This is a genomic window from Nocardioides sp. (genome assembly GCF_036274455.1).
Taxonomy (GTDB): domain Bacteria; phylum Actinomycetota; class Actinomycetes; order Propionibacteriales; family Nocardioidaceae; genus Nocardioides.
Genome location: NZ_DASUFR010000185.1, coordinates 1 through 51,821, shown reverse-complemented (window position 1 = coordinate 51,821; position 51,821 = coordinate 1). Strand labels below are relative to the sequence as shown.

Annotated in this window: 48 protein-coding genes; 26 read left to right on the top strand and 22 right to left on the bottom strand. The window is 71.3% G+C overall.

The window, feature by feature from the left end; genetic code table 11:
* On the bottom strand, window positions 1-719 hold a 719-nt coding region (locus tag VFV89_RS18710), incomplete at its 3' end, for a sensor histidine kinase (RefSeq protein ID WP_329707479.1).
* A 130-nt stretch (window positions 720-849) separates the two neighbouring features.
* Between VFV89_RS18710 and VFV89_RS18705 the strand changes: the two genes are divergently transcribed.
* Complete coding sequence (locus VFV89_RS18705) at window positions 850-1,533, top strand: hypothetical protein (RefSeq protein WP_329707478.1); 684 nt, start codon at window positions 850-852, stop codon at window positions 1,531-1,533.
* 411 nt (window positions 1,534-1,944) lie between these two features.
* Complete coding sequence (locus tag VFV89_RS18700) at window positions 1,945-2,097, top strand: hypothetical protein (protein ID WP_329707477.1); 153 nt, start codon at window positions 1,945-1,947, stop codon at window positions 2,095-2,097.
* Window positions 2,098-2,324: 227 nt separating this feature from the next.
* On the opposite strand, the gene ychF is transcribed toward VFV89_RS18700, so the two are convergent.
* Window positions 2,325-3,401 carry a redox-regulated ATPase YchF gene (gene ychF / locus VFV89_RS18695; protein WP_329707476.1) on the bottom strand — a complete coding sequence of 359 codons (1,077 nt, stop codon included), beginning with the start codon at window positions 3,399-3,401 and terminating at the stop codon, window positions 2,325-2,327.
* A 20-nt stretch (window positions 3,402-3,421) separates the two neighbouring features.
* Here ychF and VFV89_RS18690 point away from each other — a divergent pair, with 20 nt between their 5' ends.
* Complete coding sequence (locus tag VFV89_RS18690) at window positions 3,422-3,877, top strand: hypothetical protein (protein ID WP_329707475.1); 456 nt, start codon at window positions 3,422-3,424, stop codon at window positions 3,875-3,877.
* Window positions 3,878-3,906: 29 nt separating this feature from the next.
* On the opposite strand, the gene VFV89_RS18685 is transcribed toward VFV89_RS18690, so the two are convergent.
* Window positions 3,907-4,632, bottom strand: a complete 726-nt coding sequence (locus VFV89_RS18685) for a CDP-alcohol phosphatidyltransferase family protein (RefSeq protein ID WP_329707474.1) — start codon at window positions 4,630-4,632, stop codon at window positions 3,907-3,909.
* 34 nt (window positions 4,633-4,666) lie between these two features.
* Here VFV89_RS18685 and VFV89_RS18680 point away from each other — a divergent pair, with 34 nt between their 5' ends.
* Both VFV89_RS18680 and VFV89_RS18675 read left to right on the top strand, forming a co-directional pair.
* The gene (locus VFV89_RS18680; RefSeq protein ID WP_329707473.1) at window positions 4,667-5,443 is read left to right on the top strand and encodes an exodeoxyribonuclease III; all 777 of its coding nucleotides are present in this window, start codon (window positions 4,667-4,669) and stop codon (window positions 5,441-5,443) included.
* A 54-nt stretch (window positions 5,444-5,497) separates the two neighbouring features.
* A complete protein-coding gene (locus VFV89_RS18675; protein ID WP_329707472.1) occupies window positions 5,498-5,908 on the top strand; it encodes a DUF6542 domain-containing protein in 411 nt (136 codons plus the stop codon).
* On the opposite strand, the gene VFV89_RS18670 is transcribed toward VFV89_RS18675, so the two are convergent.
* Window positions 5,905-6,528 (bottom strand): L-threonylcarbamoyladenylate synthase, encoded by a 624-nt coding sequence (locus tag VFV89_RS18670; protein ID WP_329707471.1) that lies wholly within the window; start codon window positions 6,526-6,528, stop codon window positions 5,905-5,907. The genes VFV89_RS18675 and VFV89_RS18670 overlap by 4 nt on opposite strands.
* Window positions 6,529-6,619: 91 nt before the next feature.
* Here VFV89_RS18670 and VFV89_RS18665 point away from each other — a divergent pair, with 91 nt between their 5' ends.
* Window positions 6,620-9,091 (top strand): cellulose biosynthesis cyclic di-GMP-binding regulatory protein BcsB, encoded by a 2,472-nt coding sequence (locus tag VFV89_RS18665; protein ID WP_329707470.1) that lies wholly within the window; start codon window positions 6,620-6,622, stop codon window positions 9,089-9,091.
* Window positions 9,092-9,097: 6 nt separating this feature from the next.
* Here VFV89_RS18665 and VFV89_RS18660 read toward each other — a convergent pair whose 3' ends face one another.
* A complete protein-coding gene (locus VFV89_RS18660; RefSeq protein WP_329707469.1) occupies window positions 9,098-10,099 on the bottom strand; it encodes a 4-hydroxy-3-methylbut-2-enyl diphosphate reductase in 1,002 nt (333 codons plus the stop codon).
* A gap of 45 nt (window positions 10,100-10,144) precedes the next feature.
* On the opposite strand from VFV89_RS18660, the gene xseA reads away from it, so the two are divergent.
* Complete coding sequence (gene xseA, locus VFV89_RS18655; RefSeq protein ID WP_329707468.1) at window positions 10,145-11,389, top strand: exodeoxyribonuclease VII large subunit; 1,245 nt, start codon at window positions 10,145-10,147, stop codon at window positions 11,387-11,389.
* The gene (locus tag VFV89_RS18650) at window positions 11,382-11,615 is read left to right on the top strand and encodes an exodeoxyribonuclease VII small subunit (protein WP_329707467.1); all 234 of its coding nucleotides are present in this window, start codon (window positions 11,382-11,384) and stop codon (window positions 11,613-11,615) included. The genes xseA and VFV89_RS18650 overlap by 8 nt, the downstream gene beginning before the upstream one ends.
* Here VFV89_RS18650 and VFV89_RS18645 read toward each other — a convergent pair.
* Entirely contained in the window at window positions 11,612-12,220 is a 609-nt protein-coding gene (locus tag VFV89_RS18645; protein ID WP_329707466.1) for a DUF4245 family protein, read from the bottom strand. The two genes, VFV89_RS18650 and VFV89_RS18645, sit on opposite strands and share 4 nt — an antisense overlap.
* Before the next feature lie 71 nt (window positions 12,221-12,291).
* Here VFV89_RS18645 and VFV89_RS18640 point away from each other — a divergent pair, with 71 nt between their 5' ends.
* The 3 genes from VFV89_RS18640 to glpX are packed head-to-tail and all read left to right on the top strand — an operon-like array spanning window position 12,292 to window position 18,201.
* A complete protein-coding gene (locus VFV89_RS18640; RefSeq protein WP_329707465.1) occupies window positions 12,292-15,909 on the top strand; it encodes a TIR domain-containing protein in 3,618 nt (1,205 codons plus the stop codon).
* Entirely contained in the window at window positions 15,906-17,171 is a 1,266-nt protein-coding gene (locus tag VFV89_RS18635) for an SLC13 family permease (protein WP_329707464.1), read from the top strand. The genes VFV89_RS18640 and VFV89_RS18635 overlap by 4 nt, the downstream gene beginning before the upstream one ends.
* A gap of 10 nt (window positions 17,172-17,181) precedes the next feature.
* A complete protein-coding gene (gene glpX, locus VFV89_RS18630) occupies window positions 17,182-18,201 on the top strand; it encodes a class II fructose-bisphosphatase (protein ID WP_329707463.1) in 1,020 nt (339 codons plus the stop codon).
* Here the strand turns inward: glpX and VFV89_RS18625 are convergent.
* On the bottom strand, window positions 18,166-19,077 hold the full coding sequence (locus VFV89_RS18625; protein WP_329707462.1) for an esterase/lipase family protein: 912 nt from the start codon (window positions 19,075-19,077) through the stop codon (window positions 18,166-18,168). The genes glpX and VFV89_RS18625 overlap by 36 nt on opposite strands.
* 66 nt (window positions 19,078-19,143) lie before the next feature.
* Here VFV89_RS18625 and VFV89_RS18620 point away from each other — a divergent pair, with 66 nt between their 5' ends.
* A complete protein-coding gene (locus VFV89_RS18620; RefSeq protein WP_329707461.1) occupies window positions 19,144-20,040 on the top strand; it encodes an alpha/beta hydrolase in 897 nt (298 codons plus the stop codon).
* A 236-nt stretch (window positions 20,041-20,276) separates the two neighbouring features.
* On the opposite strand, the gene VFV89_RS18615 is transcribed toward VFV89_RS18620, so the two are convergent.
* Window positions 20,277-21,368, bottom strand: coding sequence for a sn-glycerol-3-phosphate ABC transporter ATP-binding protein UgpC (locus VFV89_RS18615; protein ID WP_329707460.1), 1,092 nt, complete (start codon window positions 21,366-21,368; stop codon window positions 20,277-20,279).
* Between the two features lie 302 nt (window positions 21,369-21,670).
* On the opposite strand from VFV89_RS18615, the gene VFV89_RS18610 reads away from it, so the two are divergent.
* The 3 genes from VFV89_RS18610 to VFV89_RS18600 all read left to right on the top strand — a co-directional run bounded on the left by VFV89_RS18610 (window position 21,671) and on the right by VFV89_RS18600 (window position 25,046).
* Window positions 21,671-23,053 (top strand): ABC transporter substrate-binding protein, encoded by a 1,383-nt coding sequence (locus VFV89_RS18610; protein WP_329707459.1) that lies wholly within the window; start codon window positions 21,671-21,673, stop codon window positions 23,051-23,053.
* Between the two features lie 83 nt (window positions 23,054-23,136).
* Entirely contained in the window at window positions 23,137-24,099 is a 963-nt protein-coding gene (locus VFV89_RS18605; protein WP_329707458.1) for a sugar ABC transporter permease, read from the top strand.
* On the top strand, window positions 24,096-25,046 hold the full coding sequence (locus VFV89_RS18600; RefSeq protein WP_329707457.1) for a carbohydrate ABC transporter permease: 951 nt from the start codon (window positions 24,096-24,098) through the stop codon (window positions 25,044-25,046). The genes VFV89_RS18605 and VFV89_RS18600 overlap by 4 nt, the downstream gene beginning before the upstream one ends.
* Here VFV89_RS18600 and VFV89_RS18595 read toward each other — a convergent pair.
* Entirely contained in the window at window positions 25,036-26,424 is a 1,389-nt protein-coding gene (locus VFV89_RS18595; protein ID WP_329707456.1) for a GH1 family beta-glucosidase, read from the bottom strand. The two genes, VFV89_RS18600 and VFV89_RS18595, sit on opposite strands and share 11 nt — an antisense overlap.
* Window positions 26,425-26,462: 38 nt before the next feature.
* Between VFV89_RS18595 and VFV89_RS18590 the strand changes: the two genes are divergently transcribed.
* On the top strand, window positions 26,463-27,476 hold the full coding sequence (locus VFV89_RS18590; protein ID WP_329707455.1) for a LacI family DNA-binding transcriptional regulator: 1,014 nt from the start codon (window positions 26,463-26,465) through the stop codon (window positions 27,474-27,476).
* Window positions 27,477-27,518: 42 nt separating this feature from the next.
* Window positions 27,519-28,547: a LacI family DNA-binding transcriptional regulator gene (locus VFV89_RS18585; protein ID WP_329707454.1), complete on the top strand. Its 1,029-nt coding sequence runs from the start codon at window positions 27,519-27,521 to the stop codon at window positions 28,545-28,547.
* 23 nt (window positions 28,548-28,570) lie between these two features.
* On the opposite strand, the gene VFV89_RS18580 is transcribed toward VFV89_RS18585, so the two are convergent.
* Genes VFV89_RS18580 through VFV89_RS18560 form a run of 5 tightly spaced genes read right to left on the bottom strand, consistent with a single transcriptional unit; the run spans window position 28,571 to window position 33,106 of the window.
* On the bottom strand, window positions 28,571-29,191 hold the full coding sequence (locus VFV89_RS18580; protein ID WP_329707453.1) for a DUF1707 SHOCT-like domain-containing protein: 621 nt from the start codon (window positions 29,189-29,191) through the stop codon (window positions 28,571-28,573).
* 22 nt (window positions 29,192-29,213) lie between these two features.
* A complete protein-coding gene (locus tag VFV89_RS18575; protein WP_329707452.1) occupies window positions 29,214-30,269 on the bottom strand; it encodes an ABC transporter ATP-binding protein in 1,056 nt (351 codons plus the stop codon).
* Window positions 30,266-31,051 (bottom strand): ABC transporter permease, encoded by a 786-nt coding sequence (locus VFV89_RS18570; RefSeq protein WP_329707451.1) that lies wholly within the window; start codon window positions 31,049-31,051, stop codon window positions 30,266-30,268. Before VFV89_RS18570 ends, VFV89_RS18575 begins: the two co-directional genes overlap by 4 nt.
* Before the next feature lie 16 nt (window positions 31,052-31,067).
* A complete protein-coding gene (locus VFV89_RS18565) occupies window positions 31,068-31,949 on the bottom strand; it encodes an ABC transporter permease (protein WP_329707450.1) in 882 nt (293 codons plus the stop codon).
* A gap of 29 nt (window positions 31,950-31,978) precedes the next feature.
* The gene (locus VFV89_RS18560) at window positions 31,979-33,106 is read right to left on the bottom strand and encodes an ABC transporter substrate-binding protein (protein WP_329707449.1); all 1,128 of its coding nucleotides are present in this window, start codon (window positions 33,104-33,106) and stop codon (window positions 31,979-31,981) included.
* 214 nt (window positions 33,107-33,320) lie between these two features.
* Between VFV89_RS18560 and VFV89_RS18555 the strand changes: the two genes are divergently transcribed.
* The 6 genes from VFV89_RS18555 to VFV89_RS18530 all read left to right on the top strand — a co-directional run bounded on the left by VFV89_RS18555 (window position 33,321) and on the right by VFV89_RS18530 (window position 38,065).
* A complete protein-coding gene (locus VFV89_RS18555) occupies window positions 33,321-35,024 on the top strand; it encodes a fumarate hydratase (protein ID WP_329707448.1) in 1,704 nt (567 codons plus the stop codon).
* Between the two features lie 92 nt (window positions 35,025-35,116).
* Window positions 35,117-35,437 carry a WXG100 family type VII secretion target gene (locus tag VFV89_RS18550; protein ID WP_329707480.1) on the top strand — a complete coding sequence of 107 codons (321 nt, stop codon included), beginning with the start codon at window positions 35,117-35,119 and terminating at the stop codon, window positions 35,435-35,437.
* On the top strand, window positions 35,437-35,736 hold the full coding sequence (locus VFV89_RS18545; protein WP_329707447.1) for a WXG100 family type VII secretion target: 300 nt from the start codon (window positions 35,437-35,439) through the stop codon (window positions 35,734-35,736). The genes VFV89_RS18550 and VFV89_RS18545 overlap by 1 nt, the downstream gene beginning before the upstream one ends.
* A gap of 1 nt (window position 35,737) precedes the next feature.
* Window positions 35,738-37,027 (top strand): hypothetical protein, encoded by a 1,290-nt coding sequence (locus tag VFV89_RS18540; RefSeq protein ID WP_329707446.1) that lies wholly within the window; start codon window positions 35,738-35,740, stop codon window positions 37,025-37,027.
* Entirely contained in the window at window positions 37,024-37,371 is a 348-nt protein-coding gene (locus VFV89_RS18535) for a hypothetical protein (protein ID WP_329707445.1), read from the top strand. The genes VFV89_RS18540 and VFV89_RS18535 overlap by 4 nt, the downstream gene beginning before the upstream one ends.
* 4 nt (window positions 37,372-37,375) lie before the next feature.
* The gene (locus VFV89_RS18530) at window positions 37,376-38,065 is read left to right on the top strand and encodes a hypothetical protein (RefSeq protein WP_329707444.1); all 690 of its coding nucleotides are present in this window, start codon (window positions 37,376-37,378) and stop codon (window positions 38,063-38,065) included.
* Here the strand turns inward: VFV89_RS18530 and VFV89_RS18525 are convergent.
* Entirely contained in the window at window positions 38,047-38,700 is a 654-nt protein-coding gene (locus tag VFV89_RS18525; protein ID WP_329707443.1) for a GNAT family N-acetyltransferase, read from the bottom strand. The two genes, VFV89_RS18530 and VFV89_RS18525, sit on opposite strands and share 19 nt — an antisense overlap.
* Before the next feature lie 62 nt (window positions 38,701-38,762).
* Here VFV89_RS18525 and VFV89_RS18520 point away from each other — a divergent pair, with 62 nt between their 5' ends.
* The gene (locus tag VFV89_RS18520; RefSeq protein WP_329707442.1) at window positions 38,763-40,151 is read left to right on the top strand and encodes a class II fumarate hydratase; all 1,389 of its coding nucleotides are present in this window, start codon (window positions 38,763-38,765) and stop codon (window positions 40,149-40,151) included.
* A gap of 168 nt (window positions 40,152-40,319) precedes the next feature.
* On the opposite strand, the gene VFV89_RS18515 is transcribed toward VFV89_RS18520, so the two are convergent.
* The 3 genes from VFV89_RS18515 to VFV89_RS18505 all read right to left on the bottom strand — a co-directional run bounded on the left by VFV89_RS18515 (window position 40,320) and on the right by VFV89_RS18505 (window position 43,704).
* On the bottom strand, window positions 40,320-41,018 hold the full coding sequence (locus VFV89_RS18515; protein ID WP_329707441.1) for a lytic transglycosylase domain-containing protein: 699 nt from the start codon (window positions 41,016-41,018) through the stop codon (window positions 40,320-40,322).
* Between the two features lie 163 nt (window positions 41,019-41,181).
* Window positions 41,182-42,510: a PhoH family protein gene (locus tag VFV89_RS18510; protein WP_329707440.1), complete on the bottom strand. Its 1,329-nt coding sequence runs from the start codon at window positions 42,508-42,510 to the stop codon at window positions 41,182-41,184.
* Window positions 42,511-42,930: 420 nt separating this feature from the next.
* Complete coding sequence (locus VFV89_RS18505) at window positions 42,931-43,704, bottom strand: isoprenyl transferase (RefSeq protein ID WP_329707439.1); 774 nt, start codon at window positions 43,702-43,704, stop codon at window positions 42,931-42,933.
* Between the two features lie 81 nt (window positions 43,705-43,785).
* On the opposite strand from VFV89_RS18505, the gene trhA reads away from it, so the two are divergent.
* The gene (trhA, locus tag VFV89_RS18500; protein WP_329707438.1) at window positions 43,786-44,526 is read left to right on the top strand and encodes a PAQR family membrane homeostasis protein TrhA; all 741 of its coding nucleotides are present in this window, start codon (window positions 43,786-43,788) and stop codon (window positions 44,524-44,526) included.
* 85 nt (window positions 44,527-44,611) lie between these two features.
* Here the strand turns inward: trhA and VFV89_RS18495 are convergent, their stop codons facing one another.
* Genes VFV89_RS18495 through VFV89_RS18485 form a run of 3 tightly spaced genes read right to left on the bottom strand, consistent with a single transcriptional unit; the run spans window position 44,612 to window position 48,989 of the window.
* Window positions 44,612-46,126 carry an aldehyde dehydrogenase family protein gene (locus tag VFV89_RS18495; RefSeq protein WP_329707437.1) on the bottom strand — a complete coding sequence of 505 codons (1,515 nt, stop codon included), beginning with the start codon at window positions 46,124-46,126 and terminating at the stop codon, window positions 44,612-44,614.
* Complete coding sequence (locus VFV89_RS18490) at window positions 46,123-47,703, bottom strand: GMC family oxidoreductase (protein WP_329707436.1); 1,581 nt, start codon at window positions 47,701-47,703, stop codon at window positions 46,123-46,125. The genes VFV89_RS18495 and VFV89_RS18490 overlap by 4 nt, the downstream gene beginning before the upstream one ends.
* 29 nt (window positions 47,704-47,732) lie before the next feature.
* The gene (locus VFV89_RS18485) at window positions 47,733-48,989 is read right to left on the bottom strand and encodes an MFS transporter (RefSeq protein ID WP_329707435.1); all 1,257 of its coding nucleotides are present in this window, start codon (window positions 48,987-48,989) and stop codon (window positions 47,733-47,735) included.
* 56 nt (window positions 48,990-49,045) lie between these two features.
* On the opposite strand from VFV89_RS18485, the gene VFV89_RS18480 reads away from it, so the two are divergent.
* A complete protein-coding gene (locus VFV89_RS18480; protein ID WP_329707434.1) occupies window positions 49,046-50,029 on the top strand; it encodes an ArsR/SmtB family transcription factor in 984 nt (327 codons plus the stop codon).
* Here VFV89_RS18480 and VFV89_RS18475 read toward each other — a convergent pair.
* On the bottom strand, window positions 50,010-51,821 hold a 1,812-nt coding region (locus VFV89_RS18475; protein WP_329707433.1), incomplete at its 5' end, for a thioredoxin domain-containing protein. The genes VFV89_RS18480 and VFV89_RS18475 overlap by 20 nt on opposite strands.

Sequence of the window (51,821 nt, the reverse complement as noted above, 5' to 3'; positions counted from 1 at the left end):
TCGCTCCGCAGCACGTGCAGCAGTTGACGCATGTCAACAAGGGCCTCACGGGCGCTCCCGCGAATCGCGCGGAGCGGCTCGCCGGCCCGCGAGGGGTCCCGCGCCAGAGCCGCCTCGGCCGCGTCGGCCTGGACCGCGATCACGCTCAGGCTGTGCGCGACGACGTCGTGCAGCTCGCGGGCGATTCGGGCGCGCTCGTCCGCCACGGCGAGGCGGGCGAGGTCGCGCTGGTGCTGCTCGGCGTACGTCGCCCGCGACCGCCAGGATCTGGACGCCCGACCCAGCAGCCAGGCGCCGCCGAGCTCGATCGCGATGAACGGATAGTCCGAGCCACCGTCGAGCCATTCGGTGAGGAACATCCCGGCGAGCATGAATGCGAGACCGAGCGAGGCGACGCCTTCGTCGTGCCCGGCACCGAGCGAGTACGCCAGTAGGAGCACGACCACCAGCGCCATCAGCGTCCCCGGAGACTGGTTGCCCCAGATCCCCTGGATGACGTTGGCCGCGGTGGCCACCATCGCAGCCACCAAGGGTGCGCGCATGCGTCCGAGGAGGCTCAGGCCGATCACGACGGCCACTGGCAATGTCAGAGCCACCGGCGTCTCGTCAACGGCTCCACTGATCAGTCCGCCGATCGAGAGAACCACCACGAGCCCTGCCAGCACGACGTCGAGGAGGGGGACCCCGAGGACGGCTCGGGGGCGCGCGGTGGACGACACCCCGTCGAGGGTAGATCGTCTCGACGTCCCCGGGATCCGCACGGAGGAGGAGAGGGGTCCACCGCGCGGTTGAGTCGATTCGCGACGCAGCGGGAGGCGACGAGGGGTTCCGTCGCGCGAGCGTGACGTCATGACCAATTCCACTCTTCTTCGATTCTCAGCGGTCGGCCTGCTGATCGGGGCGCTGCTGCTCTCGCTGGGCGACCTCCTGCGTCGTGCCGTCGACTCCTCGAGCGGCTCCTCGCCGACGATGATCGCCGCGTCGGTCCACGACCACGCGAGCGTCTGGCTTGCTGCCGGCATCGTGAGTGCGCTGGCGCCGGCGTTCTTCATCCCGGGCGTCTGTGCCCTGGTGGCGACCACCCGCGGACGGGGGTCACGCGTGGTCGCCGTCGGCGGATCCCTAGCGGTGCTGGGCCTGGTGGCCTCAGCGGGGCACGCGGTGGCGTACTACGCCCCGTTCGCCCTGTACAGCCGGGCCAGTACCGACGCCGCGACGATCAAGGCGTTGGACGATGCCTCGGAGGCCTACCCGATGCTCGTCGCACTGATCATCGCGTTCATCGTCGGCGTCACGATCGGCATGATCACGCTCCTCATCGGCCTGCGTCGAGCCCGCAGGGTGCCCGTGTGGGCGCCGATCGCCGCGGTGGTGTTCGCGGTTGCCGGCAGCTCCGGCGGTGTCGCGATGGGGATACTCGGCATCGCGGCGGCGCTGGCGGCGTTCCTACCTGCGGCGCGGGCATTGGTGGTCCCGACGACCGACGGAGCATCGGCGCCAGGTGTTCGCGACATGGATCCGACCTCAGTCTGACCGGAGGTGGCCGTCGGGCCGGGTGAGGCATCGCCGCTACGGCCCGACGGTCCACCGCGTCTATGACTTGATCGGTTCGCTGCGTCTCCGCGCCAGGGTACAGCGCTCCGTAGGATGCGAAGAGCGCCGCAGTCCGCGCCGGAACCAGCAATCGTCAACGCGTACTGGCGACGACGCTAGATGTTGACGCGGAACGATCACGCACATACCGGCGCGACGCAACAACGGGTGGCCAAGTGCCCAGGCGCGCATTGAGCTGCTCGGCCAACCGCGTACGCCGCCTATCGAACGGGGTCCGGAGCGGTACACGGAGGTTTCGCCGACATCTACAAGAACCATCTCTCGGAGGCTCCAGAGGGCTTCGAGATCGAACTGCGACCCCAGCCTTCTCGACCGCAGCCACTTCTCACCATGGCGATGCTGTCGCTATTGACCGTAAGTGACTACAGCATCACGTTCCTGGGGCACCCGTTGCCGGCGACGCTTGAGGAGCGTGATCGCGCGCTCATGGAGATGCTCCGGCGGGTGGATCAACTCCACGAAAGCGACCTGAACGACCGTTGAGCAATCCCGCCCCAAAAGGGCGACTGGCGACCTCCAGCACGTCATCGTGCGCCTCACGAAGTTTGCGACGCCAAAGGGTCACGTCATAGACGTGCCAGTTGTTGGCGCCGCCGCCGGAGATTGGGCATCTGAAACAGGAAGATCAGGCCCATGCTGCTGGAATTCTTGCGGACTCTGTGCGGACTGGGAGGGGTCACACCCCCTCTGAGCTGCGCAAACGCATCGATTCACACGTTGAAGCGGAACTCCACCACGTCGCCGTCCTGCATGACGTAGTCCTTGCCCTCCATGCGCACCTTTCCGAGCTCGCGCGCCTTGAGCATCGAGCCGGCGGCGATCAGGTCGTCGTAGGAGACGATCTCGGCCTTGATGAAGCCGCGCTGGAAGTCGGTGTGGATGACGCCGGCGGCCTCGGGGGCGGTGGCTCCCTTGCGGACCGTCCAGGCGCGGGCCTCCTTGGGACCCGCCGTGAGGTAGGTCTGTAGGCCCAGGGTGTCGAAGCCGACGCGGGCGAGGACGTCGAGGCCGGGCTCGTCCACGCCCATCTCGGCGAGCATCTCGCGGGCCTCCTCGTCGTTGTCGAGCTCGACCAGCTCGGCCTCGAACTTGGCGTCGAGGAAGATCGCCTCGGCCGGCGCGACGAGCTCCCGCATCCTCGCCTTCAGCGCCTCGTCCTGGAGCTCGTCGGCGTCGCAGTTGAAGACGTAGATGTACGGCTTGGCGGTGAGCAGCGACAGATCGCGGAGCAGGTCGCGGTCGATCATGGTGGCGATGATCGGCGTGCCGGCCTCGAGCGCCTCCTTGGCCTCCCGGACGGCGGCGGCCTTCGGCTGGCTGTCCTTCTTGATCCTCGCCTCCTTCTCCAGCCGCGGGAGCGCGTTGTCGACGGTCTGGAGGTCGGCCAGGATCAGCTCGGTCTGGATTGTGGAGATGTCGTTGGCGGGGTTGACCTCGCCGTCGACGTGGGTGACGTCGGCGTCCCGGAACACGCGCGTCACCTGGCAGATCGCCGCCGACTCACGGATGTGGGAGAGGAACTTGTTGCCCAGCCCCTCCCCCTCCGAGGCGCCACGCACGATGCCGGCGATGTCGACGAACTCCACGGTGGCCGGGACGATGCGCTCGGAGCCGAACAGCTCGGCGAGCCGGGGCAGCCGCTCGTCCGGCACGCCGACCACGCCGATGTTGGGCTCGATCGTGGCGAACGGGTAGTTGGCGGCCAGCACGTCGTTCTTGGTCAGGGCGTTGAACAGGGTCGACTTCCCGGCGTTGGGGAGTCCGACGATGCCGATGGTGAGCGCCACGAAATGTCACTCTAGGTGGCATGCGCAGCCGCGCCCGCATCGTCGTCCCCGTCCTCGCCCTGGCCCTCTCGCCGGCGCTCGCAGGGTGCCGGTCCGGCGGTGACGGCGCCCGGGTGGACACCGGCGCACTGACCCGGCAGCAGTACGACGCCGCGGTCAACACCGCCCGCCACGAGATCGAGAACCAGGACGCGAAGGTCACCAGCGCCACCGCGGTCCTCAAGCACCACACGGGGAAGAACGCCCCCACCAACACCGGTCACCGGTGCACCGGCGCCCAGGTGCTCCGGATCCGGCTGATCGGCACGTTCCCGCACACGGTCACCACCGGGACACCCGGGGGTGGAAGCACGAAGGTCACCGAGATGGACATCAAGGCCGACCCCGGCACCGGAGAGGCGTGCCTGATCGGGGTCGGCACCGCGAAGCACCCCCGGCCCGAGAAGGGTGCGACCGTCCTTCAGCTCGACGACTGATCCGCACTGTGCATCGCGATCCGCCGGGGTCAGGGTGCGGGCTGCGGCGCCGCGACCCCGACAGGCTTCCCGCGACTCCGGAAGGTGAGCCACAGGCTCTCGACCACGTAGTAGGCGAGGTAGGCCATCGACAGCAGCGTGAGGCCCAGCGGGACGTCCGGCAGCAGCGCGGTCATCACCCCGAACAGGACGAGCCATGCGGTGGCGCCCGCCATGTTGGCGTACCAGAACGTCTCCGTGCGCGAGGGGTAGACGTACTTGATCGGCACGAAGACCAGCACCGACAGCACGACCAGGAGCACCGTCGTCGTCGTGGCCCCGAGCTCGAGGACGACGACGTAGAAGGCCACGACGTTCCAGTACGACGGGAAGCCCAGGAAGAAGTGGTCGTCGGTCTTCGCGTCGGTCCGGCAGAACTGGTAGCACGACGCCACCACGGGCAGGCTGGCCACCACGCCGCCCCAGGCGCCGTCCGGCAGGTAGCCGTTGGCCCAGAGCAGGACCATCGGCGCGAGCACGTAGGTCAGGTAGTCGACGATGTTGTCGAGAAGGGCGCCGTCCAGCTCGGGGACGTGCTCCTTGACCCGCAGCCGCCGCGCGACCATCCCGTCGGTCCCGTCCACGACCATCGCGGCCAGGAACAGCCACAGCACGGTGGTGACCTCGTGCTGGTAGGAGAAGTGCACCATCAGCAGCGCGAGCACGGCCCCGGCGGCGGTGTAGGCGTGCACCAGCCACGCGGCCAACCTCTCCATGTGGCACCACGCTAGACGTGACTAGGTTGGGTCCGTGCGGCTGGCCACGTGGAACGTCAACTCTCTCCGGACCCGCATCGACCGGGTCGAGAAGCTCCTCGTGCGCCACGACCTCGACGTGCTGGCGCTGCAGGAGACCAAGGCGCGGGAGGACCAGCTGCCGCTGATGGGGCTGCAGGCGATGGGCTACGACCTGGCCTACGCCGGCACCAACCAGTGGAACGGCGTCGCGATCCTGAGCCGGGTCGGCATCGAGGACGTCGAGCTCGGCTTCGAGGGGATGCCCGGGTGGGGCGACCCGGTCGCTCCCGAGTCACGCGCCATCGGCGCCACCTGTGGCGGGGTCCGGGTCTACTCGCTCTACGTGCCCAACGGCCGCAAGATCGACGACCCGCACTACGTCTACAAGCTCGACTGGCTCTCGCGGCTGCGCGAGGCGGCCCACGGCTGGCTCGGGTCAGACGTGTGCCTGGTGGGCGACTGGAACATCGCCCCGCTCGACGAGGACGTCTTCGACATGGCGGCGTACGCCAACGACACCCACGTGACGCCGCGCGAGCGCGCGGCGTTCCAGGCGTTCCTCGACGACGGCTGGGTCGACGTCGTGCGCCCGCACGCGCCCGGGCCGGAGGTCTACACCTACTGGGACTACTACCGGCAGCGCTTCGAGCGCAACCGCGGGATGCGCATCGACTTCGTGCTCGGCACGCCCTCGGTCGCCGACCGGGTGGTGCACGCGTTCATCGACCGCGAGGAGCGAGCCGGCGTCGGCGCGTCGGACCACGCCCCGGTGGGGGTGCAGCTCGACTGACGGCCGGCGGCGCGGCTCCGACCACGCCCTGCGCCACGGTCCTACCGTGATGGTGTGAGCGGGGCTCGCACCCTCTGGGAGGAGGGTCACGAACCGGGCCGCCAGGTGGTGGCCCTCGGGCTCGCGCTCACCCTCACCGTGGTCGTCCTCGACATCGCGGTCGACGGGCGGGTGGGCCCGGTCTTCGACGTCGCGTTCGTGCTGATGTGCCTGGTCGTGGCCGTGCTGGTCCGGCCGGAGGACTTCTTCACGGTGGGCGTGCTGCCACCGCTGGTCATGCTGGTGTCCTTCGTGCTCGTGGCGATCTCACTGCCGCACGCGCTCGCCCCGAGCGAAACCGCGCTGGTGCCGACCGTGGCGAACGGGCTCGCCGACCACGCGGTCGCCCTGGGGATCGGGTACGCCGGGTGCCTGCTGTGCCTCGCGATCCGGGACCAGTTCCTCCGCGGACGGCGATCGACCTAGGCCACGAAGCGGCTGGCGTCGCCGGCGCCCTGGCGCAGCACCTCGGGGACGCCCTCGGACCAGTCGATGACCGTCGTCGGCTCGGCCGGCGTCTCGCCGGCGTCGACGACCAGGTCGACCGCGTGGTCGAGCTCCTCCTTGACGTCCCAGCCGAGGGTCCGTGGCTCGGTCTCGCCGGGCAGGATCAGCGTGCTCGAGAGCAGCGGCTCCCCCAGCAGCTCGAGCAGCGCGTGCACGACCGTGTGGTCGGGGATGCGCACGCCGACCGTGCGCTTGCGCGGGTGCAGGAGCCGGCGCGGCACCTCCGGCATCGCCGGGAGGATGAAGGTGTAAGGCCCCGGCGTCACGGACCGGATGGCGCGGAACGCCGCGTTGTCGACCTTGACCAGCTGGCCGAGCTGGCCGAAGTCCTTGCAGACCAGGGTGAAGTGGTGCCGCTCGTCCAGGCCACGGATGCGCAGGATGCGGTCACGGCCGTCGCGGTTGCCGGTCCGGCAGCCCAGCGCGTAGCCCGAGTCGGTCGGGTAGGCGATCAGCGCGTCGTCGCGCAGCGCGTCCACGACCTGCTGCAGCAACCGCTCCTGCGGGTTGTCCGGATGGATGTCGAGGTACCGCGCCACAACTTGGACTCTAGGGTGCGCGCGCTGTGGCACCATCCCACCCGTGCGGGGGAAGGCACTCAGCGGACGGCGACGCCCACGGGGCCGCGCGGTGCCCGTTGCGGTCGCGACCCTGGGCGCGGCCGTCCTGCTCGTCGTTCCGCCGCCTGCGGCGCACGCGGACACCACGCTGCTGCCCGGCCGGATGACCACGGCAACCCAGGCCGAGAGCACCTTCGCGGTGCCGGTGCCGGCCGGGGTGGAGGTGCGCGCCGTCAACGGCGTCGTGACCCAGCCCGAGGTGCTCGAGGGCGGGACGATCACCTTCCGGGTCAACGGTGCGGTCCGAAGGACCGTGCCGTCGGCGCTCTACCAGAAGGTCCGCATCCCGGTGGAGCAGTCGGACGTGATCGCCGACGGCACCATCGGTCTGACCATGTCGACCGAGGGGCCGCTCGCGGCGGGCGCCACCTGCGTGCCGGCCGGCGGGGTCGCGTCGATGCGCAAGATCGAGCTCGACTACCGCGGCACCGAGACGGCTCCGACGACGGTCGCGGACTTCTTCCCGGCCTCGGCGACCGGGGTCACCGTCGTCATGCCGGAGAACCCCGACCCCCAGATGATCGCCGCGGGCCTCACCGCGGTGGGGGCGCTGGCCTACCGGTACGACGACGACACACCGGTCGACCTGAGGCTCAGCGTGCCGCCTGCCGGCGAGGCAACCGCCGGGCAGCGTGTGGTCGCCCTGGTGCCGGGACCCCCCGGCGACGTGACCCCGGCCGTGTCCACCACGGCCGGCATCCCGATGCTCACGCTGACGGGGGCCGGCGACGCACTGGTCGACGCCGCGCGTGCCCTGTCGTCCGACCTGCTCGGCCTGTCCGGCAGCGACGCCGAGGACCTCTCGCAGCAGACCAAGCCCCGCAGCACCGCCCGGACCCGGACCCTGGAGGACCTCGGCACCGGCAGCCTGTCCCTCACCGGCTACGGCTCGGTCGCCCAGCACCTCCAGCTGCGCCAGGACTCCTTCGGCATACCGGTCTCGGCGATGGAGCTGCACCTGAAGGGCTCGCACACCGCGTTCCCGGACGCCAGCGGGGCGCGACTCGACGTCCGCGCCAACGGCGACCTGGTCGGCTCCACGACGCTGGGTGAGGAGGCGACGTTCGACCTCGACGTGCCGCTCCCCGCCGGCAGCCTCCGCTCGGTCAACGACATCGAGCTGGTCCTCACCGCGGCCGCGCCCGACGGCTCGGCCTGCACCCCGTCGGGCATCCCGCCCGCCGAGGTCGACCTCGACACCGCCGGCTCGGCCGTCACGGTCGCACACGGCACCGGCAAGGCCAAGGGGTTCCAGCTCTATCCGCAGATCTTCGAGGGGACGCTCCCGGTGGCACTGCGCAGCGCCGAGGGCAACCAGGCCGCCGCCGCGATCGATGCGGCCGCACTCATCGCCGAGCTGCAGCGCTCGGCCGGGTCACTGCTCGACGTCCAGCTGATGGCACCGGACGCCTTCCTCGCCGACGACCGGTCCGGACTGATGGTCGGTGCCCTGGCCGCCGACTCCGAGGCCCTCGACGCGCCGCTGGAGCTGTCGTCGACCCGACTCGTCGACCGCGACGACTCGACGGTCGACTTCACCTCGCAGGACCCCTACGCCGTTCTCGAGTCGATCGACCGCAACGACCGGCTGGTGCTGATGCTCGGTAGCTGGGCACCGGGTGGCGCGGCAGCCCCGGAGGAGCTGTCCCGCAAGGTCGTCGACGCCGTGGTGCACGCCGGCTGGGCGAACCTCGACGGTGACCTGGTGATCGCCGACGAGGCGAACCCGGCCTTCGTCGCCGCCACCAGGTCGCTGGCGCCACACCAGCCCGTGAAGGAGGAGGAGAAGTCCTGGGCGGGGTGGTTCGTGCTCGCGATCGCCGTCCTGCTGCTGATCCTCACCTTCCAGGTGATCGTCATGATCCGCCGGGACCGGCGGCTGTCGCGGGAGCGGGACGACGACGACCTCGACGACGGGGGGCCGGCCCCCGTCGGGAACGAGGACCCCGCGCCGGGTCGACAGAGAGCCGGGTCCGAGCTGGACGAGCTCGGCGACGTCGACGACCTCGGCGTGCACGACTACACGATGGTGGTCCCCGCGGACGACGACACCGGCGAGATCGCGGCCATCCGGGACACCGAGGAGTACGACCAGGACGGCGAGCTCGACGGCTCCGAGGAGGAGTGGGGCGACTGGGAGGAGTGGGACGTCGAGCCGGTGCATGATGCGGAGTCCGCGATCGAGGACGAGACCCGCGAGCCGGAGCCCGAACCAGAACCCGAGCCAGAGCCCGAGCCAGAGCCCGAGCCCGAGCCCCAGCCGGAGCCCGAACCAGAACCCGAACCAGAACCCGAGCCAGAGCCCGAACCAGAGCCCGAACCAGAACCCGAGCCAGAGCCCGAGCCAGAGCCCGAGCCGGACCCAGCGCCCGTGGTGCCGGCGCCGACCAAACGGCCGGCGGGGAAGCGGACGCCGGCCAAGGCCACGGCTAGGAAGCGGACGCCGGCGAAGAAGACGACGCGCAAGCCCCCGCAGGGCTGAGCGAGGTCAGCTCCGGCCGGCCGCCTTGAGATCGCGGCGCAGCTCCTTGGGCAGGGCGAAGATCAGCGACTCCTCGGCGCTGTGCACCGCCCGGGCGTCGGGGTAGCCCCGCTCCCGCAGGAAGGCGAGCACCTCCTGGACCAGCGACTCCGGCACGCTTGCGCCCGAGGTCACCGAGACGGTGCCGACGCCGTCCAGCCAGGTCTCGTCGATCTCGGAGGCGTCGTCCACGCGGTGGGCCGCACCGGCACCGGCCTCGAGCGCGACCTCGACCAGGCGGACCGAGTTGGAGGAGTTGCCGGAGCCGACGACGATCACCAGGTCGGAGTCACGGGCGATCTCCTTGACGGCGAGCTGGCGGTTCTGGGTGGCGTAGCAGATGTCGTCGCTGGGCGGGTCGAGCAGCTGCGGGAACCGCTCCCGGATCGCAGCGACGGTCTCGAGCGTCTCGTCGACCGAGAGCGTGGTCTGGGACAGCCACGCCACCTTCGTCGGGTCCCGCACGACGATGCCGGCCACGTCGCCGGGGCCCTCGACCAGCTGGATGTGGTCCGGCGCCTCCCCCGCGGTGCCCTCGACCTCCTCGTGGCCGGCGTGGCCGATCAGGAGGATGTCGTAGTCGTCACCGGCGAACCGCTTCGCCTCGTGGTGGACCTTCGTGACCAGCGGGCAGGTCGCGTCGATGGTCTTGAGGCTGCGCGCCTCGGCCTGCCGGTGCACCTCCGGCGAGACGCCGTGCGCGGAGAACACCACGGTGGCGCCGGCCGGCACCTCGTCGAGCTCCTCGACGAAGACCGCACCCCTCGACTCCAGATCGGCCACGACGTGCTTGTTGTGCACGATCTGCTTGCGCACGTAGACCGGAGAGCCGTAGAGCTCGAGCGCCTTCTCCACCGTGACCACGGCCCGGTCCACGCCCGCGCAGTAGCCGCGTGGCGCTGCCAGCAGTACGGCGCGCTCGGCCTCGTCTGAGGGCAGCACGCGCGGCGTACCGAGGTCGGTGGTCACCCGGCCAAGCCTACGGGCGTCGGTGTCACGCCCTAAAGTCGCGGCATGGCTCTGGAGACCTCCGCGCACTCCCCCGCGCCGGTCCGCCAGATCGCCAACCTGATCTCCCAGTGGGTCGACAAGCTCGGCGCGGTCTGGGTGGAGGGCCAGATCGCCCAGATCAGCAGGCGGCCCGGGCTGCAGACGGTGTTCATGACGCTGCGCGACGCGGTGGCCGACATCTCCGTCCCGCTGACGGTCCCCCGTGACCGGGTCGACAGCCTGGCCACGCCCCTGGTCGAGGGCGCCAGCGTGGTGGTGCACGCCAAGCCGTCCTACTACGCCAACCGGGGCTCGTTCTCGCTGGCGGTCCGCGAGATCCGGATGGTCGGGCTGGGCGAGCTGCTGGCCCGGCTGGAGCGGCGCCGTCAGCTGCTGGCGGCCGAGGGGCTGTTCGCCGGCGAGCTGAAGCGGTCGCTGCCCTTCCTGCCCCACCGGGTGGGACTGGTGACTGCGCCCGGGTCGGCCGCCGAGCGCGACGTGCTGGAGAACGCGCGGCGCCGGTGGCCCAACGTCGCCTTCGAGGTCGCCTACGCCACCATGCAGGGTCCCCGGGCCGCGGCCGAGGTGATGGAGGCCCTCGGCCGGCTCGAGCGCGACCCGGACGTCGACGTCATCGTCGTGGCCCGGGGCGGCGGGTCGGTCGAGGACCTGCTGCCGTTCTCCGACGAGGCGCTGGTCCGCGCGGTCCATCGGCTCCGCACGCCGGTCGTCTCCGCGATCGGCCACGAGCAGGACCAGCCGCTGCTCGACCTGGTCGCCGACGTGCGCGCGTCGACGCCGACCGACGCCGCCAAGCTGGTCGTCCCCGACGTGGCCGAGGAGCTGCGTCGGGTCGACACCGCCAGGCAGCGCATCCGACAGGTGCTCGGCGGCTGGCTGGCCCGCGAGCAGGCCGGGCTCGACGCGCTCCGCTCGCGGCCGGTCCTGGGCGACCCGCGTGGGCTGCTCGCCGAGCGGGCCGGCGAGATCGAGGCGCTCCGCGAGCGCGCCCGCCGCACCGTGACCCACCGACTCGACCGGGCCACCGACGACATCGCCCACCACCGGGCCCGCGCCCGGGCCCTGTCGCCACTGGCCACCCTGCAGCGCGGCTACGCCGTGCTCCAGGACGCCGGCGGCCGCGTCGTGACCTCGGTCGCGGGGGTGCGGCCGGACGCCCCGATCAGCGTGCGCGTGGCCGACGGCCGCGTGCACGCGGTGACCACCGGCACGACCCGCACCGAGCTCCTCGAGGAGAGCGATGGCTGAGCAGCCCGACGACAACCAGGCCGACCAGGCGCTGTCCTACGAAGCCGCCCGCGAGGAGCTGGTCGAGACCGTCCGCAGGCTCGAGGCCGGCGGCACCACGCTCGAGGAATCACTGGCGCTCTGGGAGCGCGGCGAGCAGCTCGCCACGATCTGCCAGCAGTGGCTCGACGGCGTCCGCAAGCGGCTCGACGAGACGCTGGACCAGGACGGCCAGGGCGGTGACTAGGACGCGGCGCACTCCGCGTCGGCGGGCTGGTCGGGCACCGGTGCCACCGTGAGCAGGTCGATGAGCGCCTCCTGCTCGGCGACCGACGCCGACCCGTAGACCAGCAGCGTCTCGCCGGCCAGCGGTCCGCTGTCGAGCACCGTGGCGAAGGCATGGTCGCCGCCCCGGTCCGACCAGGTCCGCCACGTGGTCGCTCCCAGCCCGTTCGCCGGGCTGGCGTCGTCACCCGGGATCGCGTTCTTGTCGACGTAGGTCCGGACGAGGTCCTCGGCGTCCTCGTCCTGCTGCACCACCCCGACGAACTGCTCGCGGTCGGTGAGGATCCCGATCCGCCAGGACGGCGACTCGCCGCGCTCGTAGGCCACGCTCGTGTCGAGCCAGCCGGCCGGGAGGGCGATCGGGTAGACCACCGTGCTGCCCGCGCCCTGCACGTCCGAGACGCAGCTGAGGTAGTTGACCGACTCCGGCTCGACGTCCGGCTGCTCGCGGATGAAGGCCCGGAAGCCGACGTACGCCGTGACGAACAGCACGGTGGCGATCAGCGCCGCGATCAGGCCGCCGAAGCTGCGGTCGTAGCGGCTGGGTCGCTCACGCGGCTCGCTCACGGTCTCATCGTGTCAGCCGTGTGATGATGTCCCGGCCTGAGGGAGCCCGGTCATCCAGGGGGAGGTGAGTGGTGGCGCAGCTGTTCGTGTCGCACTCCTCTGCCGACAACGAGCTCGCCGCCCAGGTCAAGGACTGCCTCGCCGACCTCGGCTGGGAGTCGGTCTTCCTCGACTTCGACCCCACCGGCGGCCTCGTGCCCGGCAAGGCGTGGCGTGACCAGCTGTTCGAGAACCTCGACGCCTGCGACGCGGTCGTCTTCATCACCACCCCGAAGTCGGTCGCCAGCCAGTGGTGCCACTCCGAGCTGGCGCTGACCCGGTGGCTGCGCAAGCCGATCCTCGCCCTGCTCGTCGACGGGTGCGCGCCGCACCCGCTCACCGAGGACCTGCAGGGGCTGCACGTCACCTCGAGCGACATCGACCGGGAGCGGGTGCGTGGGGCGCTCGAGGCCCTCGGGCTCGACCAGGAGGCGCGGTGGGACACCTCCCGGTCCCCGTTCCCAGGGCTGCGCGCCTTCGACGAGTCCTACGCCGCGGTGTTCTTCGGCCGGGACCGCCAGATCGACCAGCTCCGCCAGCTGGTCGACCCGCCCAGCCGCAGCCGTGAGGGTGCGATCATCCCGGTGCTCGGGCCGTCCGGAAGCGGCAAGTCATCTCTGGTCCGGGCAGGGCTGGTGCCGGCGCTGCGGGTCTCGGCGGACTGGCTGGTCACCGACCCGTGGACCCCGTCCGACGTACCCCTCGCCGAGATGGCCCTCGCCCTGGCCGACGCCGCCAAGCTCGGCGGCGCCGACCTCGACGCCGACCGCTGCCGGCAGCTGCTCACCACCCCCGGCGGGATGGCCGACTACGTGCGACAGCTCCGCGAGGCCGGCCACGGCTCGGAGGACACCAAGGTGCTCGTCGTGGTCGACCAGGCCGAGGAGCTGGTCACCATGACCCCCGAGGCCGAGCGCCGCGCGTTCCTCGAGGCGCTCACCACGAGCTGCACCGCGCCCTCGCCGCTGCGGGTCGTGATGACCGCCCGCACCGACATGTGGGACAAGATCGCGGCCGAGACCGGCAGGTTCGCGATGAAGATCGCGCCGACGGTGCTGCACGTCCCGCCGCTGTCGCGGGCCGACCTCGCCGAGGTGATCAGCGAGCCGGCGCGCCGCTCGCACCTGACCCTGGAGGAGGGGCTGGTCCAGCGGCTCGTCGACGACACCGGCTCCGGCGAGGCACTGCCGCTGCTGGCGTTCACGCTGGCGCGGATGGCGGCCGACGCCGAGGACGGCCGGCTCACCCACGCCGAGTACGACGCGATCGGCGGGGTCCGCGGCGCGATCGCGTCCCGCGCTGCCGAGGTGGCAAGGGGTGGTCGCACCGAGGAGCAGGTCGCCGAGGCCATCCTGCACCTGGTCAGCCTGACCGACGAGACGCCCCACAAGCGGCTGGCCCGGGCCGTCGACGTGCCACCGGCGCACCGCGAGATCCTCGACGACCTGGTCGACGCGAGGCTGGTCGTGGTCAACGAGGTCAACGACCAGCAGGTCTACGCACCCGCGCACGAGTCGCTGTTCTCCGCCTGGCCACCGCTGGTCCAGCTGATCGAGCACCGGCGCGACGACCTGCTGCTCCGCGGCCGCCTCGAGCGCCGGGCCACCGACTGGCGAGAGGCCGGAGCCACCCAGTCGGGGCTGCTCTCCGGGCTGGAGCTGGACCAGGCGCGCGACTGGCGGGGGCGCAACCAGCCGATGGCGACACCGGACGTCGCGGCGTACGTCGACGCCTCCGTCACCCGCCAGCGCCGCGCCCGGATGGTCCGCGCCGGGGTGGGTGTGGTCGTCGCGGCGCTCGCCGTCGCGCTCGTCGTCGTCCTCGCGGTCAACGCGAGGGCCGATCGCCAGCGAGCCGACCAGGCCAGGATCGGTGAGCTGGCCGCGATCGCCCAGCGCGAGCTGGTCCACGACCCGCCCGCGGCCGCCGCCGCCCTCCTGCACGGGCTGGAGCTCGACCCCGATGCGGGCGAGCTCCGGGAGCTTGCCCGTCTGCTGCTCCGCTCCCCGGCCCGCGATGTCTATCGGGCTCCCGGCCAGGCGACGTTCTTCCAGCTCGGCGTCGGCGGCTCGATCGGGACCGTCACGACCGGTGACGACACGCTGGCGTGGGACACCGACCGGGCGACGGTCCGCTCCTTCAAGCAGGCCGGCGCGCTGGTCGTGCGGCCGGACGGGCGGGTCTACGTCGCGGCCGACGACGTCGACGGGCTCAGCGTCTACGACCTCACGGCGGCCGGCGACCCGCCGGCCCCGCTCACCGTGTTCAGTGCCAACGACCAGTCCGTGCCGGTCCTCGCCTTCTCCCCCGACGGCTCCCTCATGGCCGAGGGTCGCCGCTCGTGGGTGGCGATCTGGGACATGCGCGACCCGGCCGCACCCCGCCGCCTGGGCGCCTGGCACAGCAACCTCGGTGACCCCACGGCGCTCGCCGTGCTCGACGACGGGAGGGTGCTCGTCGGCTCGACCACCACCAGGCTCGGGGTGTGGAACGCGCTCGGGGACGGCAGCTCGACCACGCTGGTCCCGGGATCCACCGACTCCGGCGTCCAGCACCTCGTCGCCGACACGACTGGCCGCACCGTGCTCATCGACTTCCCGGACTTCGACCGGATCACCGTGGTCGACATCGCCACCGGGACCACGGTCAGCAGCTTCAGCGCCACCGACCCGAACGCACCGGAGTCCGCGCTCCCGCCCATCAGCTGGACCTCGGCGATGTCGCTGGACGGCGGGACCGTCGCCAGCTTCGACCTGGCCGGCCGCGGCTACGTCTTCGACACCGCGGACGGTCACCTGCTGACCACCCTCACCGGGGGCCACACCTCGCTCGTCTCCGAGGCCGCCTTCAACCCCGACGGCTACCTCGTGACCGCCGGGGTCGACGGGTCGCTCCGGGTGTGGGACCCCCACGCGACCTCGACCGACGTCTCCGGCTCGCTCTCCGATGACCTGTGCCGCGAGTTCGGGCACCGCATCGACGTGGACAGCTGGCAGCTCGCCTTCGACAACGACGACCTCGATTCTCCGTGCCCGGCCGGCGAACGGGCCGCGCCGGCGCCGCTCGAGGTGTCCACCTCGGCGAACATCGGCGCGGTTCCCGAGGTGAGCACGCCCCGGACGGTGGCGTTCCGGGACACCTTCGAGGGCACCACGTCCTTCGGGACCGGCCAGCAGCAGGTCCCGGCCGGGACCGTCACGACCTCGATCAGGAACGGCCGCTACCGCATCGAGGTCAGCGGTGTGGGCGCCGGCTACACCGCGCGCCAGTCGGTGCCCACCTCCGGCGCCGGCGCCACCTGGGCCGTGGTGGCCGACCAGGGCCGGAACCGGGGCCAGTGCGGCCTCTACACCTCCGACGGCAACACCCAGTTCTCGGTGACCCTGGACCGTGCGGCGGGCACCGGCACCATGAGCTGGAGCAGCCTGCTCGGCAGCACGCACACCGAGGAGTTCTCGGTGCCCGAGGGCCTCGCCAGCGACGTCGCCGTGGTCGACGACCACGGCGTCGTGGTGGTGCTGGTCGGTGGACGCCGGGTCGCCACCGTGGTCGACCCGGTGCTCAGGCCCCCCACCGCGGTCGGGTTCGCCACGCACGGCGACTCCGCCAGCTGCGACTACGACGACCTGACGCTGACGACCGCACCTTGACCGGCGTCCACGCCGACGTCGCGACCGCCCTCGCCGACGCCCTGGCGCTCGCTGCGCTGGGCGCGCTGCTCGTGACCGCCATCCTGCACCTGCCGTGGCGGCAGGAGGCCGCGGTTGCGGTGGTGGCGACGGTCGTCGTGCTGGCGACCGGGCTGGTCAGCCGCAACGAGCTCGAAGACACCGTGCGGGCGTTGCTGCCGGTGGTCGTCTTCCTGGTCACGATCCTCGTGGTCTGCGACGTGTGCGCGCGGGCCGGGCTGTTCGCAGCGGCGGCCCGGCTCGTCGGCCGGGCCAGCCACAGCCGGCCGGACCGGCTGTTCCTGGGGGTGTTCCTGCTGGCCGCGCTGGTCACGGCGGTGCTCAGCCTCGACGCCACGGTCGTCCTGCTGACGCCGATCGTGGTCGGTGCCGCGGCCACGCTGGGCACCTCGGACCGGCCCGGCGCGTTCGCCTGCCTGCGGATGGCCAACTCCGCCTCGCTGCTGCTTCCGGTCTCCAACCTCACCAACCTGCTGGCCCTCCCCCACCTCGACCTCACCTTCCTCGGGTTCGCGGCCCGGATGGCGCCGGTCCTGCTCGCGGTGCTGGTGGTGGAGTACGCCGGGCTGCGGCTCCTGTTCCGCGGCGATCTGGCCGCACCGCAGCGGGAGCACGGTGAGCTGACCGGCCCTCCGGTGCCGCTCGTGCCCGTGGTCGTGGTGGCGCTGATGCTCGTCGGGTTCGCGGTGCTCTCGCACTGGGACGTGGCGCCGGCCTGGGTCTCCTCGGCGGCCGCGCTGGTGCTCGTGGTGTGGGCGGCCGCTCGCCGCCTGGTCCGCCCGCGTGACGTCGTACGCGCCGGGCACCCGTCGTTCGCGCTGCTGGTGGTGGCGCTCGGCATCACCGTGGCCGCCGTGTCGACCGGCTTCCTCGGCGACCTGGTGGCCCGGCTGGTGCCCGACGGCACGTCGTTCGCCGCGCTCATGGCGCTGGCGGTGCTCGCCACGCTGCTGGCGGCCCTGGTCACCAACCTCTCCGCGACGATCCTGCTGGTGCCGATGGTGGCGCCGCTCGGCACCACGGCGGTGGTGGCGGCGCTGCTCGGCCTCAACATCGGCTCCGGGCTGACGTGGACGGGGTCGCTGGCCAACCTGCTCTGGCGGCGCACCCTGGTCCGCTCCGGCCGCAGGGTGAGCAGCACCGAGTTCCACCGGGTCTCGCTCGTGATCACCCCGGCCTCGCTCGTCGCCGGTGTGGGGGTGCTCGCGCTGCTGGCCCGATAAAGTCACCGCCATGCCGCTCGCGAGCCTGGCCCCTTCCCCGGAGTCTCCGGACCGCAACCTCGCCCTGGAGCTCGTCCGCGTCACCGAGGCGGCCGCGATGGCGGCCGCGCGCTGGGTCGGCCGCGGCGACAAGAACGGCGCCGACCAGGTCGCGGTCAACGCGATGCGCGTGATGATCTCGACCATCGGCATGGACGGCGTGGTCGTCATCGGCGAGGGCGAGAAGGACAACGCCCCGATGCTCTACAACGGCGAGCGGGTCGGCGACGGCACCGGGCCGGAGTGCGACGTGGCGGTCGACCCGATCGACGGGACCACACTCACCGCCAAGGGCATGGCCAACGCGGTGGCGGTGCTCGCGGTGGCCCCTCGCGGGTCGATGTACGACCCGTCCGCGGTCTTCTACATGGAGAAGCTCGTCACCGGACCCGAGGCGGCCGAGGTCGTCGACATCCGCTACCCCGTCGCCGAGAACATCCACCAGGTCGCCAAGGCCAAGGGCACCAGCCCGTCCGACGTCACCGTCGTCCTGCTGGACCGGCCGCGCCACGAGGCGCTGGCCGAGGAGATCCGGGCCACCGGGGCGCGGATCAAGTTCATCGTCGACGGCGACGTGGCCGGCGCGATCTCGGCGGCCCGGCCCGGCAGCGGCGTGGACCTGCTGCTCGGGATCGGCGGCACACCGGAAGGGATCATCGCGGCCTGCGCGATGAAGTGCATGAGCGGAGTGATCCAGGGTCGGCTCTGGCCGCGCGACGACGAGGAGCGGCAGCGGGCCGTCGACGCCGGCCACAACCTCGACCCCGACCACGTCCTGACCACCGACGACCTCGTCACCGGAGACGACTGCTTCTTCGCAGCCACCGGCATCACCGACGGCGACCTGATGAGCGGGGTGCGCTACCGGCCGGGCGGCTGCACCACCGACTCCCTGGTCATGCGCTCGCGCAGCGGCACGATCCGCTCCATCCGAAGCGAGCACAAGCTCTCGAAGCTACGCGCTTTCTCCGCTGTCGACTTCGAGCACTGAGCCCGGCACCGGGCGCAGCCCCGGTCGTCCGCCGTACGCCGGGAGGTGGAGTGCGTCGGTGACGACGTCGATCACCCGCGGGTCCAGGGCCATGCCGAGGTGGGATGCGGTCACCTCCACCGCGTGAGCGACCGGGTCGATGCACGCCCGCCAGTCGACGATGCCGTCGCGGCGGGAGTAGATCGCGGTGAACGATACGTCGGCGGGCAGCGGCTCCCGGCTCTCGTAGAAGCTCTGCCGGGCGCAGTCACCGGCGACGCAGTCCTCGGCCATCAGGCCCGGCACACCGGCCCGGCTGAGCCGGACCAACATGTCGACGCTGGCGGAGAGCAGCAGGTGGTGGGCCCCCGGGGCCAGCATCGGGCTGCCCATCGTCACGATCCCGGAGATCAGGTCGGGCCGGCGCACGGCCAGGCCCCGAGCCAGCATGCCGCCGAGACTGTGCCCCACGACCTGGACCCGGCTGCCGCGCCGGATCGCGATCGACTCGATGCGCGACTCGAGCTCGTCGGCGGCGGACCGGGTGCAGCGGACGTTGGCGCGGATGTGCGCGCGGTAGGTGCGGAAGCCGCGCCGGCGCAGGCTGCGGCTCATCGCGCGCAGCGTCGCGTCGCCCGCCATGAAGCCCGGCACCAGGATCACCGGCTCCTCGGTCCGGGAGACGCCACGCGCGGCGTACGGCGTGACCCGGGCCCGGCGCCGCTGGTCCAGCGAGGTCACGGCGTAGCGGCCGGCCTCCAGGACCAGACTGGTCTCGCGCAGCACCTCGGCGACCCGTGGGCGGCGGAACCCGTCCGGCAGGAGGAAGCCGGCGAGGGGCCCTCCCAGGGAGGAGCCGGCCTCGTCCGGGGAGCCGGTCGCCGGTGACTCGGTCACGTCGTCAAGGTTACGGGCGGGTAACCCGTGGTCCCGGGAGATCCACGCATTTGGTTCACTTTCGGTATGTCGGTCGCGGTCTCCGAGGAGCTGTTCGCCCCCGTGGGCCGTGAGGTGGAGCTGTGCTACCAGACCTTCGGTACCCCGGACGGCGAGCCGTTGCTCCTGGTCATGGGGCTGGGCGGGCCGATGACGTGGTGGGAGTCGGAGCTGTGCGAGCTGCTCGTCGAGCGCGGCTTCCATGTCATCCGCTTCGACAACCGTGACTGCGGCAGGTCCAGCCGGATGGTCGGCCGGGTCACCCGGACCACGCTGGCGCGCGCCTTCGCCGGCCGTCGCGTGCGGGCGCCGTACGCGCTCACGGACATGGCCGACGACGGCTTCGGGCTGCTCGACCACCTCGGCCTGGAGTCCGCCCACGTCTGTGGGGTCTCGATGGGCGGCATGATCGCCCAGACGATGGCGATCGCGCGGCCGGGGCGGGTGCGGTCGCTGACCAGCATCATGTCGACCACCGGCAAGCGGACCGTCGGCTGGCAGCACCCGAGCCTGCTGCCCAACCTGCTCGGCCATGCCGCCGGGCGCGAGGGCTACATCGAGGCGAGCCTGCGGACCTGGAAGATCATCGGCTCCCCCGCCTACCCGGTGACCGAGGAGCGCATCCGCGCCGATGCCGCCGCGACCTACGACCGCGGCGTGAGCGCCAGCGGCACGATGCGCCAGATGATGGCGATCCTCACCCAGCCCAACCGCGCCCCGAGGCTCCGGGCGCTGACGACGCCGGCCCTCGTCGTGCACGGCCTGGCCGACCGGATGGTGCACGTCTCCGGGGGCCGAGCGACCGCCGCGGCCATCCCCGGCGCCGAGCTGCTGCTCATCGACGGCATGGGCCACGACCTCCCGCCCGCCCTCCACGAGACCTTCGCCGACGGCATCCGCCGCACCGCCGACCGCGCGCGCTGACTGTCCCCTCGCTCGACGCCGCCGGCCAAGTTTCGCGAGCCCCCCTCGCGAAGAGAGCGCGCCTCGTGATCGGTCCGGTGGCCATGGCGACCGCGAAGCCGCGAGCGCAGCGAGCCTTGCGAGCGCAGCGAGCGCGCCTCGTGATCGGCCCCGGTGGCCACGACGACTGCGAAGCTGCGAGCGCAGCGAGCGTCGTCGTGGGCCCGGGGACGAAGCTCACGAGGGTAGAGACCGAATCAGTCGGACAATCTTTCGCCGGTCTCGGTGTCGAAGACGTGGACGTCCTTGGGGTCGGTGGTGACGTGGATGGTGTCGCCCTTGTGGGCCGATCCGCGGCCGCTGACCCGGATGATGATGTTGCCCGGGGTGCCCTCGACGTCGCAGGTGCCGTAGACGAACTCGTCGGCACCGAGCTCCTCGACGACGGTGACGGTGACGGGCAGCCCGCCCTCCGCGGCCGAGACGACGCGCCAGGACTCGGGACGTACGCCGACGGTGATGTTGGTGTGCTGCGGGCCGAACTTGGCCGCCGCGCCGGGGTCGACCGGCACCGTGTAGTTGCCGATCTTGGCCTGTCCGTCGGAGGCCTTGGCCTTGAGCAGGTTCATCGCCGGCGAGCCGATGAACCCGGCCACGAACAGGTTGACCGGCTTGTCGTAGAGCTTCAGCGGGGTGTCGACCTGCTGCAGCACGCCGAAGTTCATGACCGCGACCCGGTCGCCCATCGTCATGGCCTCGATCTGGTCGTGGGTCACGTAGACGGTGGTGACCCCCAGGTCGGCCTGGAGCTTCGCGATGTCGGTGCGGGTCGCGACCCGCATCTTCGCGTCGAGGTTGGACAGCGGCTCGTCCATGCAGAAGACCTGCGGCGCGCGGACGATGGCGCGGCCCATCGCGACCCGCTGGCGCTGGCCGCCCGAGAGGGCCTTCGGCTTGCGGTCGAGGTAGTCGGTGAGCTGCAGGATCCGGGCCGCCTCGGCCACCCGCTGCTTGCGCTCCTCGACGGGCACCTTGGCCATCTTCAGCGCGAAGGCCATGTTGTCGGCCACTGTCATGTGCGGGTAGAGCGCGTAGTTCTGGAACACCATCGCGATGTCGCGGTCCTTGGGCGGCATGTTGGTGATCTCGCGGTCGCCGATGTAGATCTTCCCGGAGTTGACCTCCTCCAGCCCGGCGAGCATCCGCAGGGTCGTGGACTTGCCGCATCCGGACGGACCGACGAGGACCATGAACTCCCCGTCGCCGATCTCGAGGTCGATCCCCGGCACCGCGGGCTTGTCCGCCCCCGGATACCAACGCTGGGCCTTCTCGAACGTCACTGTGGCCATGGTGGCGTGCTCCCTTCACCGGCAGGTACGTGCCGGACGATCCGTAGTGAAGTGACGGCGGTCACCCTAGAGGCCCGCCACTGGGTCGCGGAAGGGCCACGGTTGCGACGCCCTTCGGACACGCGGGTTGACGTCGGTGGCCATCGAGTGGGAGCGTTCCCACGCATGTGACGTGCGTTACAGAAACGTTATGCGCAGTTATTGACCACCTCCTGAGTAAGCGTTTACCTGAGCCTTGACGGAGCGGGCAGGTGGTTTCAAGCAAGACGACAGACCTGCTGACCATGAAGAGAGGAAAAGGCATGCGAACACGCAACACGCGTCGAGTGGCTGCCGTGGCCGCCGCTGTGCTGGGCGCAGGGCTCGCCCTGGCGAGCTGTGCCGACGACGACAAGGGCGGTTCCGCGGGTGGCACCTGGCCCGGAGCCGACAAGTCCGAGTGCAAGGACCTGGAGCAGCTGGCGGACTTCGGCGACCTGTCGGGGCGCGAGGTGGGCGTCTACACCTCCATCGTGGCCCCAGAGGACCAGTCGCAGAAGGACTCCTACAAGCTGTTCACCACCTGCACCGGAGCCAAGGTCAACTACGAGGGCTCCAAGGAGTTCGAGGCCCAGCTGCCGGTGCGTGTCCAGGCCGGCAACCCGCCGGACATCGCCTACGTCCCGCAGCCCGGTCTGCTGAAGACCCTCGTCGGCACCGGCAAGGTGGTGGAGGCTCCGTCCGCCGTCGCCGACAACGTCGACAAGTGGTTCGGTGAGGACTGGAAGGGCTACGGCACCGTCGACGACAAGTTCTACGCCGCTCCGCTGGGCGCCAACGTGAAGTCCTTCGTGTGGTACTCGCCGGGCATGTTCGCGCAGAACGGCTGGGAGGTCCCGTCGACCTGGGACGACATGCTCGCGCTGTCCGACAAGATCGCGGCCACCGGCATCAAGCCGTGGTGCGCGGGCATCGAGTCCGGTGAGGCCACCGGCTGGCCGGCCACCGACTGGCTCGAGGACGTGCTGCTCCGCACCTCCGGGCCGGACGTCTACGACCAGTGGGTCAACCACGAGATCCCGTTCAACGACCCGCAGGTCGCCGAGGCGCTCGACGACGTCGGCAACATCCTGAAGAACGACAAGTACGTCAACGGCGGCATCGGCGACGTGAAGTCGATCGCCACCACGGCGTTCCAGGACGCCGGGCTCCCGATCCTCGACGGCAAGTGCGCGATGCACCGCCAGGCCGGCTTCTACGCGGCCAACTGGCCGGAGGGCACCAAGGTGGCCGAGGACGGCGACGTCTTCGCCTTCTACCTCCCGACGATGAGCGACGAGTTCGGCAAGCCGGTCCTCGGCGGCGGCGAGTTCGTGACGGCGTTCTCCGACAAGCCCGAGGTCCAGGCCTTCCAGACCTACCTGTCGACCGACGTGTGGGCCAACGAGAAGGCCAAGTCCACCCCGGGTGGCGGCTGGGTCAGCGCGAACACCGGACTGGACGTGGCCAACCTGGTCAGCCCGATCGACCAGCTCTCCGCCCAGATCTTCCAGGACCCCGACGCGGTCTTCCGCTTCGACGGTTCGGACCAGATGCCGGGTGAGGTCGGCGCCAACTCCTTCTGGAAGGAGATGACTGCTTGGATCACTGGCGAGAGCACGCAGGACGCTCTCGACAACATCGAGAAGTCCTGGCCGTCGTCCTGATCGACGGCTGAGCTCGCGCGCCCTGCGCCCGGCCGGCGCCAGCCGGCCGGGCGTGGGGACGGCCCGACTGCAGGGGAGTGTGCATGTCTTCAGCTGAGAAGTTCGTGCAGATGATCATCTGCATCGCATTGTTCTTCGCCGTCGTGGCGATCATCCTGCTGGCGACCTCGAAGCTGAGATCGCGCTCGGGTGAGCGGATCCAGTTCCTGGCCTTCGTCATACCGGCGCTGGCGCTGATCGCGATCGGGCTGCTCTACCCCGCCATCGTCACGATCTACCGGTCGTTCCAGAACAACACCGCGACCGAGTTCGTCGGTCTCGACAACTACCACACGATCTTCACCGACTCCGGGCAGCTCCGGGTGCTCCGCAACACCTTCCTCTGGGTGCTCCTGGTGCCGACCGTGTCGACGTTCATCGGCCTGGTCTACGCCGTCCTGGTCGACCGGGCCCGCATGGAGAAGTTCGCCAAGGGGCTGATCTTCCTTCCGATGGCGATCTCGCTCGTCGGCGCCTCGCTGATCTGGAAGTTCGTCTACGACTACAAGGACAAGAGCGTCGACCAGATCGGTCTGGCAAACCAGATCCTGAAGTCGCTCGGCTTCGACACCTACCAGTTCCTGCTCACCGAGCCGTGGAACACCCTGTTCCTCATCATCATCATGATCTGGGTCCAGGCCGGCTTCGCCATGACGATCCTCTCGGCCTCGATCAAGGCGATCCCCGACGACATCGTCGAGGCGGCCAGGCTCGACGGCGTGAGCGGGCTGAAGATGTTCCGCTTCATCACCGTCCCGAGCATCCGACCCTCGCTGATCGTGGTGCTCACGACCATCAGCATCACGACGCTGAAAGCCTTCGACATCGTCCGCACCGCGACGGGCGGCAACTTCGACACCAGCGTGCTCGCCTATGAGTTCTACGTGCAGAGCTTCCGGTCCAACAACGCCGGGCTGGGCGCCGCACTCGCGGTGATCATCTTCGTGCTCGTGCTGCCCATCGTGGTCTACAACGTGCGCCAAATGAGGAAGCTGGAGGGCCGATGACCGTCGCCGACAACGCCGTCTCCGTAGAGACCGTCGTACAGAAGGAAACCACCTCCGCCAAGGCCCACAAGACCCTCACCTCGCCGTGGGCATCGCTCGCGGCCATCGTGATCGCGGTGCTGTGGACCATCCCCACCGTCGGCCTGTTCATCACTTCGTTCCGGCCCGAGGACGACGTGAAGAGCACCGGCTGGTGGACCGTCCTGAGCAACCCCGGCCTCGGCGGGCTCACCTGGGCCAACTACGACGCCGTGCTGCACGGTGCCGACACCGACCTGGCGGTCTACTTCGTCAACACGATCGTGATCACGATCCCGTCGGTGCTGATGCCGATCTCGCTGGCCGTCATCGCTGCCTACGCGTTCTCGTGGATCGAGTTCCCCGGCCGCGACTTCCTGTTCGTGGCGGTCTTCGCCCTGCAGATCGTGCCGATCCAGGTGACGATGATCCCGCTGCTCAAGCTCTACGTGCAGCCGCCGTTCAACCTGCAGCCGCTGGCGGGGGCGGATGCGCCGGGAGGTGGCTTCTACACGATCTGGCTGTCGCACACGATCTTCGCACTGCCACTGGCGATCTACCTGCTGCACAACTTCATGTCGCAGATCCCCGGTGAGCTGATCGAGTCGGCGCGGGTGGACGGCGCCGGCCACGTGCAGATCTTCAGTCGGATCATGCTGCCGCTGATGACGCCGGCCATCGCCGCCTTCGCGATCTTCCAGTTCCTGTGGGTCTGGAACGACCTGCTGGTCGCCCTGGTCTTCGGCGGCGGAAGCCTCGACGTGTCACCGCTGACGGTGCGGCTGGCGGAGCTCTCGGGGACCAAGGGCCAGGACTGGCACCTGCTGTCCGCGGGCGCGTTCGTCTCGCTGGTCGTCCCCCTCGTCGTCTTCCTGTCGCTGCAGCGCTACTTCGTGCGCGGGCTGCTGGCAGGAAGCGTCAAGGGCTGACGGTCGAGCCGACGCCAGGGTCGCTGATGTGCGCCGCGAGCCAGTGGAAAGAAGCCTTGGGCGTCCGGGTCTGATCGCGAGGATCGACGTGGACGATCCCGAAGGTCTTGGTGTACCCCTCTGCCCACTCGAAGTTGTCCAGGAGGGTCCAGACGACGTAGGCACGGACGTCCGCGCCCGCCTCCCGGGCCCTCCGGGTCGCCGCGATGTGGTCACGGAGGTAGTCGATCCGGTCCTGGTCGTCGATGGTCCCCTCGGCGTCGAGCACCGTGTCGGGGTAGGCCGCGCCGTTCTCGGTGACCATGAGAGGCAGGCCGGTGCGGCGGTGGGTGTCGACCAGGAGCTGCTCGAGACCGGAGGCGTCCACCTCCCAGCCGATGTCGGTGCGCGGCTCGCGCACGACGAACGACACCGGCGCGGTCCCGGGGTAGGCGTCCTGCTCGGGGTGCCGCTCGGCGGAGCCCGGGGCGGCGGTGCGGAACGGTGTGTAGTAGTTGATCCCGACCCAGTCCGCGGAGCCGCGCACCAGCGCGAGGTCGCCGTCTCGCACGAGCGCGGGGTCGGCCAGCTCGGGGGCCACCGCCAGGAGGCCGTCGTCGTAGCGGCCGTCGACGAGCGGGCCCAGCCATACCCGGTTGCGGACCGCGTCGATGCCGTCGGTGGCGGCGACCAGCGCCTCGTCGTCGGGGTCCTCGGGCCAGTACGGCGCCAGGTTGAGCACGATGCCGACGTCGTCGACGCCCGCGTCGTGCAGCCGGGTGGCGGCCAGTCCGTGTCCGAGGAGCAGGTGGTGCGCGGCCCGGTGGCCGGCCCCGCCCTCGCGCCGGCCGGGTGCGTGCACGCCGGCGGCGTAGCCGAGGTAGGCCGCGCACCACGGCTCGTTGTGGGTCGCCCACACCCGGACCCGGTCACCGAGCCGGTCGTGGACGACGCCGGCATAGTCCGCGAAGGCCTCGGCGGTGTCGCGATTGAGCCAGCCGTCCCGGTCCTCGAGGGCCTGGGGCAGGTCCCAGTGGTAGAGCGTCGCGGTCGGCGCGAGACCACGGGCGAGCGCGGCGTCGACCAGCCGGTCGTAGTAGTCCAGACCGCGTGGCTCGACCCGGCCGGTGCCCTCGGGCATGATCCGCGGCCAGGCGATCGAGAAGCGGTACCAGCCAGCGCCCAGCCGGGCCACGAGGTCGAGGTCCTCGGCGTACCGGTGGTAGGAGTCGCACGCCACCGAGCCGTCGGAGCCGTCGCGCACCGTGCCCGGCCGAGCGGTGAACGTGTCCCAGATCGACGGTCCGCGCCCGTCCTCGGAGGTCGCCCCCTCGATCTGGTAGGCCGCGGTGGCGACGCCGAAGGCGACGGTGGCTGTGTCGGGCAGGCTGCTGATCACCTGCTCAACGTAGCCCAGATCGCGGGAGCGCTCCCACGATGACCGGCATCAAGGACGTGGCCAACGAGCTGAAGATGTCCACGGCGACGGTCTCGAGGGCCCTGCGCGGCCTGCCGGGGGTCTCGGCCAGCACGCGTGAGCGGGTCCAGCAGACCGCCCGGGCGCTGGGCTACGTGCCGTCGCCGAGCGCCGCCCGGCTGGCGAGCGGCCAGACCAACACGGTGGCGGTGGTGGTGCCGTGGGTCACCCGCTGGTTCTTCGCCTCGGTGCTCCAGGGCGCCGAGGAGGTGCTGCGCGAGCACGGCTACGACCTGCTGCTCTACAACCTCGCGGGCTCCGCGGACGCCCGCCACCGGGTCTTCGAGGCCGGCCGGCTCACCAAGCGCGTCGACGCCGTGCTGGTGCTGAGCCTGCAGCCCACCGAAGCCGAGCTGGCGCGGCTCGAGGCGCTCGGCTGCCCGGTGACGTTCGTGGGCGCCAACGTCCCCGACTGGGCGACGGTCCGCATCGACGACGAGCAGGCGGCACGGACGGCGACCGACCACCTCATCGAGCTGGGCCACCGGCGGATCGGCTACGTCGGCGGCCCCGGCGTGCTCGACTTCACCGCGCCCAACGCCCGCGAGGCGGGCTACCGCAGCTCGCTCGCGAGGGCCGGCCTCCCGCACGACGCCAGCCTCGAGGTCGACGGGGCTTTCACCGTGACCGGAGGCATCGAGGCGGGCACCCGGCTGCTGGAGCGCCCGGACCGGCCGACCGGGGTCTTCGCGGCCTCCGACGAGATGGCGATCGGCGTGCTGCAGGCCGCCCGCCAGCTCGAGCTGCGCGTCCCCGAGGACGTCTCCGTGCTGGGGATCGACGACCACGAGCTGGCATCGTTCTTCGACCTCACCACGGTGGCGCAGCCGGTCCTCGAGCAGGGCCGGCTGGCCGCCCGGCAGGTCCTCGACGCGCTCGGCGCCTCGGGGACCGAGCAGTGGTGGCAACCGGCCCAGGTGATCCTGCCGACCCGGCTGCTGCAGCGCGGGAGCACCGGACCACCGCCCTCGTGAAGCGGTTGCAAACGTTTGTGACGTCGTGGTTACCCTGCCCGCATGGGCAGTGACACGGGGATGCCCCTCGGGTCGGCCAACATGGCCGACGTGGCACGCGAGGCCGGGGTGTCGATCGCCACGGTGTCCCGCGCGCTGCGCGGCGTACCCGGCGTCAGCCAGGCCACCCGCGACCGCATCGTGCGGATCGCCCACGAGCTGTCCTATGTCATCTCCCCCGAGGCGAGCGCGCTGTCCAAGGGGAGCACCGGGCGGGTGGCGATCGTCATGCCGCACCTGGACGCGTGGTTCTACAGCGCCATGCTGGCCAGCATGGCGCCGGTGCTGCGCGCGGCGGACCTGGACATGCTCGTCTACCAGGTCGAGGGCCAGGAGCAGCGCGCCGCCTTCCTGCGCGGGCTGCCGGCCAGGCGCAAGGCGGACGCGGTGATCATCACCGCCCTCCCGATGGCACAGGCGGAGGTCGAGCGACTGGACCTGATGGGCGTGCACGTCGTGGTTGCCGGCGGCTCGATCCGCGACCATCCGCACGTGCAGGTCGACGACCTCGAGGCGGGGCGGCTCGCCGTCTCGCACCTGGTCGACCTGGGCCACCGCCGGATCGGCATGATCCGGACCAGCGACACCGACGGCACCACGTGGTCCTCCGACCTGCTCCGGGTGCGTGCCTGGCGCGAGACGCTGGCCGGGGCCGGGCTCGACGCGTGCGAGGAGCTGCTGGTGACCGAGTCCTACGGCGTCGGGGCAGGCGGCCGGGCGATGGGCAGGCTGCTGGCCCTCCCCGACCCGCCCACTGCTGTGTTCGCCTACTCCGACGAGCTGGCCTTCGCCGCGATGGCCCATGCCCGCTCGAGCGGGCTGCGGGTCCCCGAGGACGTCTCGGTGGTGGGCATGGACGGCCACCCGCTCGGCGAGCAGGTCGGGGTCACCACCGTCGACCAGGACGTCGCCGGGCAGGGCCGGTTGGCGGCCGAGATGGCGGTGCGGCTGCTCGCGGGCGAGCAGGTCCGCGACCTCGACGTACCGGTCCGGCTGGTCCAGCGAGGGTCGAGCGGGCCGGCGACAGCCTGAGCCTGGATCCAGGCTGAGCGCCGTCAGGGGTGCTTGCGCTCCACGCTGACGCCGCCCCACACGGCGAACCCCTTGATCCGGACCACCGGCGAGCTCTCGTCGAGGTCGGCCTCCACCAGCCCGGACGGGCCGGAGTAGCCGCCCATGATCCCGGTGCCCTCCATCTGCACCCGGGTGGTCGGACCCACGATCACCTGGGCGCCGCCCATGAAGGCGTTGATCGTGATCACGACCTCCTGGGCGGCGAACTTCGCCTGTCGCAGGTCGAGCTCGGCACCGCCCATCAGGCACATGACCGTCATCTGCCGCGGCACCACCCACACGCCCTTGCGGCTGAGCCCACTGAGGATCGCCAAGTGGCTCTCCCGCTCGGCACCGGACACCACCTGGGGTGACTGGGCGGCGGGCCGCACGGCCGGCCGAGGGTGCGGGTGCGACGGCAGGTCGAGCGTGATCGGCACCAGGTCGGCGTAGGTGCGCGCGGCGTAGGTCTGCTCCAGCCGCTGGTCCAGCTCGTCGAGGTCGAGCCGCCCCTCCCCCGCGGCCTGGCGCAGGATCTCGGCCACCTGGTGGCGCTCCTCGTCGGAGATGCGCAGCTGGGCAGGGTCGGTGTTACCGCCCGGGTGCTGCAGCTCGCCCGCCATGGGCACAGCGTATGCCGGACCGTCAGTCCGCCACGACGAGGACCGGCACCGGGTCGACAGTGACTGTCACGTGGTCGCCGACCTCGAGCGCGGTCGCCTCCGAGCTGGGCAGCTGGGCGATCACCAGGGTGCCGTCCTGCAGTGTGACCGAGACCCGCGAGATCGGGCCCAGGAAGGCGACCGCGGCCACGGTGGCCGTGCCCGCCGGGTCCGTCTGCAGCCGCACCGACTCCGGCCGGACCAGCGCCGCGCCCGACCCGGTGGCAGACCCGGCGAGGGTCGGGACGGCGGTGCCGAGGACGTCGGCGGCGCCGTTGGCCGCCGTGGCCGGGATCCGGTTGCTGAGCCCGACGAACTGGCCGACGAACGCCGTGGCCGGGGCGGCGTAGAGCTGCGCCGGCGGCGCCAGCTGGTCGAGCCGGCCGGCGTTCATGACACCGACCCGGTCGGCGACCGCCAGCGCCTCCTCCTGGTCGTGGGTGACGAAGAGGGTCGTGGTGCCGACCTCGAGCTGGATCCGGCGGATCTCGTCGCGCAGCTGGACCCGGACCTTGGCGTCGAGGGCCGAGAGCGGCTCGTCGAGGAGCAGCACGGCGGGCTCGATGGCCAGCGCCCGGGCCAGGGCGACGCGCTGCTGCTGACCGCCGGAGAGCTGGTGGGCATAGCGGCCGGCGTGCTGGCTGAGCCCGACCAGGTCGAGCATCTCCTCGGCCCGCGCGCGGCGCTCGGCGCTCCCGCGGCCGCGCAGCTTCAGCCCGAACGCGACGTTGTCGGCCACGGTCAGGTGCGGGAACAGGCTGTAGGCCTGGAACACCATGCCCATGTCGCGCTTGTTCGGCGGCACCCGGGTGATGTCCTTGCCCCCGACCAGGACCTGGCCGTCGTTCTGTCGTTCCAGCCCGGCCAGGATGCGCAGCGCCGTCGTCTTGCCGCAGCCCGAGGGCCCGAGCAGCACGACCATCTCGCCCGGCTCGATCCGGAGGTCGAGGCCGTCGAGAGCGTGCACGTCGCCGTAGGAGCGGTGCAGCCCCTTGAGCTCGACGGCGACCCCGGACGACGCGGCGGCGGGGCTGGTCATGAGGTCCTCCCGATGTGGTGGCGCCGTCGGTCGAGCAGGGAGAGCAGGACCAGGAGCACGAAGGCGAGCAGGAGCGTGCCGAGCGAGGCGGCCATCGAGGTGGCGGCGTCGCTCTTGCCGAGCTGGACGATCGCCACCGGCAGGGTGTTGTAGTGGAGCAGCGAGGCGATGGTGAACTCGCCGAGCACCAGTGCGACGGTGATGAATGCGGCGTTGAGGACGCCCTGCCAGATGTTGGGCACGATGACCCGGACGATCACGGTGAACCAGCCCGCTCCGAGGGAGCGCGCGGCCTCGGCGAGCGTCGTTGAGTCGATGGCCGAGAGTGCCGCGTCGATCGCGCGGTAGGAGAACGGCAGAACCAGCACCACGTAGACGAAGGCGAGCGTGAGCGCGGAGTCGTTGACGAGGTAATTGACCCAGGCGTAGACGTCGTCCAGCCCGACCACGATGACGAGCGCCGGGATGGTGAGCGGTAGCAGGCAGAGGAACTCGACCAGCCGGGTCGCCGCCGGCACCCGGAGCCGGACCCAGACCATCGTGGGCACGAGCAGGACGACCATGCCGATCGTCGTGATCGCCGCCAGCTCGAGGGAGGTGCGGATCGCCTCGCTCATCAGCGGGTTGTCGAACAGCGCCCGCCAGGCGTCTGCGGTGCGCTCCTTGGAGATCGTGTCCTTCGTGCTGAAGTTGAGCAGGGCCAGCAGGGGAAGGGCGAAGAACGTCGCGAAGCAAGCCAGCAGGACCACCCGCGTGATCCGCCAGGCCCACGACTGGTTCACCGGTGCCCCTCCCCCGTCACCGCATCCACCGAGCGGTGCGACGCAGGAGCACGGCGTAGGCCGTCATCACGATCGCGACCACGACCACCATCTGGAGGGCCAGCGCGAAGCCGAGCCCCTTCTGCCCGAGCACGACCTCGCTGGTGAGCGCGGTGCGGATCAGCAGCGGCGTGATGAACGAACCCTGGCTGATCAGCGCCGCAGCGGTCGCATAGGCCGCGAACGCGTTGGCGAAGAGGAGCAGCGCACAGCCCAGGAACGCCGGCCGCAGCAGCGGTATCGCCACCTTGGTCCAGTACTGGAACGTCGTGGCCCCGAGGTTGACCGCGGCCTCCCGCCACTGCGGCCGCAGCCCCTCGAGGGCCGGCAGGAACACGATCACCATCAGCGGGATCTGGAAGTAGGTGTAGACGAGGATCAGCCCCGGCAGCTCGTAGAGCCAGGAGTAGCCGGTGTCTGAGGCGCCGAAGACGTCGGCCAGGAAGTTGGTCAGCAGGCCGTTGAAGCCGAGCGTTGCCAGCCAGGCGAAGGCCAGCGTGACGCCACCGAACTGCGCCAGCACGCCGCAGATCGCCGTGATCGTACGCCGCAGAAGGCTGTTCGGCGGCGCGGTGACGATCAGGTAGGCGAGCAGCGCACCCAGCACGGCGCCGGTCGCCGCCGAGGCGAAGGAGAGGTAGAGGCTCTGCTTGAGGGCGTTGATCGCGGTCTCGTCGGTCAGCGCCCGGATCCGCTCGAGGGTGAACCCCCCGTCCTCGCTCCGGAACGCGCCGGCCACCACCGACAGCGTCGGCCAGACGAGGAAGACCGCCACGTAGAGCAGGAACGGGAGCAGCCCGAGCCAGGGGGCGAGGCGCGTGCCTCGCCACCCGGCCCGAGGCGCCCTGGTGGACGCCACCGCAGTGACGTCCACCGGCGCGATGGCGGTCAGCCGACCGCCTTCGCCCAGTTGTCGGCCAGGTAGGCCGCCATCTTCTCGGTCTGCTCGTTGGTCGGGATGACCGGCGTACCGCTCACCTCGGGCAGAGCGTCGTACTTCGTCTGGTCGATCGTCCCCGCGGCGACCATCGCGTCGGCGCGGACGGGCCGCGCACCGCCGCCGAGCCAGAGGTTCTGGCCTTCGTCGCTGTAGAGGAACTCCTCCCAGAGCCGGGCGGCCGCCGGGTGCGGCGCGTCCTTGTTGATCGCCTGGAAGTAGTAGCCGGCCACGACCGCACCCTCCGGCACGACGACCTTCCAGCTCGGGAGCTTGGCCGTCTCCGCGGCGTTCAGGTAGTCCCAGTCGATGACGACCGGCGTCTGGCCGGACTCGATGGTCGCCGCTGTCGGGTCGACGGGCAGGAAGTTGCCGGCGTCCTTGAGCTTCTTGAAGAAATCGACGCCCGGCGCGATGTCGTCGGCCGAGCCGCCGTTGGCGATCGACGCCATCACCACGCCACTGAACGCGGCGCCGGCCTGGGTCGGGTCGCCGTTCAGCGCCACCTTGCCCTTGAAGTCGGGGCCGAGCAGGTCGTCGAGGGTCGTCACGTCCGGGACCTTGTCGGAGTCGTAGCCGATGGACATGTAGCCGCCGTAGTCGTTGACCCACGTGCCGTCCGGGTCCTTGAACTGGTCGGGGATGTCGTCGAAGGTGGCCACCTTGTACGGCGCGTACTTGTCGGTGTTCGCCAGCGCCACCGACTGCCCGAGGTCGAAGACGTCGGGCGCCCGGTCGGTGCCCTTGAGCTGGTCGGCGGCGTTGATCTCGTCCTGGCTGGCCGCGTCGGGCTGGTCGGACTGGACCTTGATGCCGTACTTCTTGCTGAAAGCGTCGATGATCGCGCCGTAGTTGGCCCAGTCCGGCGGCAGCGCGATGACGTTGAGCGTGCCCTCCTTCTTGGCCGCCGCTTCCAGGTCGGACATGCCGCCGAAGTCCTCGGCCGAGGTGGCCGTCTTGGCGTCAGTCCCGCTGCTGCCCGAGTCGTTGTTGTCGTCGTCCGACGGGGGGCCGCAGGCCGTGACCGCGGCCGCAGCGCTCAGGGCGGCCACCGTGGCCAGCCAGCTCCGAATCCTCACGAGTCCTCCCAGTTTTCGTGGCGCACGTTGCACCGCGCGAACCCTCGCGGTCCCTGCTGTCCTTGCGGTGTCGGGGAGGCTTCCCGGACAGGTGCTTCCCGTGACAGCAGGTCACAGGGGGGTACGGCGGGGTCAGCGTACGACGGGCAGCCCATGCTGGCGAGAGGCGACGCGCCCGGTGCGATCGCCGAGGCCGCTGCGTACGCTCAAGGCCGTGAGCGAGGCCCCACCTGCTGCCCAGTTCCGCTACTCCGACCTGCTCCCGATCGGACCCGACGAGACGCCGTACCGGCTGGTGACCACCGAGGGCGTCTCGACCTTCGAGGCGAACGGGAGGACCTTTCTCCAGATCGCGCCCGAGGCGATCCAGCGGCTCACCGCGGAGGCGATGCACGACATCGCGCACTTCCTGCGCCCGGCGCACCTCGCGCAGCTGCGCCGGATCATCGACGACCCCGAGGCGTCGGGGAACGACCGGTTCGTCGCGCTCGACCTCCTCAAGAACGTCAACATCTCCGCCGGCGGCGTGCTGCCGATGTGCCAGGACACCGGCACCGCGATCGTCATGGGCAAGAAGACCGAGCGCGTGCTCACCGGCGCGGACGACGGCGAGTGGGTCTCGCGGGGGGTGTACGACGCCTACACGCGGCTCAACCTGCGCTACTCCCAGCTCGCGCCGCTGACGACGTGGGAGGAGAAGAACACCGGCACGAACCTGCCGGCCCAGGTCGAGATCTACTCGGTGCCGGAGCAGGAGGGCCACGGCCCGGAGTACAAGTTCCTGTTCATGGCCAAGGGCGGCGGGTCGGCCAACAAGTCCTTCCTCTACCAGGAGACCAAGGCCGTCCTGAACCCGACGCGGATGCTGCAGTTCCTCGACGAGAAGATCCGGTCCCTCGGCACCGCCGCCTGCCCGCCGTACCACCTGGCCGTCGTGGTCGGCGGCACGTCGGCGGAGTTCGCGCTGAAGACCGCGAAGTACGCCTCGGCGCACTACCTCGACAACCTGCCGACCGAGGGGACGATGACGGCGCACGGCTTCCGCGACCTCGAGCTCGAGGAGGAGGTCTTCAAGCTCACCCAGTCGTTCGGGATCGGTGCGCAGTTCGGCGGGAAGTACTTCTGCCACGACGTCCGGGTCGTCCGGCTCCCGCGGCACGGCGCCTCGTGCCCGGTCGCGATCGCGGTCTCGTGCTCGGCGGACCGGCAGGCGCTCGGCAAGATCACCGCCGAGGGGGTCTTCCTCGAGCAGCTCGAGACCGACCCGGCGCACTACATGCCCGACGCCGGGGTCGCCGACGACATCTCCGGCGGCGAGGTGGTCTCCGTCGACCTGAACCGGCCGATGGCCCAGATCCTCGCTCAGCTCAGCCAGCACCCGGTGAAGACCCGGCTGTCCTTGACCGGGCCGCTGGTCGTCGCCCGCGACATCGCGCACGCCAAGATCAAGGAGCGGCTCGACGCCGGTGAGGAGATGCCGGCCTACCTCCGCGACCACGCCGTCTACTACGCCGGCCCGGCCAAGACCCCGGAGGGCTACGCCTCCGGATCGTTCGGGCCGACCACGGCCGGACGGATGGACTCCTACGTCGAGCAGTTCCAGGCCGCGGGCGGCTCGATGGTGATGCTGGCCAAGGGCAACCGGTCCAAGGCGGTCACCGAGGCGTGCCGGACCCACGGCGGCTTCTACCTCGGCTCGATCGGCGGACCGGCCGCGCGGCTGGCCCAGGACTGCATCAGGTCCGTGTCGGTGCTGGAGTACGAGGAGCTCGGCATGGAGGCGGTCTGGAAGATCGAGGTCGAGGACTTCCCCGCGTTCATCGTCGTCGACGACAAGGGCAACGACTTCTTCACCGACCCCTCGGGCTCGGTCACCGTGCCGATCACCGGGCTCCGGGTCCGCTCCGCGCAGCCGTGACGCAGTGACCGTACGCCGCCCGGGTCAGGACCGCGCGCGGGCCTGAGGATTGGACCGCCGGTCGAGGGGGAAGGTCTCCTGCCGTGACCGGCATGTCGATGCACTACGCCGACCTGGCACGCGCGATCTCCGACGTGAGGGAGACCGCCGACGACCTGGACCGCGGGCGGACCAAGCTGCACACGTCCTTCGGCTCGTTCCTCGGTGGCGGCTGGAGGGGCGAGGCCGCGGAGTCGTTCGTCGGCGGCTGGGACGACTGGTCCGACGGCGTCGGCACGGTGCTCGGCGCCCTGCACTCGATCGCCGACCTGCTGGAGGCACACGGCCGCGACCTTCGGGTCCAGGACGGCGGCGCAGAGTCGTCGCTGTCCACCCTGCACAGCCGGCTGGGCGGCTCCGGAGGTGGTCACTGATGGCCCGCGCGTACGCCGTCGACCTCGCCGAGCTCCAGGACCGGATCGACGAGATGGCGGCCTTCGAGAAGACGATCGAGAAGGCCCTCCACCACCTGGACGACGTGGTCGAGAACCTCCATGTCACCTGGACCGGAGAGGCGGCGGCCGCGCACCGTGCGGCGCACGCCGACTGGGTCGCCGGGATGGAGGAGATGCGCCGGGGTCTGGCGGAGATGCGCGCGGCCGCCGACCGGGCGCACGCCAACTACAGCAGCGCGGCGGGTGCCAACTCCCGGATGTGGCGATCGGTGCGCTGACATGAGGATCGACGTCGACGGCGGCGGCTACCAGGAGGCCTGCGACGAGTTCTACTTCGCCAACCACGGCGTGGTGTCCGCGGTCAGCAAGCTCAGCACGGCCGTGGACGGGCTCGGCGGCATGGCCGGGACCGACACCGGCGGCGACGCCTGGGCCGCCCAGTACGACCCGGCGGCCGCGCAGGCCATCAAGGCCGGCTGCGACCTCGGCACGTCGCTCGCCACCATGGCCAACCTGCTCAACGCGTCCCTGATCAACCACGACGCCGCCGACGGCGGCGCGATGCTCTCCGGCCCGCCGCACCTCACCGGCCAGGACACCGGAGACGACGACCCCGACCACTGGGCCGAGGAGCTCTACGCACCGGCGCCACCCTCGGCCAAGGGCGGCACCGGCGACCAGCCGGGCTGGTGGCACTGGATCGCCGGCCACGTCGAGGGGCTGGTCTGGCCCGACGCCGACACCGGGCGGCTGCGCACGGCCGGGTCCGCATGGACGACCGCGGCGAGCGCGATCGACGGCTACAAGTACTACGCGGACGCCGCGTCCGCCATGGTCAGCAACCAGACCTCGCCCGAGGTGCACGACGCGGTGGCGGCCTGCGACGAGATCTCCGGCCACATCAGCGACCTCGCGGCGGCGTACGACTCGATCGGCCAGGCCTGCAACGACTACGCCAAGGCCGTCGACGAGCACCACCAGCAGATCGAGGACGAGCTCGAGAGCTTCATCGAGTGGACGATCGCCATCGAGGCGGGCGGCCTGATCCTCGGAGCGCTGACGCTGGGCGCCGGCGAGGGGGCCGCCCAGGCCGTCGAGGCGGCCGAGGTCGCCAACGCGGGCACCAGGGTGGTGCGGATCCTCAAGAACCTCATCGAGGTGGCGCGCACGGTGGCCACCACGATCGGGCGGGCGCTGACCAGGATCGGCGAGATCGCCGGCAAGCTCGGCAAGTTCCTCAACCCGGCTATCGAGCGGGCACTGGTCAGGCTGGGGGTCCGCGAGGCGGCGGAGACCCTCCCGAAGCTGACCAGGCTCGAGCAGGAGGCCTTCGACTGGGCCAACCGGGCCGACAAGCTCGAGCACATCTTCGCGGCCAAGCACAAGTTCGGCGGCCTGGTCCAGCTCTACGGCAGCGAGGAGAACGTGCTGCGCGCGATGGTGGCCAGCCTGGGCGAGCTGCCCGAGGGTAGGTTCGTCGTCCAGCGGATGATCGGAGGCGAGATGGTGACGATCCGTGGAGCGGTGGTGAACGGCGTGCCCAAGATCGGCACCGCCTTCATCGCGTGATCCCGGCCGACACCCCGGCACAAACCGAGGACGCCCGCCGGACCATCGAGGTCGTCGTCCGCGACGACCCTCAGGGGCAGGCGCTGCTGGCCCAGCTCCACGACGCGGAGCTGTCGGTCGCCCCCAGCGAGGTGACCATCCGGCCCCAGCCCGGCGCTGCGCGCGCCGAGGTGCCGGACGGCCCGCTCGACACGGTGGCGGTCGTCACCGACGACCGGGGCGGCCACTGCGGCGAGATCCTGGTCTGGGTCGACTCGGGACTGCTCAGCTCGGCGGAGTACGCCTGGGTCACCGACGAGCCTCCCACCTCCTGGCCCGACCCCGGACACGTCCGGGTCGGCTGAGGCCGTGGAGGCACCCGAGGTCGAGTACGCCGAGGTCGCGCGGGCCGAGTCCGAGCGCGGCGAGCTGGTGCTGCGCGAACGCCGCCCGGTGGACGGCGGCCCGACGTCGCTGGAGCTCCGGGCCAACGGGATCTTCGTGATGGACACCGTCGAGGTGAGCACCGAGCGGGCCATGGCGCACGCCGCACTGGCGCTGGTGGACGGTCCGCGTGCCGTCCTCATCGGCGGGCTGGGCCTCGGCCACACCATGCACGAGGTGCTCGCCGACTCACGGGTCGAGAAGTGCGCAGTGGTCGAGATCGAGCCGGCCCTGGTCGAGTGGATGCGCGCCGGACTGGTCCCCGACGGCCCGACCCTGCTCGCCGACGAGCGGGTCACCGTCGTCGAAGCCGACATCGTGGCCGCGATGGCCGAGGCCCACGAGGCGTCCTACGACCTGGTGCTGCTCGACGTCGACAACGGGCCGGGGTACCTCGTGCACGCGGCCAACGCCGCCCTCTACGAGGCGCCCGCGCTGACCGATGCCCGCAGGATCCTGCGCCCGGGCGGTGCACTGGTCGTCTGGTCCGCCGATGAGTCGCCGGAGCTGGAGGAGTCGTTGCGGAGCGTCTTCAGCGAGGTGCGGCCGGACCGGCACGACGTGCAGCTGCACGACCGCGACGAGCACTACTGGCTCTACGTCGCGCGACCCTGAACCAAGGCGACGAACCGCTCGGCGCCCTCGACCTCCACGTCGTACGCCGGCCGGACCAGGTCCTCGGGCCGGAGCACCAGCTGCACCATCGTCGCGAGCGACCCCTTGCGGGCGAACCGTCGCGCGCCGTTCTCTCGATAGCCGACCTTGCGGCTGACGCCCTGCGAGGGCTGGTTGTCGGCGAACGCGCCGGACGTGACCTCCTCGAAGCCGAGGTGGTCGAAGCAGAGCACGCAGATCGCCTGCCGCATCAGGGTGCCGATGCCCCTCCCGTGGAACTCCATGCCGAGCCAGGAGCCGGTCTCGCCGGTCCGGGTGACCTGGAAGTCGTGCGTCGCCACGCCCTGGACGCCGACGAAGCGCCCCTCGTGCCAGACGCCGAGGTCGAGCGCCCACGCCTCGGGCTTGAGCGAGGCCCGCTCGCCCCAGTGGTACTGCAGGAACTGTCGCTCCTGCTCTGCGCCATCGAAGTCGGTCCAGGGGAAGGAGAACGGCATGAGGTCGGGCCCGTGGATCCCGGCGTGCACCACCGTCAGCACCTCGGCGAAGTCGTCGTCACGCAGTGGCCGCATCACCAGCGGGCCGCAGGTCACCCGCAGGCCGAACGGCGGCCACAGCTTCGCGAGGGCGTCCATGGGACGAGGGTCACCGACCACCGCCCCCGGGGGCAACGGGTTTGGCTGGGTAGGTTCGAATCATGGCCGAACCCGACTACCGCACCGAGCACGACTCCATGGGCGAGGTCCAGGTCCCACGTGAGGCGCTGTGGCGCGCACAGACCCAGCGCGCGGTTGAGAACTTCCCGATCAGCGGTACGCCGATCGAGCCGGCGCTGGTCCACGCCATCGGCGAGGTGAAGGCCGCCGCCGCCAAGGTCAACGGCGCACTCGGCGTACTCCCCGGCGAGCAGGCCGCGGCGATCGAGGCGGCCGCTCGGGCGGTGGCGGCCGGCGAGCACGACGACGCCTTCCCGATCGACGTCTTCCAGACGGGCTCGGGCACGAGCTCCAACATGAACGCCAACGAGGTCATCGCCTCCCTCGCGCAGCGGGCCGGCGTGGAGGTGCACCCCAACGACCACGTCAACGCCTCCCAGTCGTCCAACGACACCTTCCCGACCGCGATCCACGTGGCGGCCGCGCTGGCGGTCACCGGGGACCTGCTGCCCGCGCTCGAGGTGCTGGCGAGCTCGCTCGAGGCCAAGGCCGAGGAGTTCGCCGGGCTGGTGAAGTCCGGCCGCACCCACCTGATGGACGCCACCCCCGTGATGCTCGGCCAGGAGTTCTCCGGCTACGCCGCGACGGTGCGCTACGCCGTCGAGCGGCTGGAGTCGGTGCTGCCACGGGTGCGCGAGCTGCCCCTGGGTGGCACCGCGGTCGGCACCGGCATCAACACGCCCGCGGGCTTCCCGCAACAGGTGATCGAGGCCCTGTCGGAGGCCACCGGCACGCCGTTCACCGAGGCCCGAAACCACTTCGAGGCGCAGGGCACCCGGGACTCCCTGGTCGAGCTGAGCGGCGCGCTCAAGACCTACGCGGTAGGGCTCACCAAGATCTGCAACGACCTGCGCTGGATGTCGTCGGGCCCGACGACCGGGCTGGCGGAGATCCACCTCCCCGACCTGCAGCCGGGGTCGAGCATCATGCCGGGCAAGGTCAACCCGGTCCTCCCCGAGGCCACCCTGATGGTCTGCGCCCAGGTGATCGGCAACGACGCGACCGTGACCGTGGCCGGGGCCAGCGGCTCCTTCGAGCTCAACGTCGCGATGCCGGTGATCGCCCGCAACGTCCTCGAGTCGGTCCGGCTGCTGGCCTCCTGCTCCCGGCTGCTGGCCGAGCGGTGCGTCGACGGCATCACCGCGGACGCCGAGCGGATGCGCCAGTACGCCGAGTCCTCACCCTCGGTGGTCACGCCGCTGAACAAGTACCTCGGCTACGAGACCGCCGCCAAGGTCGCCAAGCAGGCGCTGGCCGACGGCGCGACCATCCGCGAGACCGTGCTCAGGCTCGGCTATGTCGAGCGCGGCGAGCTCACCGAGGAGCAGCTAGACGAGGCGCTCGACGTGGAGCGGATGACCCACCCGTGAGCCTCCGTGCCGGTTGATTCGGGGGTTCCGCCGGTTGATTCGGGAGTTCCGCCGGTTGATTCGGGAGTTCCGCCGCCGTCAGATGTCCGGAATCGACCGGCACAAGTCCGGAATCGACCGGCAGATGTCCGGAGTCAACCGGCAGAAGTCCGGAATCAACGCCGCCGGTCAGTACCAGCCGTGGCCCTGGCTGTGCGCCCAGGCACCGCAGGGCGAGCCGTAGCGGTCGGCGATGTAGCCGAGCCCCCACTTGATCTGGGTGACCGCGTTGTCGCGCCAGTCGTCGCCGGCGGAGGCCATCTTGGAGCCCGGGAGGGCCTGCGGGATGCCGTAGGCGCCGGAGGGGTTCGCGGCGTGGACGTTCCAGTGCGACTCGCGCATCCACAGCGAGTCGAGACAGCCGAACTGGTCCTGGCTCCAGCCGTACGTCGCCAGGAGGGCCCGGGCGATGTCCTGGGGCGACTCGTCGGAGAGGTCCTCGGTGCGCGACATGGTGTTGCCGCTGCCCAGGGAGAGCGTGTGCTTCTTGAGCGGGTCGGCCGCGGCCCGGCTGTCGGACCGGGTGACCGGCGCCTCGGAGCGATGGGTCGCGGCGGCGGCCGCGTCGTCCTCGGCCTGCGCGCTGTCGCTGATCGACGCACCGGAGATCGCGGCCTCGGCCTGGGCGCCGAGGTCGGCGACGGCGGAGGTGGTCGAGGTGGCGGGGCCGGCATGCGGGCTCAGTGTGAGCGAGCCGCTGCCGACCGCGAAGCCGGTGGCCACGACCGCCATCGACGAGAGCGTCAGCGAGGTCTTGAGCGCGGCCTTCGGGGCGCGTCGAGCCCTGGAGGCGCGGTGCTTGCCGGCCTGTGGCTGGTGCGACGACACGAAGGGGGACTCTCTTCCACGGGTGACGAGGACGCTCGGGAATCTCCGACACCCTGCCTGACCCCGGAGGTGGTTGCAAACCGAACAATGATGAAACTGGTCGTTCGGATGACTCTGCAGTCACACCAGCCACAGGAGTCCCAGACAGGGTCCTTTGCAGGGTTCAGAGGGTGACGTTCTCCAGGAGCTCGGTGACCAGGGCCGCGATCGGCGACCGTTCTGAACGTGTCAGGGTCACGTGGGCGAACAGTGGATGGCCCTTGAGCTTCTCGACCACCGCGACCACTCCGTCGTGGCGGCCGACGCGGAGGTTGTCGCGCTGGGCCACGTCGTGGGTGAGCACCACCTTGGACCCCGCCCCGATGCGGGAGAGCACGGTGAGGAGCACGTTGCGCTCGAGTGACTGCGCCTCGTCGACGATCACGAAGGCGTCGTGGAGCGAGCGACCGCGGATGTGGGTCAGCGGGAGCACCTCGAGCATGCCGCGGTCGAGCACCTCGTCGATCACGTCGCGGGAGGTGAGGGCACCCAGGGTGTCGAAGACCGCCTGCGCCCAGGGCGCCATCTTCTCCGACTCCGAGCCGGGCAGGTAGCCGAGCTCCTGCCCGCCGACCGCGAACAGCGGGCGGAAGACGACCACCCGCTGGTGCTGGCGGCGCTCCAGGACCGCCTCGAGCCCGGCGCACAGCGCCAGGGCGGACTTGCCGGTGCCGGCGCGGCCACCGAGCGAGACGATGCCGACCTCGGGGTCGAGCAGCATCTCCAGCGCGATCCGCTGCTCGGCCGAGCGGCCGTGGATGCCGAACGCCTCGCGGTCGCCGCGCACGAGGTGGACGAGCTTGTCGGGGCCGACGCGGCCCAGCGCCGTACCGCGCTCGGAGAGCAGCACCAGGCCGGAGTGGCAGGGCAGGTCGCGGGCCGCCTCGAGGTCGAGGGTGCCGTCGTCGTAGAGCTCGTCGAGTTCGGCGGCCCCGACCTCCAGCTCGGCCATGCCGGAGTAGCCGGGGTCGGAGTCGCCGATCGTCTCGCCGCGGTACTCCTCGGCGTCGAGGCCGACCGCGGACGCCTTGATCCGCAGCGGGAGGTCCTTGCTGACCAGCGTGACCCGGTCGCCGTCCTGGGCGAGGTTCCACGCCACAGCGAGGATCCGGGTGTCGTTGTCGCCCATCCGGAACCCGGAGGGCAGCGAGTCGGCGTCGGTGTGGTTGAGCTCGACCCGGATGGTGCCGCCGAGGTCGCCGACCGGCACCGGCTCGTCGAGCCGGCCGTGGGTGATCCGCAGCTCGTCCAGCATCCGCAGCGCGGTCCGCGCGAAGTAGCCCAGCTCGGGGTGGTGTCGCTTGCCCTCGAGCTCGGTGATGACCACGACGGGCAGCACCACCTCGTGCTCCTCGAAGCGCCTGAGCGCCCCGGGGTCGGCCAGCAGGACGCTGGTGTCGAGCACGTAGGTGCGAGCGGTCCTGTCCTTCGACGAGCTGGCCTTGATCGGCACGGTCACCCCTCGCAGACCGAACGCGCACTCGACGCCCGGTCCTGGACTCTCACCTGCAGACGGACCGGGAGGGAGCCCGAAGGCCGGAGTGCCGGCCTCCACGCGAGAACCGCGGCTCGCCGCTGGTCCTTCGTGGATCGAGCTTTCGCAAGATTCGGGCCTCCCGATACGGCGAGCTTCCCCACTCGCCGATGTCGCGAACGTACGCCGCCGCGGGCGGTCGACCGGTGCGACACGCCCGAACGATGGGGGCCGAGGAACGAGGACCCCATCGTTCATCGGTGGTTGAGCGGGCGCGCACGGCTGAGCTTGCGAAGCCGTGACCGCGCACGTCGAAACCTCCGCAGCGAGGCACCCAGCCCTCATGTGAGTCCCAGCCCGGCTGCGGTGGTCTCGACGGGCTCGACCCAACGAGCGCGCCTAGGCTCCGAACCTGCGCTCGCGCTGGGCGTAGGCGCGGATCGCGCGCAGGAAGTCGACGCGCCGGAAGTCGGGCCAGTAGGCCTCGCAGAAGTAGAACTCCGACTTCGCGCTCTGCCAGAGCAGGAACCCGCCCAGCCGCTGCTCCCCCGACGTCCGGATCACCAGGTCCGGGTCGGGCTGGCCCCTGGTGTAGAGGTGCTCGGCGATGTGCTCGACGTCGATGATCTGGGCCAGCTCCTCCAGGGAGGTGCCACGGCTGGCGTGCTCGCTCAACAGGGAGCGGACCGCGTCGGCGATCTCGCGGCGCCCGCCGTACCCGACGGCGACGTTGACCAGCATCCCGTCGACGTCGCGGGTGGCCTCCTCGGCGGCCTTGAGCTTCTCGGCCGTGGACGACGGCAGCAGGTCGAGGGCCCCGACCGGGTGCAGCCGCCAGCGCCGGGTCTCCGCCAAGGACTCGACGGCGGCCTCGATGATCTCGAGCAGCGAGTTGAGCTCGGCCGGGGGGCGGTTCAGGTTGTCGGTCGAGAGCAGCCACAGCGTGACCACCTCGATGCCGACCTCGTCGCACCAGCCGAGGAGCGGCTCGATGTTGTCGGCGCCGGCCTGGTGGCCGTGAGCCGTGTCACGGCCCACCGAACGGGCCCAGCGGCGGTTGCCGTCGAGCATGACGCCGACGTGCTTGGGCAGGTTGTCGGGCATCCGGCGCAGCATCCGCGCCTCGTACAACGGGTAGACGACCTTCCGCACGCCGCGCTTCCAGTCCGCCACATACCTGATGTTACGTAACTTCCTCGTGTCGTTCGGCGCATCTTCATGTCGCGCTCAGGAGTGCTGGGTACCTTCGTGGACGTGAGCAACCCGGTCTCGGACGCCGTACGCGCGGGAGTCGACTCCGTCACGGAGCGGCTCGACGACCTGCGCGACGACCTGCGCGACCTCAAGCCCAGGCTGAGGGGCTGGCTGCACCTCGGCACCGCGCCGCTCGCGCTCGCCGCGGGCATCGTCTTGATCTCGCTCTCGCCCGACGCCAGGACGAGGATCGGCTCGGCGGTGTTCGCCGCGTCCGCGCTGGTGCTTTTCACGGTGTCCGCGATCTACCACACCGGGACCTGGTCACCGCGGGTCTGGGCCTTCCTCCGCAGGTTCGACCACTCCAACATCTTCCTGCTGATCGCCGGCACCTACACGCCGTTCAGCCTGCTGCTGCTGCACGGCACCGCGCAGGTCGCGCTGCTGACGACGGTCTGGACGGGCGCCGTGCTCGGAGTGGCGTTCCGGGTGTTCTGGACCGACGCCCCGCGGTGGCTCTACGTCCCGATCTACATCGCGCTGGGCTGGGCGGCGATCTTCTTCATCCCGGCCTTCCTCCACGGCGCCACCGCGCTCGGCCTCGGCATCGGCATCGCGGTCTTCGTGATGATCCTGACCGGCGGTGCGCTCTACACCTGCGGCGGTGTGGTCTACGGGCTCCGGCGGCCGAACCCGTCGCCGCGCTGGTTCGGCTTCCACGAGGTCTTCCACTCGTTCACGATCCTGGCCTTCGTCTCCCACTACGTGGGGATCTCCATGGCCACCTACGCACTGCGCTGACGCTCGCTCCGGGGGGAGCGGTGGGTCTGCAACGGTTGTCCACGTGGAGAGCGGTTGCTCCGCCACCGCCACCGTGGCAGGAATGTCAGCCCTTGGGAATCGTCGTCCCGCGCCCGTGCAGCATCGTGATGATCGAGGCGAGCTGCCGGTCGGCCTTCTCGGTGCGGTCGAAGGTCGTGAGCGCGAGCAGCGGCTTGAACCGCTGCCGGGCGATCGCCTTGGCGAAGGTGAACTCCTTGAGGCCGTCCGGGCCGTGGATCCGTCCGAAACCGGAGTCCCCGACGCCACCGAAGGGCAGGGAGGGGATCCCGGCGAAGGTGATGACGCCGTTGACAGCGGTCATGCCGGAGCGGATGCGGGAGGCGAGCTCCATCCCGCGGGCTTTGGAGAACACCGTGGAGCCGAGGCCGTAGCGGGTGGCGTTGGCCAGTTCGACGGCCTCGTCCATGTCGCGCACCTTGCGGACGGTGACGGTCGGGCCGAAGGTCTCGTGCTGGACGGCCTCGGAGTCCTCCGGTACGTCGACCAGGACGGTCGGCTGCACGAACCGCGCACCGACCGCGTCGGCACCGCCGACGACCGCGCGGCCACCGCGGATCAGCGCGTCGGTGATGTGCGCCTTGATGACGTCGAGCTGCCTGGGCATCGTGATCGGCCCGATCTGCGAGTCCGGGCCCTCGTGGGCGGTGATCGCGCGGGCCTTGTCGGTCAGCGTGGCGAGGAACTCGTCGTAGACCCTCTCGTGGACGTAGACCCGCTCGACGCCGGCGCAGGTCTGGCCGGCGTTGGAGCACGCTCCCCAGATCGCCGCGTCGGCGGCGGCCTCGACGTCGGCGTCCTCGTCGACCAGGAGCGGGTCCTTGCCACCGGCCTCGATCACGACCGGGGTGAGCGTCTCGGCGCAGGCGGCCATGACCTTCCTGCCGGTCGCGGGAGATCCGGTGAAGGCGACCTTGTCCACGCCCGCGGTGCACAGCGCGTGGCCGGTCTCCCCGAACCCTGTGACCACGGACAGCACCGGCCGGCCGACCGTCTCGAGGAAGGTCCGGGCCAGCCACTCGGCGACACCGGGGGTGTACTCCGACGGCTTGAAGACGACGGCGTTGCCGGCCGCCAACGCGTAGGCGATCGAGCCCATCGGTGTGAACACCGGGTAGTTCCACGGCCCGATCACGCCGACGACGCCGAGCGGCTGGTACTCGACGTAGGCCGCCTGGTTGGCCATCAGGAGCCCGGAGGGGACCTTGCGACGCCTGAGCACCTTCCCGGCGTGCGACGCCGCCCACGAGAGATGGTCGACGGCCAGCGCCGCCTCGAGCATGGCGTCACTGTGCGGCTTGCCCGTCTCGCGGTGCATCAGCCCCGCCAGTTGGGCGAGACGGCGCGTCATCACGCCCTTCCACGCCTGCAGGTGCTTCTCGCGCTCGTCGAACGACAACCCCTTCCACCATGCCGCCTCCTCACGGGCGCGCGCGACCGCGGCCCGCACCTCGTCGGCGGTGTGGACCGGGTGGGTGCCGACCACGTCGCCGGTGCGCGGGTCGAGCGACTCGAAGGTCGTGGCCTGCCCGGCGTCGGCGCGGGCCTCGGTAGCGGTCATCTGCTCTCCTTGACGAGGTCGGCGGCCTTCTCGCCGATCATGATCGTGGGGGCGTTGGTGTTGCCGCGTACGACGGCCGGCATCACCGACGCGTCGACGACCCGGAGCCCGTCGACGCCGCGCACGCGCAGGGCGGGATCGACGACCGCGTCCTCGCCGGTGCCCATCGCGCAGGTCGACGTCGGGTGGAAGAGCGTCTGGGCCCACTGTCGCGCGTGCTCGACGAGCTCCTCGTCGGTCGGGTGCTCCGGCAGCTGCCAGGGCCGGCCCAGGTACGCCGCCAGCGCCCCCTGCGTGCAGAGTTCCAGCGTCCGCCGCAGCCCGACCAGCAGCGCGTCGAGGTCCGCCTGGTCGTCGAAGTAGGCCGCGTCGATCGCCGGGTGCCAGGTCGGGTCGGCCGAACGGAGCCGCAGGGTCCCTCGGCTGGCGACCGAGACCAGGGTCGGCGCCACGGTGACCATCGCCTTCGTCGGCTCGTGCAGACCGTTGTCGTAGAAGCCCGACGGCGCCATGTGGATCTGCAGGTCCGGTGCCGCCAAGCCGTCGCGGCTGACGAAGAAGGCGCCGGCCTCGCCGACGTTGGAGGCGAGCGGACCGGTCCCCCGCAGCTTCCAGCGCGCGAAGTTGCGGACGTTGTTGAGCTGGGCGAGGTCGCTCGCGCCGTGGGTCTCCCAGATCAGGGGCACGACGGGGTGGTCCTGGAGACCGGCGCCGACGCCGGCCAGGTCGACCTTCGGCTCGACGCCGACCTCGCGCAGGTGGCCGGCCGGCCCGATGCCGGAGAGCATGAGCAGCTGCGGGCTGTTGATCGCTCCGCCACACAGCAGCACCTCGCGCGTCGCGGTGACGGCGTGCGTCGCGCCGGCCTGCCGGAAGGTCACCCCGGTGGCCCGCGACCCCTCGAGCACCACGCCGGTGGCGAGGGCACCGGTCGTCACCGTGAGGTTGGGGCGCGACCGCGCCGGCTTCAGGTAGGCCTCGTTGGTCGACCAGCGCCGCCCCTTGCGGCAGGTGACCTGGTAGAGCCCCGCGCCCTCCTGCGAGGCGCCGTTGAAGTCGTCGGTCGGTTTGTGCCCGGCGCTCACCGCGCTGTCGACGAAGGCATGGCTGAGCGGGTGGGTGTAGACCCGGTCCTCGACCCACAGCGGACCGTCCTGGCCGTGCAGCGGGGCGCCGAGCCGGGTGTTGCGCTCGGCCTTGACGAAGTAGGGCAGGACGTCGTCGAAGCCCCACCCCTCGGCGCCGTGCTGGTCGCGCCAGCCGTCGTAGTCGGCGCGGTTGCCGCGGATGTAGATCATGGCGTTCATCGACGAGCAGCCGCCGAGCGCCTTCATCCGCGGCCAGTAGGCGCGCCGGCCGTGGAGCTGCTTCTGCTCGACGGTCTCATAGCTCCAGTCCCACCCGGTCTTGAACAGGGTCGCGAACGCCGCGGGGATCATCACCTCGTCGGCGTCCGCCTCGCCGCCGGCCTCGAGCAGGCAGACGGTCACGCCGGGGTCCTCGCTGAGCCTCGCGGCGAGGACGGCGCCTGCGCTTCCGGCGCCCACGATGACGTAGTCGTAGCTGTCGCCCGGCATGGGGCGAACCTACTCCCGCCACCCCCGGCTCAGGCCACGAGCGCGAGCTCGCCCGGACATGGGTCCGCAGCACGCCGTGCGAGCGCCCCGAGCGAGACGCCGGCGAGGGCGAAGACGACGGCCAGCACCGCCCAGCCGGACAGGCCGTGGTCGACCGCGGTGGCGGTGACGAGGGCGGGAGCGACCATGCCGGCCAACGAGTAGCCCGTGGTGAACAGGCCCTGGTAGCGCCCCGCGCTCGCGGGGTCGGCGAGCTCGAAGGCGAGGCCCCAGGCACCGGCCTCGGTCCAGACCTCGGCCCAGGCGCCGAGCAGACCGGCGAGCACCAGCACCACCACCGCCACCAGGGCTCCGAGGGGTCCGGTGACGCCGTACATCAGGCACGCTGCCGCGAGCAGGAGGCTGCCGCGCCGGGCGGTGCGACCGGCCAGGCGTACGTCGTCGGTGCCGCGCGCGGCGCGCACCTGGAAGGCGGCCACGAAGGCGGTGTTGATCACCAGCAGGGCCGAGATCACGACCGTCGGCGCGTCGGTCCGGGTCGCGACCCACAGCGGCACCCCGACGGTCTGGATCCCGAACTGCATCGCGGTCACCGACGTCAGCGCCACCAAGGTCAGGTAGGTCCGGTCGCCCATCGGTGAGGGCCCGGGCACCCGGTCGGGTGCGCGGTGTGCGTCCATCCGCGCACCGAAGCCGGGCACCCGGTCGCGCAGCCGGGCCAGCGGCACGGTGGCCAGGGTCGCGAACACGCCCACGGCGACCATCGTGGCGCGGAACGCCGCGGCGCTGTCCGCGAGCAGCGCGACGCCGGCGAGGACGGTGCCGACGCCGATGAACACGTTCGTCACCACCCGGAGCCGGGCCCGGATCGCCACCCGCTCGGGCCCCGAGAACCACCGCGCCTGCACGGTCGCCTTGGCGGTGCTCTGGAGGCTGCGGGCGCCGACCGCGACACAGGCGACGAGGGTGAACGCGAGCGCCGAGCCGGCCAGGACGTAGGCCAGGAAGGCCAGGCCCTGGACCGCGTTCCCCCAGAGCTGGAGCCGGTCCGCACCGACCCGGTCCGCGGCGTACCCACCCGCGAACGACGCTGCCACGCCCACCCCGCCCGCCACGGTCAGCCCCAGCCCCACCGTGGCCGCGGCGAGCCCGACGACCCGGGTGAAGTAGAGCGCGCTGACGGTGTAGAAGAGGCCGGTCGACAGGGCCGCGGTGGTGGTCGAGAGTGTCAGCGCGCGCTCGACGTGGTCGCTCGGCAGCAGCAGGGTTCGGAGGTGGTGGAGCACCCGACGGTTGTGTCACGGACGGCTGCACCGGCACCAACGATGTAGCGTATGGCTTCATGGTGGGGCTGGTCGAGTACGAGCTCGCCGGTGCCGACCTGGGTGAGGTGCGGTTCGCGATCTCGCCGATGAACGAGCTGGCGCTGTCGCTGCGCACATGGCGCGACCCGGGGCGCTACCCGCTGATGTTGCCGTGGTTCAACCTCACCACGGGGGCCCGGGCCGAGCTCGACGGCGAGCTGCTGCTGGCCCTCACCAACGAGGAGCTCTGGACCCCGGACTTCCTGACGCCGAGGCCGTGGTCCCCGCTGACGAGGTTCTCCGAGCAGCTGGATGCGCTCGCGGAGACCCCGCTCGCCGTCGTCCGCTCCGACCTCGCCGAGGTGCACCCCGACCCGCAGGCGCGCCCGCCGGTGCTGTCGGGCCGCAAGGACCGGCTGCTGCGCCGGATCGTGGACGCACTCGCGGCGTACTGGGACAGCTGCTTCGAGCCGTGGTGGCCACGGATGCGCACCGTCCTGGAGGCGGACGTCGTGTTCCGGGGGCGGACGATCGCGCGGGACGGGCTCGCCGCGATGTTCGCGGACCTCTCGCCGAAGATCCGGCTCGTCGACGACGTGGTCCTGGTCGAGACCGTCGCCACCCTCAGGTTCCGGCGCTCCACGGCCGGCGAGGGGCTCACCCTCGTGCCGACGATGTTCACCCGCGGGGCGAGCCCACCGATCTCACCCGAGGAGCCTCCACTCATCATGTACGGCGCCCGCGGCCTGGGCACGCTCTGGGAGGCGGAGCCGGGCGCAGCGTCCGCGGGATCGCTCGAGAACCTGGTCGGGCGCGTCCGGGCCCGGCTGCTGGCGCTGCTGGAGTCGCCGGCCTCCTCGACCGAGCTCGCGGTCCGGCTGGGCGTGACGGTGAGCGCCGTCAACCAGCACCTGCGGGCGCTGCGCGCCGCCGGCCTGCTGACCTCGGCCCGCCACGGGCGCTCGGTGCTCTACCTGCGCTCGGAGCTCGGCGACCGGCTCGTCAGCGCAGCAGCGGGGTGAGCTCCTCGACGGAGGTCACCGGCCGGTCGCAGACGAAGCCACGGCAGACGTAGGCCGCCGGCCGGCCGTCGAGCGGGGCGCGCCCGGACAGGAGCGGCACGTCGTCGCGCGGGCCGTCGGACTCGATGACCACCGCGCCCGGGTGCAGGCGGGCCCGGGCGGCGAGCGCGCGTCGGGCGTCGGTGTCCGGGCCCACGACCGCGACCTCGAGCGGGCCCCCGGAGACCATGGTCTGCGCCGCGGCCAGTGACCAGCCGGCGAAACGCGGCGCCTGCTCGGCCAGCGGCGCGACCGTGGCCAGCGCCTCCTCGGCCGCCTGGCGGTATCGACCCTCGCCGGTCAACGCGTGGGCGGTGACCAGGGCGTGCACCATCGAGGACAGCCCGGACGGGCTCGCGTTGTCGGAGGGGTCTCGGGGCCGGGCCACGAGCACCTCGGCGTCCGCGGCGGTGTCGAAGAAGCCGCCGTCGTCGGCGCGGAACCGCTCGAGTGCGTCGTCCAGCAGGTGCCGGGCCCGGTCGAGCCAGACGGCGTCGCCGGTCGCCTGGACCAGCGACAGGAACCCCGAGGCGACGCAGCCGTGGTCCTCCAGGACCCCGGCCGGCGTGCCGACGACCCCGTCCCGCGAGACCCGCCGCAACCGGCCGTCGACCACGTGCACCTGCCACAGCAGCTCGCCCGCGACCGCCGCCGGCTCGACGTACCCGGCGTCGCAGAGCCCGGTGATGGCCAGGCCGTTCCAGGCCGCGACCACCTTGTCGTCACGCGCCGGGCGCACCCGCTTCTCCCGGGCCTCGAACAGCGCCGTGCGGACCCGCGCGAACCGTTCGTCGTCGTCGGGCTCCTCCAGCCGCTGCAGCACCGAGGTGGCTCCGTCGGGTCCAGCGGACTCGAACGTGCCGGCCTGGGTGACCGAGAGTGCGCGCGCGGCCCACGCGCCGTCCTCGGGCCCGAGCACGTCGCGGAGCTCGGCAGGGGTCCAGACGTAGAACCGTCCCTCGACACCCTCGCTGTCGGCGTCCAGGGCCGAGGCCAGCCCGCCCTCGTCGGTGCGCAGCTCCCGGAGCATGAACTCCGCGGTGTCACGAGCGACGCGGTCGCCGAGCTCGCCACCCACGCGGGCGTAGAGGCCGAGCAGCTGCGCGTTGTCGTAGAGCATCTTCTCGAAGTGCGGCACGACCCAGCGGGCGTCGACCGAGTAGCGCGCGAAGCCGCCGCCGAGCTGGTCATAGATGCCGCCGCTCGCCATCAGCGAGAGGGTGCGCGTCAGCATCGGCTTCGCGTCGCGGCGGCGCAGGAACTCCAGCACCATCGTCGGCGGGAACTTTGGCGCGGTGCCGAAGCCGCCGTTCACACCGTCGTAGTCCCGCTCGAGGAGCGTCACCGCCTGGCCCAGGGTCTCGTCGGTGATCGTCCCGGCGGTCAGTGCGGTGCTGCGGCCGAGGTGCTCGCGCAGCCTGGCCGCGACCCGCCGCACGTCCTCGCCCTTGTTCTCCCAGGCGTCGACCAGCGCCTGGAGGACCTGGGTGAAGCTGGGCTGCCCGTGGCGGGGCTGGTCGGGGAAGTAGGTCCCGGCGAAGAACGGGCTGCCGTCGTGGTCGAGCACGCAGGTCATCGGCCAGCCACCCTGCCCGGTCATCGACGTGGTCGCGTCCATGTAGACCGCATCGACGTCCGGGCGCTCCTCGCGGTCGACCTTGATGCTGACGAAGTGCTCGTTGAGGTAGGCCGCAGTGGCCTCGTCCTCGAACGACTCGTGGGCCATCACGTGGCACCAGTGGCAGGCGGCGTA

Coding starts and splice junctions, on each gene's coding strand:
- VFV89_RS18650 (WP_329707467.1), top strand. CDS start 11,382: ATGGCTGAGCAGCCCGACGACAACCAGGCCGACCAGGCGCTGTCCTAC.
- VFV89_RS18705 (WP_329707478.1), top strand. CDS start 850: ATGACCAATTCCACTCTTCTTCGATTCTCAGCGGTCGGCCTGCTGATC.
- VFV89_RS18480 (WP_329707434.1), top strand. CDS start 49,046: ATGGTGGGGCTGGTCGAGTACGAGCTCGCCGGTGCCGACCTGGGTGAG.
- VFV89_RS18610 (WP_329707459.1), top strand. CDS start 21,671: ATGCGAACACGCAACACGCGTCGAGTGGCTGCCGTGGCCGCCGCTGTG.
- VFV89_RS18620 (WP_329707461.1), top strand. CDS start 19,144: ATGTCGGTCGCGGTCTCCGAGGAGCTGTTCGCCCCCGTGGGCCGTGAG.
- VFV89_RS18690 (WP_329707475.1), top strand. CDS start 3,422: ATGCGCAGCCGCGCCCGCATCGTCGTCCCCGTCCTCGCCCTGGCCCTC.
- VFV89_RS18540 (WP_329707446.1), top strand. CDS start 35,738: ATGAGGATCGACGTCGACGGCGGCGGCTACCAGGAGGCCTGCGACGAG.
- glpX (WP_329707463.1), top strand. CDS start 17,182: ATGCCGCTCGCGAGCCTGGCCCCTTCCCCGGAGTCTCCGGACCGCAAC.
- xseA (WP_329707468.1), top strand. CDS start 10,145: ATGGCTCTGGAGACCTCCGCGCACTCCCCCGCGCCGGTCCGCCAGATC.
- VFV89_RS18700 (WP_329707477.1), top strand. CDS start 1,945: ATGGCGATGCTGTCGCTATTGACCGTAAGTGACTACAGCATCACGTTC.
- VFV89_RS18550 (WP_329707480.1), top strand. CDS start 35,117: ATGTCGATGCACTACGCCGACCTGGCACGCGCGATCTCCGACGTGAGG.
- VFV89_RS18685 (WP_329707474.1), bottom strand. CDS start 4,632: ATGGAGAGGTTGGCCGCGTGGCTGGTGCACGCCTACACCGCCGCCGGG.
- VFV89_RS18580 (WP_329707453.1), bottom strand. CDS start 29,191: ATGGCGGGCGAGCTGCAGCACCCGGGCGGTAACACCGACCCTGCCCAG.
- VFV89_RS18600 (WP_329707457.1), top strand. CDS start 24,096: ATGACCGTCGCCGACAACGCCGTCTCCGTAGAGACCGTCGTACAGAAG.
- VFV89_RS18545 (WP_329707447.1), top strand. CDS start 35,437: ATGGCCCGCGCGTACGCCGTCGACCTCGCCGAGCTCCAGGACCGGATC.
- VFV89_RS18605 (WP_329707458.1), top strand. CDS start 23,137: ATGTCTTCAGCTGAGAAGTTCGTGCAGATGATCATCTGCATCGCATTG.
- VFV89_RS18575 (WP_329707452.1), bottom strand. CDS start 30,269: ATGACCAGCCCCGCCGCCGCGTCGTCCGGGGTCGCCGTCGAGCTCAAG.
- VFV89_RS18585 (WP_329707454.1), top strand. CDS start 27,519: ATGGGCAGTGACACGGGGATGCCCCTCGGGTCGGCCAACATGGCCGAC.
- VFV89_RS18615 (WP_329707460.1), bottom strand. CDS start 21,368: ATGGCCACAGTGACGTTCGAGAAGGCCCAGCGTTGGTATCCGGGGGCG.
- VFV89_RS18520 (WP_329707442.1), top strand. CDS start 38,763: ATGGCCGAACCCGACTACCGCACCGAGCACGACTCCATGGGCGAGGTC.
- VFV89_RS18490 (WP_329707436.1), bottom strand. CDS start 47,703: ATGCCGGGCGACAGCTACGACTACGTCATCGTGGGCGCCGGAAGCGCA.
- VFV89_RS18525 (WP_329707443.1), bottom strand. CDS start 38,700: ATGGACGCCCTCGCGAAGCTGTGGCCGCCGTTCGGCCTGCGGGTGACC.
- VFV89_RS18590 (WP_329707455.1), top strand. CDS start 26,463: ATGACCGGCATCAAGGACGTGGCCAACGAGCTGAAGATGTCCACGGCG.
- VFV89_RS18495 (WP_329707437.1), bottom strand. CDS start 46,126: ATGACCGCTACCGAGGCCCGCGCCGACGCCGGGCAGGCCACGACCTTC.